The sequence below is a fragment of the Pseudomonas sp. PAMC 26793 genome, assembly GCF_000313235.1.
In the GTDB taxonomy this organism is placed as follows: Bacteria; Pseudomonadota; Gammaproteobacteria; order Pseudomonadales; family Pseudomonadaceae; genus Aquipseudomonas; species Aquipseudomonas yamanorum.
On the sequence record NZ_AMXG01000015.1, the window covers coordinates 1 to 56,996 of the forward strand.

Genomic DNA, 56,996 nt, shown 5'->3' on the forward strand with positions numbered 1-56,996 from the left:
TCCATGGCCCGGCGCGGCTAAATCGGCTTCCCTGCCGATTTACCCGCTCCACCGTGCCTGCTTGCGGCCATCGTGGTTAACGGGGCCCGCAGATCAAAATCAAAAGCAGATCAAGATCAAAGGCACGCAGCCTCGCTGGCGCTCGACAGTTGCTACGGGCGCGGTGGCTCTGCTTTTCTGTGGGAGCGGGCTTGCTCGCGAAAAACCTGAGAGCGCTGCGTTCATCCAGAATGCCAGCGTCATCGTTAACGACCTTCGCGAGCAAGCCCGCTCCCACATTTGGACCGTGCCCGCTTTGCTTTTGATTTGCTCTTCAACACTCAAGCCGGCCGGTAGGCCGCTGTGCTTTGCTTTTGATCTTGATTTTGATCTTAGGCGCCCCGTTAAACCACGCTGGCCGAACGCAGGCTTTGGAGCGTGGGTAACCCGGCAGGACGCCGGGTTAGCCGTCCTGGGCCAAGGATGGCCCATGACGGCGGCCCACGGTCCAAAGCCGGAGTGAGGGCACTCCGAGCCTAGGCGAGGAGCCGAGTGGTGGGGCAAGAGCGTTTTGCTTACTTTTGCGCTTTTCAAAAGTGAGCCGCTGTAAGAGCGGAACCAATAGCAGCCATAACCGCAGCAACGGATATGCCCCCAATCAGCCCCCAATCAAACCAGATGCAAATGGTTATCCCAAAGCCCCGACGGCAACTCCAGCGGCTTGGCCACCAACGGCACCTGCCGACAATCATAAAACCGGCAACGCCCCTGCCCGGAAGTCACCACAAACCCGTCAGCCACCGCACCCACCCCGGCACAATCCGGCAACGGCCCGTCCAGCAGCAACTCCGCGCTGTCCATGTTCCAGATAAAGAACCGATTCCCCCGAGGCGCCGTCAGCGCCACCAGCCGCAACTCACTGTGCACCGCAACGCTGGCCGTGTAATGCCCCATGGCCTGCAACTGCTCATCCGCCACCGGAAACGCCACAAACGGCTGCCCCGGTCGCTTGATCGCCAGCAACTCCGACCGCTCATGAGACGCCCCCATGAACTGCTGCCCCGCGAGGATCGTACCGTCGCTGGCAATCCCCATATGCCGCACACTGTTCATCTGCTGGCCCAAGGTCTCCTTGCTCAGCAGCCTACCGTCGCGTTGCATCAGGACCAGGCTCGGCTCCATGGCATTCAGGTTCATCTCGACCCGGCTCTCAGCCTCGGTACGAATCCCGCCGTTAGCCACCACCAGCGTCTCGCCATCAGGCATCCACGACACCTGGTGCGGCCCAATCCCATGGGTAGAAATCTCCCCGGTGTGCACCAACCGCTCCCCTTCAAACCGATACACCCCAAGCAAGCCACGGCCCGGATCAGACGTGTCGTTCTCCGTGGCATACAACCACTCGCCATCCTTGTGCACCACCGCATGCCCATAAAAGTGGCGATTGGCCTTGGAGGTGATGGTCTGCAGCAACGCCCCGTCGCGCAAGTCGATCAGGTAGCTCTCGGTGCCTGGCCGGCGGGCGACAAACAGCGCAATCGGCAGCGTCGGGTGGTTGATGATGTCGTGACAGCGCTGGCCGACCTGGGTGGCAAACACCTGCTTGCCGTCCAGGTGGAAGCCGACGGCGTAATGCTTGCCATCACTGTCATCACGCGCCGAGAGCAGCAGCGGGCTTTTGCCCTTCTGCTTGAACAGCGTCCAGCCACCCAGGGTGATTGCACTGAGCAGCACGCTGCCGAGGGCCAAAGCCTGTCGCCTGAGCATCATCAGTCACCGTCGTTGGCGTTAAAGCCCAGTTGGATGCCCAGCGCTTTGGCCAGATCGCCTTCGTGCAGGCGGTGGACCACGTTGAGGCTGTCGTAGAGATCGTTGAGTTGCTGGCGCCCGGCATCGTCGGCCAGCAGTTCATTCAGGGTACGCTGGTTGCTGGCGAACAGTTTCAGGGACGCGGCATACGCGGCGTCGATCTTGTCAGCCAAGGGCTTTTGATCGGCAGGCAACAGGCCGCGCAGGCCTTTGTTGTCGACGCCGACCCAGACGGTCTGGGCGGCCGCCAGGCTGGCTTCCAGGCTTTGCAGGGACGATTGGCTGCGCCAGGCATCCGCCTGGAACGGTTGCGGGATGCCCTTGGTCTGGCGGCCCATTGGGGTGCCGAGTTTTTTCTTCAGGGTGTCCAGCGCGGTGACTTGTACCCGCAGCAGGTCGGCGATGGCTTCGTGGGAATCGGCGTAGCGCTGGTTAGGAAACTTGGTCATCTGCGCCAGCATGCCGTCGGTGCTGTTCCAGCTCGACAGGATTTCTTCGGCGAGCAGTTTCTGGCGTTCGCCGATGGCTACCAGCAACGGGCAGTAACGGGCTTTTTGTGTCTCGTCCGCCAGGTCGGTCTTGGCGTCGTAGAGGATGTATTCGTAGGCCGACAGGCCCTGCACCACAACACTGGATTTGGCCAGGGCGGCGGCATCGATCTGCGGCTGGGCGGTCACCAGTTGCTCGACCTGGCGGCCCACCAGGTTTTTCTTGTCCGGCCAGAACTGCACCTGCCACGAGCGGTTGCCCTCGGCCAGCGGGCCGATCAGCAGCGGTTGCAACTCGGCCCAGGCTTTTTGTGCGTGCAGGAAGTCGGCACGGGCGGTCTCCAGGCTTTCCTTGCCCTGGCAATAGGCCAGGGCGCTGACGGCCAGTTGGCGGTCGGCTTCAACCCAGCGGCTGTAGGTGGGCAGGATCACTTGCTTGGCGATGGCCGCCGAGGTCACCGCTTGCGGGTCCTGGGGCGAGCACGCACCGAGGGCGAGGGCGGCCAGGCTGGTGAACAACAACTTGGGACGGAACATGTCGAGCTCCCTTCTGTAATTAGGACAAAGCTTATAAAGAATTCAGAAATGCCAGCAACGCGGCGCGCTGCTCGGCATTGAACGACAACACATGCTGCTGCGCCGCCTGGGCTTCACCGCCGTGCCACAGCACGGCCTCCATCAGGTTACGGGCGCGGCCGTCATGTAAAAACTGGGTGTGGCCACTCACGGCTTGCGTCAGGCCAATGCCCCACAACGGCGGCGTGCGCCAGTCGCGGCCACTGGCCTTGAATTCGGTACGGTTGTCGGCGAGGCCGTCGCCCATGTCGTGCAGCAGCAAGTCGCTGTAGGGGCGAATCACTTGGTTGGCCAATTCAGGTTCGGCGGCCGTTGGCGCCGTGGTGAACTGCAGTGTGTGACAGCCCTGGCATCCAGCCTGGTAGAACAGGTTTTTTCCGGCCAGCACCTGCGGCGCGTTGACGTCGCGGCGGGCCGGGACGGCCAGGTTGCGGGTGTAGAACAGCACCAGGCGCAGGATGTTGTCGCTGACCTCAGGCTCGCCGTCCGGGCCATTGCCGTTGGGCGCCTGTTTGCAGGCCACTTGTGCATCGGTGCAGTCATCGAACGGTCTCAGGGACGTGGTGAGGCCCATATCACCAGAAAACGCGTGAACATTTTGTTGATTGAGGTTCGGTTGCCCGGCTTTCCAGCCAAATCGACCGAGGACGGTCTTGTGTTGTGCGTCGTCCCAGACCCAATTAGCGCGTCCGACGATGGCTTCCTTGTCGGCGGTTTTCGGGTCGGTGTTGCGCAGGATGTCGGCGTCGGGGATGGCTTCCAGCAACCCCAGGCCGATCATCGGCGGTGCAACCCGCGCCGAGAAGCGCGTGTCGGGGTGCATCGGGCCATAACCCAGCTGGGTGATTTGCAGCGCCGGCTTGCGCAACTCGACGACGGTGCCGTCCTTGAAGCTGACGTTGACCGGTGTGTAGTCGACCCGCACCTTGCCTTCCGGGGCGACGCCGGGCACGGCCATGTCCTGCAATTGCCCACCGTAGACCGGTTCGGGGACGACACCCAGTTGCTCGATGACCTTCGCATAGGGCGGCGCATCGGGAATCGACAGGCGTACCAGCATCGACACCGCGTTGGGCGCATCGGGCAACGGCGGATGACCACGGCCATCCTTGATATGGCAGTTCTGGCAGGCATTGGTATTGAACAGCGGCCCCAGCCCGTCGCGGGCCGTGGTGGTAGACGGAGCAATCACCCAGGGGCTGCGGAAGAAACTGTTGCCTACGCTGAAGTCCAGGCGCCGGGTCGGGGACAGGTTGGCCGAGGGCAGCGAGAAGGCGTTCTGGTCGGTCTTTCTCACCGTTGTCGCGCCACCCGCGCGCGCTTCGCCCGGCTCCGCTTTGGTGAATCGCGGGGCGTCATCGCAGGCACTCAGGCTCAAGACCATCAATAGCGCAGACAGGCGAAGGGGCGAACGGGGCATCAGGTTTCCTGAACGGGGGCTGAAAACAAGGCCGCAAAGTCTAACAGGGCAGGGCGGATTGAATAAGAGCAATTATCGTTTGGTAGTATCCGATTCATTCCCGCTAGAATGACCGCACATTTTTCTCTGGAGGTGGCCAATGCAGGCTCTCGACGCTTTGCTCAACCGTGTTTCTGTGCCGCGACTTCTGGACCCGGCACCGACCCAGGAGCAGCGCGACCTGCTGTTCGCCGCCGCCATGCGCGCGCCCGACCACGGCCAGCTACGGCCTTGGCGCTTCCTGACGGTGGAAGGTGCGGCACGTGAGCGCATGGGCACACTGCTGGCCGAAGCCGCCCGCCTGCAGGACGCCGAGGCACCCCAGGCCGCGATCGACAAGGCGCAGAACGGCCCGCTGCGGGCGCCGTTGGTAGTGGTAGTGATTGCCCGCCTGCAGGAACATTTCAAAGTGCCAAAATCCGAGCAACGGCTGGCGGCGGCCTGTGCAGCCCACGGGATTCTGCTGGCGGCTTATGCTCAGGGGATCGGCGCCGTGTGGCGTACCGGTGAGTTGTCGTACTCGGCCCATGTCGCCAAAGGCCTTGGGCTGAAGGCGGATGAGGAAGTGATTGGCTTCCTCTACCTGGGCACCCCACAAAACCCGCCGCGTACCGCGCCGAAAGAAGACCTGGCGCCGTTTGTGACTGCCTGGACGGGTCAATAAAGCACCGCAACGCTAATGTGGACGGGCTTGTGTGGGAGCGGGCTTGCTCGCGAATGCGGTGGATCAGTCGGTACATGTACTGAATGACACCCCGCATTCGCGAGCAAGCCCGCTCCCACATTGGGTCCTCATTGGTTTCAAGCTCGGGTCAAACCCGAAACTGATCCATCAGCTTCATCTGTTGGCTGGCCAGGGCATTGAGCTGGCTGCTGATGGCTGCTGATTCGGTGGCTTGGCCGGTGAGGGTTTCGGTCACCGTGCGGATCGCCGAGACGTTGCGGTTGACCTCCTCGGCCACCGCACTTTGCTGCTCGGCGGCGCTGGCGATTTGCAGGTTCATGTCGCTGATCACCGTCACCGCGTCGCTGATCTTGCCCAGGGCCTGCACCGCCTGATGAATCTGCCCGGCATTGTTCTGCGCCTGGGTCTGGCTCGAGTGCATGGTCGCCACCACCCCACGGGTGCCGGTCTGGATGCGCTCGATCACCAGGCGAATCTCCTCCACGGAATCCTGGGTGCGTTTGGCCAGGTTGCGCACCTCGTCGGCCACCACCGCAAAACCGCGCCCGCTTTCCCCGGCCCGCGCTGCTTCAATTGCGGCGTTCAGGGCCAGCAGGTTGGTCTGTTCGGCGATGCTGCGGATCACTTCCAGTACCGAACCGATCTGCTCACTGTTCACCGCCAGGGCTTCGACTTCGGTCACGGCCTTGCTGACTTCTTCGGCCAGGGTGGTGATGTCGCGGGTGCTGCGCTCAATAATCTGCATGCCTTCACGGGCGGACTGGTCAGCGCCTCGGGCAGCGCTGGCGGCGTTGGAGGCGCTGTTGGCCACGTCGTGGGCGGTGGCGCTCATTTCATTCGAGGCGGTGGCCACCTGGTCGATTTCCCGGAACTGCACCTGCATGCCTTCGCTGGTCTGGCGCGCAATTTCCGAGGATTGGTCGGCGGTGCCACGGGCTTCGGTGATGCTTTGCTTGATCTGCGCGATGGTCGGCTGCAGCTTGTCGAGGAAGCGGTTGAACCAGTTCACCAGTTCCCCCAGTTCATCCTTTTTCGTGTAGGCCAGGCGCTGGGTGAGGTCACCGTCGCCGCTGGCGATTTCCTTGAGCATGGCCGCCACGCTGTTGATCGGCCGGGTCACGCCGGTGGCCGTCAGCCAGATCAGCAACAAGCCCAGCAGGCCGGCGGCGGCGCCCACCAGCAGCGCCTTGATGGTGCCACTGGCCTGGGCCTTGTCGAGCACGGCCTGGAGTTTCAGTGAGTCTGCCAGCAGCACTTGTTTAGGCAGCTTGATCACCACCCCCCAGGATTTGGCGTCGGCAATCGGCTTGACCGGGTACACGGCGCGAATCGTGCCGTCTTCCTCGCGGATCTTGCGGGTATCGCTGGCCAACAGCTGCACGATCTCTTTGCCTTCGGCGCCCAGGGTGTCCACCAGGTTTTTGCCGACCTTGGCCGGCTCGCCGCTGTAGCCGGCGATCAGGCCGTTACCGGAGAGTATTTCGAGAATCCCAGCACCGTTGAACAGTTCTTTTTGTGCCGCATCGGTGGCCGCTTGAAGGGCGTTGAGGGCGAGGTCGATCCCCACGACGCCGATCACTTTGCCGTCGACCAGCAGGGGCAGGGAAATGGTGGTCATCAACACCGGTTTGCCGGCCACGGTGTCTTCGTACGGGTCCAGCAGGCAGGTATTTTTGGTGTCCCGTGGGCAGGTGTACCAGATGTTGTAAGGCGTACCGCTGAGGTTGAGGGTGGTCTTGGTCAGGTCATCCTCGACCATCACCGTGTTCAGGCCTTCACCACCGGCGCGGCTCCAGTAGCTGGAAAAACGGCCTTTTTCGTTGGACACACGGGCGGCGTCGTTGACGAATTCGCTGTCTTTGCCGTCCAGGGCGTTGGGCTCGAACGACAGCCAGATACCAAGCACCTTGGTGTTGCGGTCGAAGGCGGTTTTCAGGCTGTGGTTGAGTTCTTCACGCAAGGCTCCGGCGTCCATGGAACGGCTGCTGGCCAAGGTACGCAGGTCTTTGATCTGGTCGGCAAGGGCGGTGACCACCAACAGGCTTTCACCGAAGGTCTTTTGCAGTTGCACCGCTTGTTCAGCGGCCTTGGCCTGCAGCAGGTTCTGTACGCTGTCGGTGAGCATTCGCGAGCTTGAATCGTTGATCAACTGGTCGTTCTGACTGGTCTGGTAGAGGTTCATGCCGACCACCAGGGCGATTACCCCCAGCAGGCAGAGACCGGACAACAGCACGATTTTCAAGCGAATGGAGAGGGTGTCGAGCATAGGTGTACCCGCGAATGGACTTATTAGTATGCAAGCTCAGGCGAGTCCATTCGGCGCTATACCCGGAATATCGGCTTGGGCCGGCAGTTCATGAGCGGCAGCCGATAGGTGGTAGGCGGTTGTCAGGTCGGTTGCGGGAGGCGTTCCGGCCGAGACCAGATCCACAGGTTGCCCATGCTCATTCCGGCGATGGCCAGGTAGATCGGCCAGCCGTGGTCAAGCATCACCAGCATCAAGCCGGCGCACAGCAACATGCTCACGGTGGCGCTGACTTTGGCCCGGCGGGCGATGATCTTGCCGTTGCGCCAATTGAACAGGATCGGTCCGAACAGCCGGTGGTTTTCCAGCCAGGCACTCAGGCGCGGTGAGCTTTTGGTGGCGGCCCAGGCGGCCAGCAGGATGAATTCGGTGGTGGGCAAGCCCGGTACCACAATCGCAATCAAACCGATGCCCAGGCTGACGTAGGCCAGCAGGCCGAACAGGACACGGGCGATTTTCGATGAGGATTGGGTTTTGCCGGTCATGGGTGCGGTTTGCATGGATGGATTTACGAAGGAGTCAAATCGAAACCGGATCAAAATGTGGGAGCGGCGGTGCGACGATTCGACTTGCTCGCGAATGCGGTGGTTCAGTCAATATATCTGGTGACTGAACCACCGCATTCGCGAGCAAGCCCGCTCCCACATTTGATTGCATTTCAATCAGGGAATCAGGCCAGTTCAGGGGCGCTAGCGTACGCCTGTTCCAGCAACACGGTGAAGCGCACGAACGCATCAATCGCGCCTTTCTCCACTTCGGCTTCTTCTTCAGCGGTGAATTCCAGTGCGTCGAGGGTGCGGGTGAAGCGCTTCCAGCCTTCAGCGCGACCACCTGCCGGCTCGCCCAGGTGACGGGCACCGAAGGTTTCGCTCAGGCCCAGGCCCACGGCGCGCTTGATCAGGAACGCGGCGCCCAGCTTGGAGCCTTCAGACACGAACAGCCAGCCCAGGGCTTCGGCCTTGCTCGGGTTTTTCACCGCGCCTGCGACCGGTGCCGGTACTTCGGTGTCCAGGTCGCCCAGGTCCAGCTTGGCCGCTTCGGCACGGCAGCGCTCGGCCAGGTCGGGGACGATCTTGATCAGCTCGGCATCGTTGTACAGCGCCACCAGCTCCGATTGGAACAGGTACTGCGCAACCACGAAGCGGGCGAAGTTGGCCTGGGTTTCAAACGGTGCATGGGCCTTTACCAGCGCGTCGAGCTTGGTGTGCGGCTCGTTGGTGATCTGGTTCAGGCGCTGGGAGCGCAGGGCGGCACGTTCTGCGTTAGGAGAGGCGGTCATCGGGGAGTCCTTGAGAAGAGAAAGCGTCTGGTTGCCAGGCTGTTATGAACTAGACGAACCAGAAGACGCGTCACAGTAAAAAATCCTCACCCCGCCGAAGATAAAATCCGGCGGGGGAGGCTCCATTGATCAGATGTCCCAGATCAGGTTGATCGCAAAGTTGCGGCCCGGTTGGGTCAGGCGGTCCAGGTTGGCCGGGCCGGTCACACCGGCTTCGCCGACGCTGTCGTAGCTGCGAACGTCGTCCCAGTCCCAGTATTTCTTGTCGGTCAGGTTGTACAGGCCACCGTTGATGGTCACGTCGTTGGTGACCTTGTAGAAGCCGGTCAGGTCCACGATGCCGAAGCCCGGGGTCTTGAACGGGCCGTTGGCGCTGTTGCCGTCGGGGGCGAAGAAGGTGGTGCTGTCGACGCGATTCTGTTTCTTGACCAGGGTCCAGCTGACCAGGGCACCGTAGTTCTGCTGGTCGTAACCCAGGCCGAATACGCCCTTGAGCGGGTTGACGCTGTTCAGCGGTTCGCCGTTGTCGTCATTGCGCCCGTAGGTGTAGGCAATCGAGCCTTTGGTGTACAGGCCAAGCGGTGCGCCAAATGCGTCGAGGTTCAAGCGGCCCTTGGCTTCCACGCCCTTGATGGTGGCGTGCTTGATGTTGTTGGCTTCGAACTGCTGGACTGTGCCACCGGCGACCGAGGCATCTTCGTTGATGAAATCACGGTACTTGTTGTAGTACACCGCCACGTCAAACGAGCCTGAGTCGAAGTTGCCGCGAATTCCGGTTTCGACACCCCGGCTGCTTTCCGGCTTGAGGTCCGGGTTGGGTTCGACGGTGTAGCCCTGTTGCAGGTTTTCAAAGCGGCCATACAAGGCCTTGGCCGACGGTGTGCGATAGCCTTCGGCGTATTGGCCGAACCAGGTGTAGTGCTCGGTCAGTGCGTAAGTTACGCCGAATTTTGGCGTTACACGGTGCCAGTTCTTTTCCGAATTGCTGTGGTCGTAGATGCGTGTCGGGTCAACGGTGTTGAGGAATTCCTGAGTCAGCTTGGGTTTGAGCTGGATGTAGTCGTAACGCACGCTGGGCAGGAAGGTCCACTTGTCCCAGGCAATCTGGTCCTGGGCAAACAGCGCGTAGGAGTTGATGGTCGGATCCGGGAAGTCGCTGGCCTTTTTCACGCTGTCGGCGGCCGACGGGCTGGGTGCGCCGATGGCGGTGCAACCGCTGCCAACCGCCAGGCAGGTCGCGGAACCTTCACGGGAACCGGTGACTTTCTGTTGTTTGAGGGTGGTGCCGTAGGTCACTACGTGATCGGTTTCGCCGAGGCTGAAAGCCTTGTCCAGCTGCGCGTCGAATACCCACTGTTTCTCTTCGTAGAGGGTGTCACGGGTGCGCAACACCTTGCGCGATGGCTGGTAGATCTCTGCGGTGGTCTGGTCGGTCTTGGCGATCTGGTAGTTGAGGCTGGTCTTGATGTGATCGGCAATCGGCGAGTCAAGGGCGAACGTGTTTTCGATGCCGAAACGCTCGCGAGTGATGGTGTCGTTGCCCGTACGGCCGCGGTAGAAGTTGAAGCCCTGGCCACCGACGAACGGGCCGCCCACCGCGTTTTTCAAGTTGGTGTCGCGATCATCCTTGAACTTCTCGTAGGTCAGGCCCAGGCGATTCTCCTCACCATAATTCCAGCCCAGCTTGGCCAGGATGTTAGTGGTGCGCGCATCTTCCGGGTTGGCGCCGGTGCGGGCCAGGCCGGTGGCGTTATTACCGTCGTAGGACTCCATTTCATGGCCGTTGCGCTGGCTCAGGTGCAGCAAGCCATCGAAGTCCTGTACGCGACCGGCGACGGTGCCGGAGGTCAACCAGCTCTCGTCGGCGGAGCTGTAGCCGGTCTTCAGGCGGGCGCCGTAGTCCTGGCCAGGCTTGATGATGTCGTCCGGGTCGAGGGTGAAATAGCTTACGGCGCCGCCGATGGCGCTGCTGCCGTACAACGCCGAGGCCGGGCCGCGGAGGATTTCCACGCGCTTGACGATTTCCGGGTCGACGTAGTTGCGGCGAGTCTTGGCGTAGGGGCCGTTGAAGAAGTTGTCCGGGACTTCGACGCCGTCCACCTGGGTCAGGATGCGGTCACCGTCGATGCCGCGAATGTTGTAGCCGGCGTTCCCGGAGCGGGTCCCGGCACCCCCCACCGACACACCTGGCTCATAGCGCACCAGTTCGCGGATGGTGTTGACGTTCTGGCGGTCCAGTTCTTCGCGATCATGCACCGTCACGGTACTGGGCACGCTGTCTACGGCCTGTTCCTGGCGGGTGGCACTGATGGTCATTTGTTGCAGGGTGATAGCGCTGCCGGCGGCGCGTTTTTCCAGGACGATGTTGTTGTTGCTCAGTTTGCGATAGCCGAGGTTGGTCCCCACCAACAGCCGGTCCAGGGCTTTATCTGCCGGCAACGCGCCGCGTACGCCAGGGGACGACACACCCTGGCCCAGTTCGGCGGGCAGGCCGACTTGCCAGCCGGTCACCGCGGTGAAGGCGTTCAGCGCCGAGACCAGGGATTGCTGCTCGATGCTGAAGCTGTAAGTGCCCTGGCTGCGGGTGGCAGGCTCGGCGGCGGTGGCGGCCATGACGGGCGCACCGGCCAACAGGATTGCGGCTGTCAGCAGGGACACGCCGTGGCGGCGAACGGGCGAAGAGGACCGGCGGTTGAAACGAGACGACATCGAGAGCGCTCCGGAAGGTACGAATCTTATAGTTGCGACACTGAATCAAATAGGAATCAGTTGCATTGGCTATAACGAGACGAACCGTCGCTGGCTATCGAGTAAAAATAATTCTCATTTAGTTCAGGATCACCAGCGCCGGGTATTCCGAGAGCTTGGCGGAAGTGATGTGGGCCAGTGAGCGCACCACGTCGAGAGGCTGGTCCAGGCGGTAATTGCCGGTGACCGCCACGCTGGCGAGCTTGTCGTTGTTGTTGACGATCCAGCCGGGGTAGTAGCGACGCAATTCGGCCAGCACTTCGCTCATCGGGCAGTTTTCGAAGATCAACCGACCGTCGACCCATGCCAGGTCCTTGGTGGTGTCCAGCTTGGCCGGTTGGCCGAAACCCTTGGGGCCGATGCGGATACTTTCACCGGCGCTCAGGCGTACCCGCGCATCGTCAAAGGTGTTACTCAGGTCGACATCGCCGCGCTGTACCTGAACCTGGGCCTCACCATTCAAATAGCGCACGGCGAAGGACGTGTCGCGCACGCTGGCGCGCACCGGGCCGGCGTCGATTTCCAGGGGCAGGCCACGGCTGGGCAGCACTTCGAAAAACGCTTCGCCCTGATACAGGCGGGCGATGCGCTGGTGGTCCTTGATGCTGCTGGAGAAGGCGGAATTGGTGTTCAGCAGCACTTTCGAGCCATCGTCCAATTGCAGGCGCTGGCGTTCGCCCACCACCGTCAAGTGGTCGGCCTGCAGGCGCATCGGCAGGTTGCTGAAGCTGAACAGGCCCAGCAGCAACACGGCGGCAGTGGCCAAGGGTTTCCAGTGCGGTTTGATACGACGCCAGGCGCTTGGTTTGCGCGGCGCATTCAGGGCGACGGCAGCGCTGTGCACCGGCGCGCCGCCCCAGGCGGTCTGGGCCTTGATGAAGGCTTCGGCGTTTGACGGGTCGCTGGCGAGCCAGGCTTCAAACTCCGCCTGCTGCCCGGGTTGCGGGCACTGCAAGGCAATCAGCCAGTCGAGGGCTTGGTCCATAGCCGTGTCTTGCAACACCTCCTGAGCCAGCTCATGAGGGTGCAGCTTATTCGGATCCGTCACGGTGTTCCTCGGGTCTTCGCCACGTTTTAATCAATAGTCCTACAGACTGTGCCGACAAAGCTTAAGGGCGATCCAGTCTTTCGGCCACACCTATGCAGATGGCCATGATCAATTTCAGTTCCTTTTGCACGGTGCTCAGGGACACGTCGAGCTTGTCGGCGATCTCCTGATAACTGCAGCCGTGCAGGCGGCTGAGGATAAAGATCTGCTGCTGGCGAGCGCTCAACTGGCCGAGGCTGACACTCAGGTGCTCGAGCAATTGTTCGGCCTGTGTCGCGTCTTCGGGGGTACTGACGGGGGATGCGACGCTTTGCAGCACGTCCAGCGGGACATCTTCCTGCAGGGTGCGGGCTTGAATCCTGCGGGCGCGCAGGTGATCCAGCGCCAGGTTGCGCGCCGTCTGGTAGACGAAGGGTTCTAGGTGATCGATCGGCCGCTCGCTCAAGGCCCGGGTCACGCGCAGGTAGGTTTCCTGCAGCAGATCCTCAGCGGTGCTGTGGTTATTCACCATCCGCTGCAAGGTGCGCAGCAGAATCACCCGCTGGGTGAGGAAGACTTGATTGAAGCGAGATTGGCTCACAGTGATACCAGACCGATTTGCAGCGAATGATAATGCTTATCATCAACGCAAATGGCAAGTGGCTATTTTTGAGCATGAAGCAACACCCTGTGGGAGCCGGGCTTGCCCGCGATGCAGTCAATACGGTCCGTCAGATGGACCGCGTTGACTGCATCGCAGGCAAGCCAGCTCCCACAGGAGAGGTCAGCACCGCGGGTTTATTCGGCGTTGCACAACGCCAGGCAGTTATCCAGCATGCGGTTCGAAAAGCCCCACTCGTTGTCGTACCAGGCCAGCACTTTCAGCAGTTTGCCGCTGACCTTGGTGTGATTGGCGTCGAAAATCGACGACAGCGGGTTATGGTTGAAGTCACTGGAAACCAGCGGCAGGGTGTTATAGCCGAGGATTTTCGAGTGTTGGCTGGCCTCTTTGAGCAGGGCGTTGACCTGCTCGGCACTGGCTTCTTTTTTCAGTAGCACGGTGAGGTCCACCAGCGACACGTTGATCACCGGTACCCGCACGGCCATGCCGGTCAGCTTGCCTGCCAGTTCCGGCAGCACCAGGCCCACGGCTTCGGCGGCGCCGGTCTTGCTCGGGATCATGTTCTGGGTGGCCGAACGCGCGCGGTACGGGTCGGTGTGGTAGACGTCCGTCAGGTTCTGGTCGTTGGTGTAGGCGTGGATGGTGGTCATCAAGCCGCTTTCGATGCCCAGCTCGCGGTGCAGTACTTGGGCCACCGGTGCCAGGCAGTTGGTGGTGCAGGAAGCGTTGGAGATGATCTGGTGGGATTGACGCAAAATGTCATGGTTTACGCCATACACCACGGTGGCATCGGCGCCCTTGGCCGGGGCCGAGATGATTACCTTGCGCGCGCCGGCGGTAATATGGGCGGCGGCTTTGTCACGGTCGGTGAACAGACCGGTGCATTCGAACACCACGTCCACCTTGTGGGCAGCCCACGGCAGGTCGGCCGGGTTGCGAATGGCACTGACGGCAATCCGGTCACCGTTGACGGTCAGGCTTTCCTGATCGTGGGCGACCTCTGCGTCGAAAGTACCGTGGACGGTGTCGTATTTAAGCAGGTGGGCATTGATCGAGCTGTCGCCGAGATCGTTGATGGCGACGATCTGCAAATCCTGACGGTAGCCTTGGGTATAAAGTGCGCGCAGGACATTTCGGCCAATACGGCCAAAACCATTGATAGCGATACGTAGAGTCATTGGAAGGTGCCTGTCGTCGATTTGTTGTAAGAATTACAAGATTATTCGCATAAAAATAGAAAACAAGCCTTTTTAGTGGCAATATTTTGTTAAATCTACAACGAGTGACCTGAATCAACTGGTCCGATTGGTCAAGCAACACCCTGCCAACCTCTTCGCGGCGGGCGTTTGACCAGCATAGACTCTCAGGTCGCCACATCCGTTAGCCTGGAGTTCTATACATGCATCCCCGCGTACTTGAGGTCACCGAACGGCTTATCGCCCGCAGCCGTGCAACCCGTGAGGCATACCTTGCGCTCATTCGCGGCGCTGCCAGCGACGGTCCGATGCGCGGCAAGCTGCAATGCGCCAACTTTGCCCACGGCGTGGCCGGTTGCGGCACCGAAGACAAAAACAGCCTGCGCATGATGAACGCCGCCAACGTGGCAATTGTTTCGTCATATAACGACATGCTCTCGGCCCACCAGCCGTACGAACATTTTCCCGAGCAAATCAAAACAGCCCTGCGTGAAGTCGGTTCCGTGGGCCAATTCGCCGGCGGCACTCCTGCCATGTGCGACGGCGTGACCCAGGGCGAGCCAGGCATGGAGCTCAGCCTGCTGAGCCGCGAAGTGATTGCCATGTCCACGGCGGTAGCGCTGTCCCACAACATGTTCGACGCCGCGCTGATGCTCGGTATCTGTGACAAGATCGTCCCCGGCCTGATGATGGGCGCCCTGCGCTACGGCCACCTGCCGATGATCTTCGTACCGGGCGGCCCGATGCCGTCGGGGATCTCCAACAAACAGAAAGCCGACGTGCGCCAACGCTACGCCGAAGGCAAGGCCACCCGCGAAGAGCTGCTGGAATCGGAGATGAAGTCCTACCACAGCCCGGGCACCTGCACCTTCTATGGCACCGCCAACACCAACCAGTTGCTGATGGAAGTGATGGGCCTGCACCTGCCGGGCGCTTCGTTCGTCAACCCGTACACCCCGCTGCGTGACGCCCTGACCCGCGAAGCCGCGCACCAGGTGACGCGCCTGACCAAGGCCAACGGTAACTTCACCCCGATCGGCGAGATCGTCGACGAGAAATCCATCGTCAACTCCATCGTCGCCCTCAACGCCACCGGCGGTTCCACCAACCACACCCTGCACATGCCGGCCATCGCCATGTCGGCGGGCATCATCCTCACCTGGCAAGACATGGCCGACCTCTCCGAAGTCGTGCCAACCCTGTCCCACGTCTATCCAAACGGCAAGGCTGACATCAACCACTTCCAGGCGGCGGGCGGCATGTCGTTCCTGATCCGCGAACTGCTGGAAGCCGGCCTGCTCCACAACGACGTCAACACCGTGGCCGGTCACGGCCTGAGCCGCTACACCCAGGAACCGTTCCTGGTGGACGGCGAGCTGGTATGGCGTGAAGGCCCGATCGAAAGCCTCGACGAAACCATCCTGCGCCCTGTGGCCCGTGCGTTTTCCCCGGAAGGCGGCTTGCGGGTAATGGAAGGCAACCTTGGTCGTGGGGTGATGAAAGTCTCCGCCGTGGCCCTTGAGCATCAAATCGTCGAAGCCCCGGCCGTGGTATTCCAGGACCAGCAAGACCTGGCGGATGCGTTCAAGGCCGGCCAGTTGGAAAAAGACTTCGTCGCAGTGATGCGCTTCCAGGGCCCGCGCTCCAACGGTATGCCGGAATTGCACAAGATGACGCCGTTCCTCGGCGTGTTGCAGGACCGTGGCTTCAAGGTTGCCTTGGTAACAGACGGGCGCATGTCCGGCGCGTCGGGTAAGATTCCCGCCGCGATTCATGTCAACCCTGAAGCCCAGAGCGGCGGGCCACTGGCACGCGTGCGCGATGGCGATATCATTCGCGTGGATGGCGTCAAAGGCACCTTGGAGCTTAAGGTGGACGCCGAAGAATTTGCTGCGCGTACGCCTGCCACGGGCCTTCTGGGCAATAACGTGGGGGCCGGTCGCGAGCTGTTTGCGTTTATGCGTTTGGCCGCAAGCTCCGCAGAGCAGGGCGCCAGCGCCTTTACCTCTGCCTTGGAGACACTTAAGTGAAGCTTGCGCTGGTCGGTGATATTGGGGGTACCAACGCCCGTTTTGCGTTGTGGCGGGATCAGGAGCTGCATTCGATCCGCGTCCACGCGACGGCGGATCATGCCAGCCCCGAAGAGGCGATCCAGGTCTATCTGAAGGAAGAAGGCCTTGCCATCGGCTCCATTGGCGCGGTGTGCCTGTCGGTCGCCGGGCCGGTGAGCGGAGATGAATTTAAATTCACCAACAACCATTGGCGCCTGAGCAAGACTGCTTTCTGCAAGACTTTGCAGGTGGACGAACTGCTGCTGGTGAATGATTTCTCGGCCATGGCCCTGGGCATGACCCGCCTGAAGCCGGACGAATTCCGCGTGGTGTGCCAAGGCACGCCGGAACCGTTGCGGCCTGCGGTGGTGATCGGCCCGGGCACCGGCCTGGGTGTCGGCACCTTGCTCGACCTCGGCAACGGTCGTTGGGCGGCATTGCCGGGGGAGGGCGGCCATGTCGACCTGCCGGTGAGCAGCCCGCGGGAAGCCCAGCTGTGGCAGCACATCCACAACGAGATCGGGCATGTCAGCGCTGAAACCGCCTTGAGCGGTGGCGGTCTGCCGAGGTTGTACCGGGCGATCTGCGCGGTGGACGGCCATGAAGCCGTGCTGGAAACCCCCGAGGCCATCACTGCCGCTGGCCTGGCAGGCGACCCGATTGCCCTGGAAGTGCTGGACCAGTTCAGTATCTGGCTGGGGCGTGTCGCCGGTAACAACGTGCTGACCACCGGCGGTCGTGGAGGGGTTTACATCGTTGGCGGCGTGATCCCGCGCTTTGCCGATTTCTTTATCAAGAGTGGTTTTGCCAAGAGTTTTTGCGACAAAGGCTGCATGAGCGACTACTTCAAAGGCATTCCCGTGTGGCTGGTGACGGCACCGTATTCAGGGTTGACAGGTGCTGGTGTGGCGCTTGAGCAGGCATTTGCGTAGGCAGTGATGGCCTCTTCGCGAGCAAGCCCGCTCCCACATTCAATCCCATTCCAACTGGATGAATGAGGTCGAATGTGGGAGCGGGCTTGCTCGCGAAGGCGGCCTCAAGGGCAACAAATGACTTAAGCTTGGCCATAACAACAAGGAGGGGCCCCGTGAGCGTAATCAGTAAATCCATTCTCCTGGTGGACGACGACCAGGAAATCCGCGAGTTGCTGCAAACTTACCTCAGCCGCGCCGGTTTCCAGGTGCGTGGCGTGCCGGATGGCGCGGGGTTCCGCCAGGCGATGAACGAAGCGCCGTGCGACCTGGTGATCCTTGATGTGATGCTGCCGGACGAAGATGGCTTCAGCCTCTGCCGCTGGATTCGCCAGCACCCGCGCCAGGCGCAGGTGCCGATCATCATGCTCACCGCCAGTTCCGACGAGGCCGACCGCGTGATCGGCCTGGAACTGGGCGCCGACGATTACATCGGCAAGCCCTTCAGTCCCCGTGAGTTGCAGGCGCGAATCAAGGCGCTGTTGCGGCGCTGCCAGTTTGGCCAGGAGCGCAGCGGCGGCGAGGTGCTGGTGTTTGGCGAGTGGCGTCTGGACATGGTCAGCCACCGGCTGTTCCACGTCGACGGCGAGGAAGTGATTCTCTCCGGTGCCGATTTCGCGTTATTGAAACTGTTCCTCGACCATCCCCAGCAAATCCTCGACCGCGACACCATCGGCAACGCCACCCGTGGCCGTGACCTGATGCCCCTGGACCGGATTGTCGACATGGCCGTCAGCCGCTTGCGCCAACGTCTGCGGGACACCGAAAAACCACCCCGGCTGATCCGCACCGTGCGCGGCAGTGGCTATCAATTGGCAGCCAGCGTGGTTGCCGGCAATGCCCACTGAGCGTCTGCGTGAACTGCGCCGGCGGATTCCGGTACCGCGTTCGTTGCTGGGACGGATGTTACTGCTGACCCTGTTGGCGGTACTGTTTGCCCAGGCGCTGTCCAGCGTGATCTGGGTGTCGCAACTGCGGGCTACCCAGCTCGAAGGCCTGGTCACCGCGGCCCGCAGCCTGGCGCATTCGATGACCGCCAGCGTCAGTTATTTCCGTTCCTTGCCGGTGGCCTTTCGGCCGCTGGTGCTGGACCAATTGCGCAGCATGGGCGGCACCCGGTTTGTGGTGACCCTCAATGACAAGCCCCTGGACATGGCGGTGTTGCCGGAAACTCCGCGCAAGCACGCGGTGCTCGGTGCTGTCGAAGAAGTGTTGCGCCAGACCCTGGGCAGCGACGTGCATGTCTCGGTGGAATTCGTCAGCGCCGAAGACCTGCGCATCTTCAATGCGGGTTTGAAACTCGATGAATTGCCGCGCTCCTGGGCGCATTACGCGCTGACCCTGGAGCCGGTGAATCCGCCGGTATTGGTGACCCAGATCCAGCTGGCCCAAGGCGAATGGCTGTACATCGCCTCCTTGCTGCCCGAACCCTACACCAGCCTTGAAGAGCAAGGCCTGCCGTATCAGCAGGTGTGGTTTATCGTGCTCACCAGCGGCTTCCTGCTGCTGTTTATCGGCCTGTTGGTGCACTGGCAAAGCCGTCCGCTCAAGCGCCTGGCCAGGGCGGCGCGGGACATGTCCCTGGGCGCCGACGTGGAGCCGGTGGCCGAAGGCGGCGGCAGCGAAGTGGTGGAAGTGGGCCGCGCGTTCAATGCCATGCGCGAACGCATCAGCCGTTACCTGACGGAACGTAGCCAGCTGTTCAGCGCGATTTCCCACGACCTGCGCACACCCATCACACGCCTGCGGTTGCGGGTGGAATTGCTGGAAGACGAGAACCTGCAAGCCAAATTCGGCCGCGACCTGGATGAGCTGGAGTTGCTGGTCAAAGGCGCATTGCAGTGCGTGAAGGACACGGATATCCACGAGAACATCGAGCCGGTAGACCTCAACCATGTGCTCGACTGCCTGGTGGAACCCTACCTGGCACCCAACGGCAATGGCCGCGTGACCCAACATGGCCGGGCACTCACGACGTACCCGGGCAAGCCGCTGGCGCTCAAGCGCTGCATCGGCAACCTGATCGACAACGCCTTGAAGTACGGGCAGAACGCCCATTTGCATATTGAAGACGATGGTGCGGAGTTCGTCCTTCACGTCGACGACGAAGGCCCGGGCGTACCGGAACAGCGCCTGGAGCAGGTCTTCGAACCGCACTTCCGCCTGGCCGGGCAGCAACAGGGTTATGGCCTGGGCCTCGGCATCGCCCGCAATATCGCCCACAGCCATGGTGGTGAAGTGAGTTTGCAGAATTTGCGCGAGGGTGGCTTGCGGGTGACCTTGCAACTGCCCCGTGGCCTGGATTGAACGCCACCCATACCTCAGCTGATTGAGTACTTGTGGCGAGGGAGCTTGCTCCCGTTGGACTGCGCAGCAGTCCCATCTTTTGGGGCCGCTTCGCGCCCCAACGGGAGCAAGCTCCCTCGCCACATTATTAGTATCCGACGTTACAACTGCGGTTAGACGCTCTGGCGCAACCGGGCCAGATCCCGCAACGGCGGTGCACCAAACAGCCGGCTGTATTCGCGGCTGAACTGCGAGGCGCTTTCATAGCCCACCCGATACCCCGCCGCCGAGGCTTCCAGGCCCTCGGCGATCATCAACCGCCGAGCCTCCTGCAAGCGCAACTGCTTCTGGTACTGCAACGGGCTCATGGCGGTCATCGCCTTGAAGCGGTGGTGCAAGGTCGAGACGCTGAGGTTCACTTCCTTGGCCAAGTCATCAATGCGCAGGGGTTGTTCGTAGTTACCGTTCAGCCAGGTGATCGCCTGGCTGACCCGATGGCTCTGACTGTTGGCAACGGCGATTTCATACAGCCGATAACCCTGCGGGCCACGCAACAAACGGTAGAGAATTTCCCGATTGATCAAAGGCGCCAGCATCGCGATGTCTTTCGGCGTGTCCAGTAATCGGGTCAGGCGCAGTACGGCGTCGAGTAACTGGTTATCCAGGCGGTCGACATACATCCCGCGCGACGTCGGGCGTGTGGGTACACCCATGGGACCGGCTTCGGCAATCAACGCGGTGATTTGGGCCGGGTCAATGTTGACCCGAAGCGACAGGTTGGGGTCTTCCGGCGTCGCATCAATAATGCGCCCGGCCACCGGCATCGAGACCGAGAACACCAGGTAGTTGAGCGGGTCGTAGGCGAAGACTTCATCCGCCAGGCGCACTTCCTTACGGCCCTGAGCCAGGATGCACAGCGCAGGCTCCACCAGTACCGGCATGAAGTCGCGCGGGGTGTTATGGCGGTTGAGGTACAGCGACGTGATCGCCGTGCCGTAGGAACCATCCTCCCAGGTATGCCGACGCACGATACCGGCGAGTTCTGCACGCTGCTTTTCCATATCGGCGTCGAGGGGCGTGGAGCGAAGGTCGGGCGACGACATGGGACATCCTCTGGTGCTTTTGACGATGGGCACAGCTTAACGGCGGCTTTGCAAAAAGCGGTACGTCGATTCTGCACAATCCTTGCCTGATCCTGCGATAAATCGTGAATCAGGCAAGCAGAGGGCTGTCATGCCCCTGAAATACGGCAGTCATGCCGGGAATAAAACCCACAGGCCGATTGCTATCTCTGCGCATCTCGCAGGATTGTGCAATAAGCCGGCAGGAATCGACTAGCTGCATCCACCCCTGCGCCCGTATCTTTGATCCTGTGGCAACACGCCCTCACAGTGCTTGCCGAGCATCACTTCTCAACGGGAGAGTCGAACATGTCCACCCCCATTCCCGCGAGCCATATGGCCTTTATCCGTGCCCGTACCGGGTACAGCACCGAACTGGGTGCACGCTTGAGCAGTTTGATCGAACCGGGCCGCCAGGCTCAGGGTTGCTTGCAATTCTCGTTGCAGCACTCCCTGGCCGACCCGGATGTGTGGTTGGTGTCGGGCTTCTGGAGCAGCGAGCAGGCGATGAGTGCCTACTTCAGCTCGCCGGCGCTGATGGTCTTCACTGAGTTGTTGAATGACATGGTGGTTCGCAGCATGGACTTCCAGACCTTCACCGACGCCTCGGCGGCCAACGCCTATGGCGAGTACCTGCAACTGGCGGGCTAGTGCTTTAGAATGGCCGCCTTTCCCATTGGCCAGGACCTGCAACATGGCACGTAAAGAGTTTGCCCACCACGAAGCCGTTTCCGCCTTGGTGCGTGAAGAAGAGGGTGGCTATAGCGCCGCCATCGCCGTCAAGGCGCTGGATGGCATGGGCGCACCGCGCTTTCACAAGATCCTCGATGGACAGAAATTCAAGACCGCTGATGACGCTGATGATGCTGCAGCTCTGCAACTGGAGCGCTTGGTCAATGTAGATGAAGACGGTCAGCTTTCTTGGGCAGCTTCCGCCAACTAAAACACCGCTGATCCAAATGCGGGAGCGGGCTTGTGTGGGAGCGGGCTTGCTCGCGAATGCGGTGGATCAGTTGGCCTATGCATTGACTGACACGCCCCCTTCGCGAGCAAGCCCGCTCCCACATTTTTATCGCATTCCAATCAGCGTTTCGCGGCGCCTGGGCGGTACATTTTGAACAGCGCTTCCGGCCCCAGCTGAAAATAATCCGCCGGGCCGCCTCCACGCAGGATCGGTTCGGCGGCAGCGGTGTCGTACACCCCGTCTTTCAACAGCCACTTGGCGATATGCACCGCCACGACCTCGCCAAGCACCAGCCAGCTCGGCACCAGCTCCTTGTCGGCGCGCTGCAGCTGAATGATCTGCGTCACCTTGCACTCGAACGACACCGGGCTCTCACCCACGCGAGGCACGGCGATCACCTTTGAAGCCACCGGCGTCAGGCCCGACAATTCAAACTCGTTGACCTCGGGCGAGACCGGCGCGCAGCTCTGGTTCATCTGCTCGGCCAGCGGGCGGGTAGCCAGGTTCCACACGAACTCACCGGTCTGTTCGATGTTGTTCAGGCTGTCTTTGCGCCCGACGCTGGAGAACCCAATGATCGGCGGAATGTAGTTAAACGCATTGAAGAAACTGTAGGGCGCCAGGTTCAGGCGGCCTTCGCGGTCCTGGGACGAAATCCAGCCAATCGGGCGTGGGCCGACGATGGCGTTGAACGGGTCATGGGGCAGGCCGTGGCCGTTGGCGGGTTCGTAGAAATGAATATCGTCGGACATGGCCGGGGTTCCTGCTGCGCGGTTCTGGGGAGGGCACCATAGTGCAATCCAGCGCGGCGGATTTCTATCATCCATATGGAATTTTCATACAGCCCCCACCTATTTTTCACAGCTTCCGGTTCAGTCTGCGCGCCAGGTCGACACCCCCTGATAAGTCGATCGATTGAAAGACTGAGCCTTTGGAGCCTTCTGCACGATGAACAAACTTCCTCAGATCACCCTGGCGTTCTGGGTCATGAAAATCTGCGCCACGACCCTGGGCGAAACCGCCGGGGACTTGCTGTCGATGACCTTGAATGTCGGTTACGCCATCAGCTCGATGATCCTGATCAGCGTGTTCCTGGTCACCCTGGTGACGCAACTCTGGTCGAAAACCTACAACCCGGTGCTGTACTGGATCGTGATCCTGTCCACCAGCACCGCCGGCACCACCATGTCCGACTTTATGGACCGCACGCTGGGGCTAGGTTATGCCACGGGGTCGATGATTCTGGTGTCGATCCTGGTGGCGATCTTTGCCCTGTGGCGTATCAGCGGCGATTCGCTGAACGTGAACAAGGTGCAGACCTTTCGCGGTGAGCTGTTCTACTGGATGGCGATCCTGTTCTCCAACACCCTGGGCACGGCGCTGGGGGATTTCCTGGCGGATGATTCCGGGCTCGGGTTTGCCGGTGGCGCCTTGCTGATCGGCGCGAGCATCGCGGTGGTGGTGTTGCTGAAATACTTCACGCGGATTTCGGCGGTGCTGTTGTTCTGGGTGGCGTTTGTGCTGACCCGGCCGTTCGGCGCCACCCTGGGTGACTTCCTGACCAAACCCCATGAAAAGGGTGGGCTGGACTTTGGCACCATCGGTTCGTCGGCGGTGTTGGCGGCAGTGCTGGTGGTGATGATTGCCGGGGCGGCCTATGCCCAGCGTCGGTATGGGCGCCAGGCGGTTGCCGAGCTGTCTTGAGGCCAATAAAAAAGGGGCCATGTCAGTCAATGACATGGCCCCTTTTTTATTGCCGCCGAACCTTTAGTCCGTGGTAATCCGCGAATGCTTGCGGGTGTCCTTCATGGTCACATACACCAGCAGCGACACCGCAATACACGCGGTGACGTACCAGTAGTACCCGGTTTCCATGCCGATGCTCTTGAACCACAGCGCGATGTATTCAGCGGTGCCGCCGAAGATCGACACGGTCAGCGCATAGGGCAAGCCAACACCCAGGGCGCGGATTTCGGTGGGGAACAATTCAGCCTTCACCACCGCGTTGATCGAGGTGTAGCCGCTGACGATGATCAGCGCCGCCATGATCAGGAAGAACGCGCCCCACCAGGTCTGGATGGTGTGCAGGGTGGTGAGGATCGGCACCGTGAACAGCGTGCCGAGGACGCCGAAGGCGATCAGGATTGGCCGGCGGCCAACCTTGTCCGACAGCCCGCCGATGATGGGTTGCAGGCACATGAACAGGAACAGCGTGGCGGCCGAAATGGTGGTGGAGTCGGAGATGCTCATGCCGACGGTGTTCACCAGGTATTTCTGCATGTAGGTGGTGTAGGTGTAGAACGCCAGGGTACCGCCCATGGTCAGGCCGACCACGGTCATCAGTTCCTTGGGGTGGCGCATCAAGGTGCGCATCGCGCTTTCCTTGGCTTTTTCTTTCTTGGTGAACGACTCGGTTTCTTCCATGCCACGACGCAGGTACAGCGCCACTACTGCAAACAGGGCGCCGATGGCGAACGGGATACGCCAGCCCCAGTCGTACAGCTGCTCGGTAGTCAGGGTCTGTTGCAGCACGATCAGCACGCCAAGGGCGATGAGCTGGCCAGAGATCAGGGTTACGTACTGGAAGCTGGAGTAGAAGCCACGACGTTCCTTGGTCGCCATCTCGCTGAGGTAAGTGGCGGAGGTGCCGTATTCGCCCCCGACCGACAGCCCCTGCAGTAAGCGGGCGAATACCAGCAGGATCGGCGCACCGATACCGATGGCTTCATAACCCGGGCTCAGGGCAATCAGCAACGAGCCGAAGCACATCAGGTACACCGAGGCCATCAAGGCCTTTTTACGCCCGACCTTGTCGGCGTACAGGCCCATCAGCCAGCCACCGATCGGGCGCATCAGGAAGCCCACGGCGAAGATCGCGGCGGTGTTCAGGAGTTGGGCGGTGGTGTCGCCTTTCGGGAAAAAGGTCTTGGCGAAGTACAGAGAGAAAGCAGCGTAGACGTACCAGTCGTACCACTCGACCATGTTGCCGACCGATCCGCTGAAGATCGACCTGATACGGCTGGAGGTGGTGCGTTCTTTTGCCGGCGCAGCCGCCGACCCCAGAGGCAGGGAGTTGGAGTTATCCATTTAAGGATCCTTCATCTAATTGTTTTTGTGGAGCGCGCCCGAGCGCAGCCTGGCTGGGCTATAGCAGGAGCTGTGCCAAACAGATGAAGGCCCGGTCTAGAGGGTTTTGGAGATTTTTTTGAGCGGAAAGTCGCTGATGATTGAAGGGCGATGAGCGGAAAACCGCCTACGAAGATCGCTCCCACGCTCTGCGTGGGCGCGCATCCTGTGACGATCCGCGTCACGATTTTAAGGGCGGACGCGGAGCGTCCAGAGCTGCATTCCCACGCGGAGCGTGGGAATGATCGGTTTAGAGGAACGTGTCCCGCGCCAGGCCATGGCGCTGCATTTTTTCATTGAATGTGCGCCGGGGCAGTTGCAGCTCGGCCAGCACCGCCTTGATATCGCCTTTGTGCCGGGTCAGTGCGGCTTTCAGGCAATGGGCTTCAAAGGCTTCCTGCTGGGCCGCCAACGATTGCCCGGCTTCGGCTTCGATGCCTTCCGGCTCCGGTTCTCCCAGCCCCAGCACCTGGCGTTCAGCGACGTTGGCCAGTTCCCGCACGTTACCCGGCCAGTCATGGCTGAGCAGGCGGCCCAGGGCCGGCCCGCTCAACGGCGCGAAGCTGCGGCCCAGGCGTTCGGCGGCGCTTTGTGCAAAGTGCTCGAACAGCAGCGGAATGTCTTCCCGGCGCTCCCGCAGCGGTGGCAGGCGCAGTTGCGCGACGGTCAGGCGGTAGGCCAAATCCTCACGGAAACGCCCAGCGCGGGCTTCGTCCAGCAGGTCCGGCTTGGTGGCAGCGATGATCCGCAAGTCCACCTTGATGCTTTGATTGGAACCGAGCCGTTCCAGTTTTTGCTCCTGCAACACCCGCAGTAGTTTCACCTGCTGGGCCAGGGGCATGCTTTCAATCTCATCGAGAAACAGGGTGCCGCCGTCGGCGTATTCCAGCTTGCCGATACGCTTGCCCTGGGCGCCGGTAAACGCGCCACTTTCATGGCCGAACAGCTCGGCTTCAAACAGCTGCTCGGGAATCGCCGCGCAGTTCAGCGCCACAAATGGCTTCTTCGCCCGGGGGCCGAAATCATGCAGGCAACGGGCGACCAGTTCCTTGCCGCTGCCGGTTTCACCACGAATCAACACATTCACCGGTAAGCCCGCGAGGTCCAGCACTTGCCGGCGCAGGTTCTGCAAACCGCGCGACACCCCCAGCAGGCTCGATTCCAACTGGGCCCGGTGATCGGCCTGTTGATGCAGGCGGCGGTTTTCCAGCACCAGCCCGCGCTTGTCCAGCGCCCGGCGCAGGCTGCTGAGCAGGGCCTCGGGGCTGAAGGGTTTTTCGAGGAAGTCGTAGGCACCGTCGCGCATGGCTTCGACGGCCATCGGCACATCGCCGTGGCCGGTGAGCAGAATCACCGGCAGGTCGGCGTCGCGCCGCTGCACTTCAGCCAGCAACTCCAGGCCACTGAGGCCGGGCATGCGCACGTCACTCAGGATCACCCCGGGAAAGTCCCTGGGCAATTGCGCCAGGCATTCTTCGGCGCGGCCGAACAACTGCACCTCAAAGCCCGACAGGCTCAGCCATTGCTCGACGGCCGTGCGAATGCTGGCTTCGTCATCGACCACAATCACCGCGTTCAACATAGGTCTGGCGTCTCCAGCGCGATAGGCAAGGTCAGGGTAAAGATCGCCCCGTCACCGTGATTGCCGGCGCTCAGGCGACCGCCGAGTTCGTGGACGATAGCGTACGACACGGCGAGCCCCAAACCGAGCCCGTCGCCCACAGGCTTGGTGGTGAAGAACGGGTCGAACACGCTGTTGAGGTGTTCCTCGGCAATCCCGCCGCCGCTGTCGCTGACGGTCAGGCACCACAGCTGTTGATCGGCATGCAGGCGGATTTCCAGGCGTTTGCGCGGCTTGTCGGCCATGGCGTCGAGTGCGTTGCGCAGCAGGTTGATCAGCACCTGTTCCAGGCGGATCGCGTCGCCGCGTACCCAGGCCGGGCGGGTCAAATCGAGGACGGTGCCGATGGCTTCGTCCCGCAGGCGCGCGTCGAGCAAGTGCAGGGACTGGTCCACCACCGTGGCCAGGTCGAGACGTTCGCGCAGGCCGCTGGGGCTCTTGCGGGCGAAGGTCTTGAGGTGGCCGGTGAGGGCGGCCATGCGCGTGAGCATGTCATCCAGCGGGGTGAGGGCCTGGTAGGCGTCGTCCACCCGGCCGTGATCCAGCAGCAGCCGCAGGGTCGCCAACTGCATGCGCTGGGCGGTCAATGGCTGGTTGATTTCGTGGGCCAGGGCCGCGGACATTTGCCCCAGCGCCGCCAGTTTGGCGGACTGCACCAAACCATCCTGGGCGGTGCGCAGGGCGCGGGTGCGTTCCTCCACCAACTGTTCAAGTTCTTCACGGCTGCGCTGGCGCAGGCGGGCGAGGCGCCAGCGCTGGGTCAGGAACAGCACCAGGAACACCAGCGCCAGCCACGAACCGGCGGCGGCGAGGCCAGCGTTGCGTTGGTCCTCAACGGCAACCTGTGGTTTGCGCAACAGGTGCAGGGTCCAGCCTTCGGCTTTCAGCGGCAGGGATTCCCAGATGTAGTTGGCCTTGCCATCGGGGCCATCGACGCGCATCAGGTGGCTGTTCTCGTCAAAGCGCTGCAACGCTTCAGCGTCCAGCGGCAGCAGCTGTTTCTTGTCGTATTGGCGAGTGGCCTTGAGTTCGGCGTGGTCGCTGTCCGACAACGGACGCAGCGCGCGGTAGCGCCAGCCCGGCTGGTTGGCGATAAACACAATACCCCGCGCATCGCTGACCAGCAGCAGGTCATTGCCCTGAGCCCACTCGCGTTCCAGTTCCGGGAACTCCAGCTTGACCACCATGGCGCCGAGGAATTGTTCGTTCTCGCCGACCACCGCGCTGGAGAGGAAATACCCCGGAATCCCGGTGGTCACCCCCACCGCATAAAACCGCCCGGTGCCCTGGCTCAAGGTTTGGCTGAAATAGGGACGAAACGCGTAGTTGTGCCCCACATAACTGCTGGGCAGGTTCCAGTTGCTGGCGGCCACGGCCAGGCCGTTGCGGTCCATCAGTTCCAGGGTCGAGGACTGGGCGGCGCCATTGATGCGCTCCAGCTTGCGGTTGAGCAAATCCTGGGTGGCGGTGTCCAGCGGGCCCTTCAAGGCGCTGATCATTTCCGAGTCCAGGGCCAGTACCGCGGGCAGGGCGCGGTAACGTTCGATCAGGGTGTGCAGTGAGTTGCCATAGAGCATGAGCTGCTGATTGGCGCGGGCAGCGTCATCCACCAGGGCCAGGCGTTCGGCGTGGCGGGTAGCCAGGGCGGCAGCCAGGACCGCGCCGGCGATGATCAGCAAGGAGTAGAAGGTCAAACGCAGCGGGCGGGGAATCGCAATCATACGAAGATGAACAGTGCAATTAGGGGCGAGCACCATAGCACGCAGCGCATGGCTATTGTGGCGAGGGAGCTTGCTCCCGCTGGGGCGCGTAGCGGCCCCAAAAATGGGAGCGCTGCGCACTGGAGCGCCAGCCCGGTCCAGCGGGAGCAAGCTCCCTCGCCACAGTGAGAGGTGCATGGCACAAAAAAAGGCGACCGTAGTGGTCGCCTTTCATCCTGCAGGGGAAGGCTTACTGCACCTCTACCGCCAGGCTTTCACTGATCTTTTTCTGCCAGATGGCAGGACCGGTGATGTGTACCGACTCGCCCTTGCTATCCACTGCAACGGTAACCGGCATGTCTTTCACGTCGAACTCGTAGATCGCTTCCATACCCAGCTCGGCGAACGCCACGACGCGGGATTTCTTGATGGCTTGGGCCACCAGGTAAGCCGCGCCGCCCACTGCCATCAGGTAAACCGCTTTGTGGTCCTTGATCGCTTCGATAGCGGTCGGACCGCGCTCGGATTTGCCGATCATGCCCAACAGGCCGGTTTGCTCGAGGATCTGGCGGGTGAACTTGTCCATCCGCGTGGCGGTGGTCGGACCGGCAGGCCCCACCACTTCTTCGCGTACCGGATCAACCGGGCCGACGTAGTAGATGAAGCGACCCTTGAGGTCCACCGGCAGGGTTTCGCCCTTGTTCAGCATCTCGACCATGCGCTTGTGCGCTGCGTCGCGACCGGTGAGCATCTTGCCGTTGAGCAGTACGGTTTCGCCCGGCTTCCAGCTCTGTACGTCTTCCGGGGTCAGGGTGTCGAGGTTGACGCGACGGGCCGACGGGCCGGCTTCCCAGACGATTTCCGGGTAGGCGTCCAGCGGTGGTGCTTCCAGCGACGCAGGGCCCGAGCCGTCGAGTACGAAGTGCGCGTGACGGGTGGCGGCGCAGTTGGGGATCATGCACACCGGCAGCGAGGCCGCGTGGGTCGGGTAGTCCATGATTTTCACGTCGAGTACGGTGGTCAGGCCACCCAGGCCCTGGGCGCCGATGCCCAGTTGGTTGACCTTCTCGAACAGCTCCAGGCGCATCTCTTCGATGCGGTTGGACGGGCCGCGCTTCTTCAGCTCGTGGATGTCGATGGATTCCATCAACACTTCCTTGGCCATCACGGCGGCCTTCTCGGCGGTGCCGCCGATGCCAATGCCGAGCATGCCCGGTGGGCACCAGCCGGCGCCCATGGTCGGAACGGTCTTCAGCACCCAGTCGACGATCGAGTCGGACGGGTTGAGCATGGCCATTTTCGACTTGTTCTCGGAACCACCGCCTTTGGCGGCCACGTCCACTTCCACGGTGTTACCCGGGACGATGGAGTAGTGGATCACGGCAGGGGTGTTGTCCTTGGTGTTTTTACGCGCACCGGCCGGGTCGGCGAGGATCGAGGCCCGCAGCACGTTTTCCGGCAGATTGTACGCCTGGCGCACGCCTTGGTTGATCATGTCGTCCAGGCTCATGGTGGCGCCATCCCAGCGCACGTCCATGCCGACACGTACGAATACGGTGACAATCCCGGTGTCCTGGCAGATCGGGCGGTGGCCGGTGGCACACATGCGCGAGTTGATCAGGATCTGTGCCATGGAGTCACGGGCCGCTGGCGACTCTTCGCGAAGGTAGGCCTCGTGCATCGCCTGGATGAAGTCAACGGGATGGTAATAGGAAATGAATTGCAGGGCGTCGGCAACGCTCTGAATCAGGTCGTCTTGCTTGATCACGGTCATGAGTCGCGCTCCTCTATAAGGGAACATTCAATAAAGGTGGCGTCAGTGTTGCATCGGTCGGCTGAAGCCACCTTTCCAAGGCACGCCAAAGTGGTGCAGGCGCGACGCTAAAAAGGCGCGGCAGTATAACCCGCCGCGGTGGCCGATACACCCGACTATGGTCATGAATGCCGGTCCCGGTTCACTGTAGGAGCGAGCTTGCTCGCGAAAAACGTGAATCTGGTGGGTTTCGTCAGGCCGCCCGCGTTATCGTTAGCGACCTTCGCGAGCAAGCTCGCTCCTACAGTTGAAGAGTTTTATGCCTGAACTTCACGTCGGCGAACGCCACTGGTCGGTAGCCGCCGGCAGCAACTTGCTGGATGCCCTGAATCAGGCAGGTGTGGCCGTGCCCTACAGCTGCCGCGCCGGTAGCTGCCATGCCTGCCTGGTGCGTTGCCAGGGTGCCCTTCAGGACAATCAACCGGATGCCCTGAGCCTGGCGCAACGCCAGGACGGCTGGCGCCTGGCTTGCCAGTGCCAGGTGACGGGTGACTTGCAGATCGAAGCCTTTGACCCGCTGCGTGATGGACTGCCGGCGACGGTCCAGAGCGTCGATTGGTTGACCTCGAGCGTATTGCGCCTGCGGCTGCACCCCGAGCGCGGCTTGCGCTACCGGGCGGGGCAGCATCTGGTGCTGTGGGCGGGCAGCATTGCGCGGCCGTACTCATTGGCCAGCCTGCCCCAGGACGATCCGTTTCTCGAATTTCACATCGATTGCCGCCTGCCCGGCGAGTTCAGCGACGCCGCCCGCCAGTTCAAGGCCGGTGACAGTCTGCGCTTGGGCGAACTGCGGGGCGGGGCGTTGCAGTACGACCCCGACTGGCAATCCCGGCCGCTCTGGCTGCTGGCCTCGGGCACCGGACTTGGCCCCTTGTGGGGCGTGCTACGTGAGGCCTTGCGCCAGGATCACCAAGGCGCCATCCGGGTCATTCATCTGGCCCATGACGCTGACGGTCATTATCTGGCCGAGCCACTGGCGCAGTTGGCTGCGGCGCATCCGAACGTGACGGTTGAGCTATGGACGGCGGCCGGGTCGACTGACGCTTTGGCGCAACTGCGGCTTGTTTCCCGGCAAACTCTGGCCTTACTCTGCGGGCACCCTGCCAGCGTCGAGGCCTTCTCCAAGCGCCTGTTCCTGGCCGGACTGCCGCGCAATCAACTGCTGGCCGATGTGTTCCTGCCCCGTGGTTGAGCGCTGAATTTTCCAGCCGCGAGATTTGCCATGACCGATGCCATCCTGCAGCAACGCGAACGCGGGTTGCTGATCCTGCAGCTCAACCGCCCGGACAAGAAAAACGCCCTGACCCGCGCCATGTACAGCCAACTGGCCGAAGCACTGGAGCAGGCGGATGCCGATACCCGCGTCAACGCCGTGTTGATCCAGGGCAGCAGTGAGTGTTTCACCGCCGGTAACGATATTGGCGACTTCCTTGAACAACCGCCGGCTGATCTCGACACTCCGGTGTTTCACTTCATGCGCAGCTTGCTCAATTGCCGCAAGCCGGTGATTGCGGCCGTGGCGGGGGTGGCGGTGGGGATTGGTACGACGCTGCTGCTGCATTGTGACCTGGTGTATGTCAGCCGGGATGCACGGTTGCGCATGCCGTTCGTCAACCTGGGGTTGTGTCCGGAGTTTGGTTCCAGCTTGATCCTGCCGCGCTTGCTGGGGCATGCCAAGGCGGCGGAGTTGTTGCTGCTGGGTGAAGGCTTTACCGGTGAGCAGGCTGCCGCTTGGGGCATTGCCACTGAGGCATTGGGCAGCGGCGAATCAGCCCTGGCCAAGGCGCGGGAAGTCGCTGGACGGTTTGAGACCCTGGCGCCGGGTGCGGTGCAGGTCAGCAAGCATCTGATGAAAAGCGTCGATCGCGAGCAGTTGCGCAGGGTGATCGAGGAGGAGGGGGCGTTGTTTACCCAGCGGTTGAAGTCACCGGAGGCGATTGCGGCGTTGTCGGCGTTTATCGTTCGGCGATGAATGGGCGTTGACTGTTCGGACGTCTTCTCGAGCAAGCCCGCTCCCACATTCGACCGCATTTCTTCAGAATGTACGCGGTTAAATGTGGGAGCGGGCTTGCTCGCGAAGAGGCCAGTAAAGCCAATACACAAGCCAATCTGGAATGCAAAAAGCCCCGCCATTCACAGGGCGGGGCTTTTGTTTTTCAGCGTGTCACTCAGACCATTGGGTCGCCAACGTGCAGGATCTTCATGCCGTTGGTGCCGCCGATGGTGTGGTAGCTGTCGCCCTTGGTCAGGATGACCCAGTCGCCTTTCTCCACAACACCGCGCTTGAGCAACTCGTCGATCGCGGCCTGGCTGACTTGCTCAGGCGGCAGCGATGCCGGGTCGAACGGTACGGTGTAGACACCACGGAACATGGCCGCGCGGGCTTGGGTTTCGCGGTGCGGGGAGAATGCGTAGATCGGGATCGAAGAACGGATGCGCGACATGATCAACGGCGTATAGCCACTTTCGGTCAAGGCGATGATCGCTTTCACGCCCGGGAAGTGGTTGGCGGTGTACATGGCGGCGAGCGCGATGCTCTGGTCGCAGCTTTCGAAGACCTTGCCGATACGGTGGCTGGAGGTCTTGCTGGTCGGGTGCTTTTCAGCGCCGACGCAGATGCGTGCCATGGCCTGCACGGCTTCCAGCGGGTACGGGCCAGCCGCACTTTCAGCCGAGAGCATTACGGCGTCGGTGTAGTCGAGCACGGCGTTGGCCACGTCGGACACTTCGGCACGGGTCGGCATCGGATTCTGGATCATCGACTCCATCATCTGGGTCGCAACGATCACCGCTTTATTGTGGCGACGTGCGTGCAGGATGATTTTCTTCTGGATACCGATCAGCTCGGCGTCGCCGATTTCCACGCCGAGGTCGCCACGGGCAACCATCACGGCGTCGGACGCCTTGATCAGGCCGTCGAGGGTTTCGTCATCGGCCACGGCTTCGGCGCGTTCGATCTTCGCCACCAGCCAGGCAGTACCGCCGGCTTCGTCGCGCAGTTTACGGGCGTATTCCATGTCGGCGGCGTCGCGCGGGAAGGATACCGCGAGGTAGTCCACTTCCATTTCGGCGGCGAGCTTGATGTCGGCCTTGTCTTTTTCAGTCAGGGCCGGGGCAGTCAGGCCACCGCCGCGACGGTTGATGCCTTTGTGGTCCGACAGCGGGCCGCCGATAATCACGGTGCAATTCAGTTCGGTCGGGGTGGCGGTGTCGACGCGCATTACCACACGGCCGTCGTCCAGCAGCAGTTCGTCGCCGACGCCGCAGTCTTTCACCAGGTCCGGGTAGTCGATACCCACGACTTGCTGGTTGCCTTCGGTCAGGGGATGGCTGGTGGAGAAAGTGAACTGGTCACCGATCTTCAGCTCGATCCGCTTGTTGGTGAATTTGGCGATACGGATTTTCGGGCCTTGCAGGTCACCCAGCAATGCAACGAAGCGGCCATGCTTGGCGGCCAGGTCACGCACCAGCTTGGCGCGAGCCTTGTGCTCGTCTGGGGTGCCGTGGGAGAAGTTCAGACGGGCAACGTCCAGGCCAGCCAGAATCAGCTGTTCGAGGACTTCCGGCGAGTTACTGGCCGGGCCAAGGGTGGCGACGATTTTGGTACGACGGACGGACATGCACGGACTCCTGAGTTCAAGCGCTGAGGAAGGCTACTATGCTCTTTGGTTGTAGTCATTGTTCGTTTGCACTACTTATCGATGATTCGCTTGTTTTCAACTCTGCATGAACAGATGAACAACCTTGAAGATTTTCGATGAAGGGTCGATACACTGCACAAGACAGGAGAACCCCCATGCGAATCGTGATCATTGCTGCCCTGGCCGTCAGTGTTGTCGGCTGCACCCGTTGGTCGATGGACCATCATTTGAACAACGCGTACCGCGCCTATGGCGTCGGCGATTGCCAGCGGGTCACCCTTGAGTTGTCCCAGGTCGACCGTGAGAGCCGTTCCCGGCGCTATGTGCAGCCGGAAGTCTCGATGCTGCGCGGGCAGTGCCTGGAGCGCGAGAAACTGTTCGTCGATGCGGCGCAAACCTATCAGTTCATCATCAGCCAGTACCCGGCGAGCGAGTACGCTTTCCGTGCCCGCGCTCGCCTGGACACCCTGCAGCAACTGGGGCATTACCCCGGTGCGAGCGCCGCCCAGCCGCGTCCCGCGTCGTTGTGATGATATTTGTCAGGCCATAGCTGGCTCGTTGCCAGTCTTGGGCTAATCTTTGAAGGTCAGTTTGTATAAGTTTCTATTCAAACGGATGGAATACCCGGATTTGGCAGTTGTAGAAGTGGCAACGCGTTTGCGATTGTCGCACCGATATCCGGGGAGAGCGGGCCTTTGGGCTCGTTTCGAATCACTGGAGCGGCCACAAACATGGCCATTGGATGGCGACCTCATCATGTTTACTTCCCGACGGATCGAGCGGCATCAGTTACCTTGCTTTCTTCAAGTGTTCAATCGCCTGACGGACAAGCCCATTGGCTATTTGGGCAATGTCTCCGCGCAGGGGCTGATGTTGATCAGCCAATTGCCCATGATGGTCGACGTGGAGTTCGAGCTGCGCTTGAAGATCCCGGGGCCTGAGGGCCAGGTACAGGCGGTAGACCTCACGGCGACCTGCCTGTGGTGCCATGAGGACATAAACCCCAGGCATTACGACTCCGGGTTCAGTGTGTCCCAGGCGCCCGCCGAATATGGAGAGGTGATCAACGCACTGTTGAGTTACTTCAGCTTTGATCCCTTGCAGGCCTCTGCCTAGGCGCCGTGCGCCAACATTCATAGCACGCCGGCTTTTTTCCAGCCCAGGTAACGGGTCACCAGGGCGGCTCCCAGTTCTGAAGGCAGTGTGTCCAGCAGCGACAGGCCGTGGGCGTTCAAGCGGTCATGGAGTTCGTCCCGGGTGTTGAGATAGTCGACATTCCCGCAATAGGCCAAGGCTTCGGGCAGGGTTTGCACGGGGGCCTGGCGTAACTGGTCAAGGACCTCTTCCCGCAGGCTGGCAACCAGGACACGGTGCTGGCGACTGAGGCGTTTAACAGCGCTCAATAGTTCTTCATCATCCTCATCGCGCAAATTGGTCACGACGATCACCAACGAGCGGCGTTTCTGCCGGGCCAGCAGCTGGCTGGCGGCGGCCTGGTAATCGGCCGTACGCCGGGAAGTGTCCGGGTCATACACCGCATTCAGCAGCAGGTTGAGCTGGCCGCTGCCCTTGACCGGCGCCAGGTAGCGCGGCTGGTCGCAGGCAAAGGTGCAGAGCCCCACGGCATCACCCTGGCGCAGGGCGACATAGCTGAGCAGCAGACAAGCATTGAGGGCATGGTCGAAGTGCGACAGGTCGGCGTCCTGGCTGCGCATACGCCGGCCACAATCGAGCATGAACATGATCTGCTGGTCGCGCTCGTCCTGGTACTCCCGGGCAATGGGCGTGCGTTGCCGTGCGGTGGCTTTCCAGTCGATCTGGCGCAGGCTGTCGCCCTCGCGAAACTCGCGCAGTTGATGAAATTCCAGGCCCAGCCCGCGCCGTTGGCGCTGACGTACGCCAAGCTGGTTGAGCCAGTTGTCCACCGCCAGCAGCTGCGCGCCATACAGGCGCGCGAAGTCCGGGTAGACCCGGGTGGCATCGCTGACGTCTATCAACCGCCGTGCCGACCACAACCCCAGAGGGCTGGGAAGGTGGACTTCGCACCGGGTAAAACTGAAATGCCCGCGCCTTTGGGGTTTCAACCGGTAACCCAATTCACTCTGCTCTGCGGGCAGCAGTTCGATGGATTGTGGCAGGTTCTCCACCGTCAAACCGTCCGGTACATGATCGAATACCTGGACCACCATTGGCTGGGGATAGTCGTGGTCCAGCGTCACCCGCACCTCGCCCCAGCGACCCAGCGCCAGGCTCCCGGGCATCTGCCGTCGCACGCGTGGGGATGGCCGGCGGTGCAAACGGCCGGCATCCAGCAGGGCCAGTAACAACAGGGCCAGCAGCAGGCCCCACGTCACGGCGTGCAGGGTGTCTGGCACCTTGATCTGCAGCGCCCCCAGTGCGCCGAGCAGGACACTCAGGCCCAGCAGCACACCGAGCCAGATCAATAGCAGGCGGGTCGGTCTCATGGGCGTGTCATTGCCGTGGCGCCGGGACTTGGTCCAGCAGTTGCTTGAGCACCTGGTCGACTTCCAGCCCGTCGATATCCAGCTCCGGGGCAATGCGCACCCGATGGCGCAGCACTGCCAGGGCGCAGCCCTTGATGTCGTCCGGGGTAACGAACTCGCCCCCACGCAGCAAGGCCCGGGCCCGGGCGCCGCGCACCAGGGCGATGGAGGCCCGCGGGCCCGCGCCGATGGTCAGGCCCGGCCAACTGCGGGTGGTGCGGGCCAGGCGCACGGCGTAGTCGAGTACTTGTTCATCCAGCGCCAGTTCACTGGCGATCTGTTGCAACTGCAACACATCTTCGGCGTGCAGCACCGTTCGCAGGGGTTGCACGTCGAGCATGTCGGCCCGGGACGAACGGGTGACTTCGCGCACCATGTCCAGTTCCTGCTGCGCCTCGGGGTAGTCCATGCGCACCTTGAGCATGAAGCGATCCAGTTCGGCCTCGGGTAACGGGTAAGTGCCTTCCTGCTCGATGGGGTTCTGGGTGGCCAGTACCATGAACGGTTGGCCGATGGGCAGCGCCTCGCCTTCAAGGGTTACCTGGCGTTCCTGCATGGCTTCCAGCAACGCCGCCTGGGTTTTCGCCGGGGCGCGGTTGATCTCGTCAGCCAACAGCAGGTTGGTAAACAACGGCCCCTTGCGCAGCTTGAACTGCTCGGTATGCAGGTCGTACACGGCATGGCCGGTCACGTCGCTGGGCATCAAATCCGGTGTGAACTGGATACGTGCGAACTCTCCACCAAAACAGCGCGCCAGGGCTCGTACCAGCAAGGTTTTGCCCAGGCCAGGAACACCTTCAAGCAGTACGTGGCCACCGGCGATCAACGCCGTGAGCACGTCATCGATCACCTGCTCCTGGCCGATGACCGCCTTGCGCAGTTCGACGCGCAAGGCCTGGGCCAGTTGGCTGGCGCGCTGAATCGGGTCTGCGGCTGGAAATTCGCTCATAGGGCATTCCTGAGGGTTTGCAGGCTAGCCACCTGGCGGCTGAAATCGGCACTGGAGAGCCGTTTTGCCGGGAGTGGGCCGAGGGCCTGGCTGATGACGAGGGAGGGTTGGCGGGTCAGGCGTTCAAGCACCCGTGATTGTTCGGCGGTGTCGAGGTGTTCGAACCCGGGGTGACGGCGCCTTGCAGTGCGTTGGATGTCGCGCTGCAAGGCTTGCAACAAGCTGTTTTGGCCGCTGCGGCGCAGCAGGAAGTCGGCACTGGCTTTCAGATGTTCCTGCAATTGCCGGCGTGCCTTGGGGGCGGGTTGCCGGATCGGGCCCTGGCGCAGGCTGGCGTGCCATAACCCGAGGGCGATCAATGCGGCAAGTGCCACCAGGGCCTGGGGGAAATAGCGCAGCAATAGGCTGAACAGATCCTCGACATGCGTGTTGAACAGCAGTGTGACCTGTGTCCCCTGGCTCAGGTACCAGAGCAGCCAGGCGTTATCGTATTGGCCAATGGCCGGGCTTTTCCACAGGTCGCTGTCGGTGACCACCGTCACACGGCCTTGCCCGAGGTTGACCTGCATCAGGTGCGTCGACTTGGCACTGTTGGCCGAGAATTGCGCCAGGTGCCTGGGGTCGGTGAGATTGAAGTCGGTGTCGAAGCTGAAATAGGCCGGGGCCGTTTCGTTGTCCACGTAGAGTTTGGTCAGGTCCGGCGTTCTCTTTTTACGCGCCGGTGCTGGAGCGTCGAACGCTTCGCTGAAGGATTGGTGTATCTGCACGCGGTCCAGCAGCAGGTCACCACTTTTGCCGGTGTCCTCATCCCACAGCGCTTCGGCGACCAGCAGCAGGTGGCCGCCAGCCCGGGTCCATTGCAGCAATTGCTCGACCTGCGGTGGGCTCATGCTACTGCGCTCGCCCAGCAACAGCAGGCTGTTGCCTTTGGGCGAAAGACTGGCCAGCCGTTCCAGGCTGTTGGCGTGTTCCACCACCAGGCCTTGCTGGCGCAGAAAGTGTTCCGCCGCCAGGTAAGGGTTGGCGAGGGCTTCGGGCGAAGGGCCGCGGTCGACCACCTCCTGATATGGGATCGCCTTGTGCCAGGCATAAAAACCGCCTGCTGCGAGCAGGCACGCCACGAGCAGTCCGACCCACAGCAATGGCCGGTTCATTGCGCAGCTCCCGGGCCGAACAGCGCTCGCCAACGGCTGCATAGCTGTTGTTGCGCCAAGGCAGGCGGCAGGCGGTGGCCGTAGGCAAGGTTTTGCCAGTAGCGGGTCAGTTCGTCGCTGAACGCCAGCAACTGCGGTTGTTGCAGTTGGCGGATACGCTCAAGGACCTGGCCTTCCGTGTCGGCGCTTTTCAGCGGCAGGTTGAAGTCGTGCAGCAGGCGGCTGAGCAACCCACGGTAAAGTAAACCGAGGGCTTCCCGGGGCTGCGTTGCCCAGAGCTGTTCGGCGGTGCTGGCGATGTCTTCGGGCAGGGTATCTGCCCCCAGTTCGAGACCGAACAACTGCGAGGGGGCGGGTTTGGCAGCCTTGGGCTTGCGGGGGCTGCGGCGGCTGACAAAGGCATGCAGCCAGTCGCGATAGCGCCAGATCACCAGTGCCAGGCCACCCACCAGCAATCCCCAGAGCAGCACTTCAAGGCCCTTCGCGATGTGCTTGAACGAATCACTGTTGAGGTTTTTCAGCAATGCTTCCAGCCAGGCCGGCAAGTTGCCTTCACCTTTCGTTTTGTTTTTATCCGCCGCTTTTTCTTCGCCGAAGCGGTAGCGGGTGACGGTCTCGGCGTTTTTGAACGGTGGCTGCTCCAACAGCGCCTTGATCGACTGACTGGCCGATTGTGTACTCAGGGGCTTTTGGGGTGCCGGTTCATCGGCCCATGCCGATGGGGGCGCCGGAACCAGTACCAGCCCGATCACCAGCAGCAGTAACGGCGCAACGCCGCTCAAGCGCTGGCGCAGCCGGCGGAATACCAGTTCCAGGTCCCAGGCTTCCAGCACGGTACGGCGGTTCAGGTACAGGCTGAAACCGCAGGCCACATAGATAGGCTCCCAGAACACCAGGATCAGCGCATAGAAGGCGTTGGTCAGGTGTTCGAGCCAGAGCCAGTCGTGCCCCGCGGTGAGCACCAGCTGTTGCCAGTCCCAATCCCGCTCGACCTCCTGGGGCAGGAAAAAATAGAACACGGCCATCAACCCGAACCACAGGGCGATTTCCAGGTGCACCCCGATCAGGGTCAGCCAGCGCGCAGCGCCGGCGTTGCGTTGTTGCAGTACACCAAGACGTTGTTGGCGCGCCTGGCCTTTCAGGCCTTCGAGCTGGACCACCGGCATCACGAAACTGCGGCTCAGGCTGAAACGTCGCCAGGTCAGGCTGGCCAGCAGTTGGCCCTTGAGCAGGCGTGGCGAGTGACGCAGGGCTTGTTTCAGGCTGGGTGTTTCGCCGAACAGGGCCTTGGACAGGATATACAGTGGCAGGCGGTCGAATGCCGGTTTCAACCACCAAAACAGCAACAGCGCGGTGGAGGGATGATTCCACAGCAGCACGCTGAGCAACGCGAAGATCGGTAAACTCACGAGGGCCCAACTGCTCATCAGCAGCAGCCGATGTTCGCGGGCCAGCAGGATGCCGAGGTCCATGGCTTCCCACGAGGTACGCGGGCGAATCACGACGCTGGCATCACTCAGGCGCATGGCGGTTCCGTCCGGCAAACAGCAGGTAGGCGGCCATCAGCAACCAGAGGGCGGCGCCCACCAGGTACTTGATCCACGGCGCCACCGCAGTGGTAGAAGACCAGTACGCCTCGATAAACGCGGCGATCAGCAGGAACACCATCACACCGCAAATCATTTGCACGCTTTTACGCGCGGCCAGTCGCAGGGATTCACCTCTCGTCAGTTGCCCCGGCGCAATCAAGGACCACCCCAGTTGCAGGCCGGCCGCGCCAGCCAGGGCGATGGCGCTGAGTTCGAAGGCGCCATGGCCAATCACGAATGACCAGAAGGTCTGGCCGTAGCCGATTTGTGTCAGGTGCCCGGCAACGGCACCAATGATCAGGCCGTTGAAGAACAGGAAAAACACGCTGCCCAGGCCGAACAACAGCCCGGCGGCAAAGGTCTGGAACGCGATGCCGATGTTGTGCATCACGTAGTAGCCAAACATCATCCAGTCTTCGCTGGAGGCACGTTCGGCTGCCCGGCCCAGACGGCTGGCATCCGGGTCGTACATGCTTTGCATCTCAGCCACTTGTTGGGGGCTGACGATGCTGTAGATCAGGTCTGGGTACAGGTACACCAGCAACACGATGCCGATCAGGCTGCCAAAGAACAGCAGGCTGGCGACCAACACGAATGGCCATTGCGCGCGAACCAGCCTGGGGAAGTCGGCCAGCAGGAAGCTCAGTACGTTTGCGCTCAACTGGCTGCGATGCCGATACAGCTGTTGATGGCCGCGCAAGGCAAGCTGCTGCAATGGATCAACCAGATAACTGCTGTAGCCACGTTCCTGGGCCAGCGCCAGATGCTGGCACAACTGCCGGTACTGATGAGGGAAGTCGGTGAAGTCAGCACGCTTGGCTTTGCCCTTTTCAAGCTGCGTCAGTTGCGTGGCAAAGGCTTGCCATTGTGCCTGGTGGCGGCTTTCGAAAAGACTCTGCTTCATGCTGGCCCCAATAATCCGCGAGCCACGCCGTTCAGTTCCGCGACGGCGCGGGCAGGGGAAACCTGCAGGGGAGTGGCCAGGATCGCGGCCAGTTCGTTGACTCGTTCGGCGGACAGTTCGCCCTGGCGTTCGGCGAAGCTGAGAATCGCCCGTTGTTCGTTCAGCTCCAGGGCGAACGGCAGACGCAGCGCCGGGGCTTGCGGCACTTGCGGACGGGAAAGTGGTTGTTCGCGATAGATCACCAGGGTCCCGGCCGCCAGGTCTCCCAGGCGTTTGAAGTTGGGGTGTTGCAGGCAACTGATGGCGCCGAGGAAGTAGCCGAACGGCAACATGTCGACAAAGCGCAGCAGGTTGCGGATCAGCGAGGCGGACCAGCCGATGGGCGTACCGTCGTCCTGCACCACCCGCAAGCCCATGATCTGCTTGCCGGGTGAGCAGCCCTGGTTGAGCACTTCGAACAGCACCATGTACCACCAACTGACGAGGAACAGCAGCAGCGAGCCCAGGCCGATGCCCAGGTTTCCGAGAAACGCCAGGGCGATGAACAGGATGCCGAGAATCAGGCCGCGCAACCCCAGGTCGAACGCAAATGCTAGCGAGCGGACCAGCAGGCCGGCCGGGCGCAGGGGCAGGTCGATGCCCTCCGGGGTCTCGATCTGGTAGCGGGTATCCAGTGGCGCAGATGGCATCGCGGTCCTTGGCAGTGCTGCGCTGGCGCCTGTGGGCGGCAGCGGCGGGGTTGGAAAGACGGATGCTAGCAGTGTCGACGGTGGAAGCAACCACTCAACGATTTACTGAATGTTTGTACAGTGAACACAGCGCTGGCCCCCGGTGCCGTCAAGCGCCTAGACTTTGCCGGTCTTCAGCACAGGAATAGCCCGTGACCACCATTTTCTGGTACGACTATGAAACCACCGGCATCAACCCGCGTACCGACCGCCCACTGCAGGTAGCCGGCATTCGCACTGACCTTGAACTCAACGAAGTCGGGGCGCCGGTCAATCTTTATTGCCAGCCCAGCGACGATATCCTGCCGCACCCGGCGGCGTGCGCGATTACCGGCATCACGCCTGGGGTGCTGGCGGAAAAAGGCTTGGCCGAAGCCGACTTCATGACCCGGGTACACGCCGAACTGGCCGCCCCGGGCACCTGCGGGGCTGGCTACAACACCTTGCGTTTTGACGACGAGATGACGCGCTACAGTCTGTACCGCAACTTTTTTGATCCCTATGCCCGAGAGTGGCAGGGCGGTAACAGCCGCTGGGACCTGATCGACGTAGTACGCACCGCCTACGCCCTGCGCCCGGACGGGATCGTCTGGCCGGAACAGGACGGGCGTGTCACCCTCAAGCTTGAGCGATTGACGGCCGCCAACGGTATCGACCACGGCCAGGCCCACGACGCCTTGTCCGATGTGCGCGCCACCATCGCCCTGGCGCGGTTGATCCGCGAGAAGCAACCCAAGCTCTATGACTGGCTGTTTCAACTGCGCAGCAAGCAACGGGTGATGGACCAGATTCGTTTGTTGCAGCCGATGGTGCACATTTCCGGTCGCTTTTCTGCCGAGCGTCATTACCTGGGCGTGGTGTTGCCGCTGGCCTGGCATCCGCGCAATCGCAATGCGTTGATCGTCTGTGACCTTGGGCTCGATCCCCAAGGGCTGTTGGACGAGGACGCCGATACCTTGCGCCGGCGCTTATATACCCGTCGTGATGACCTTGCCGAAGGTGAGTTGCCGGTACCGCTCAAATTGTTGCACATCAATCGCTGCCCGGTAGTCGCACCGTTGAGTGTGCTTCGGGCACAAGACCGCGAGCGTCTGCAACTGGATATGGATGAGTGTGAGGCGCGGGCCCTGCGGCTAAGCGACGCACAGGAACTATGGCGCGATAAATTAGCACTGGTTTATGCCGAGGAAGATTTTGCGCCAAGCGCTGATCCCGAGCAGCAGCTATACGATGGTTTTATCGGGGATCGTGATCGACGTTTATGTGAGCAAGTGAGAGTCTCCGAGCCTGCGCAACTAGCGCGCCAGCAATGGCCTTTCGATGATGAGCGTTTACCTGAATTATTATTTCGCTATCGCGCGCGTAACTTCCCTGACACCTTGAATAGTGAGGAGCAACAACGCTGGAGAGTTTTCTGTCAGCAACGTTTGTCAGACCCTCAATGGGGGGCGCCAAACACCCTTGAAGCTTTTAAACAGGCACGTCTTGAGTTGGCTGTTAGTGCTACACCGTTTCAGCAGCAGGTGCTTGATGAGTGGCAGGAGTATGTTGACTCTTTAGCCGCACGAATGAGCCTGTAATCGGCACGCAGGAAAAATACGGACAATAAAAAACGCCAGCTAGCTGGCGTTTTTTATTGCGTTGCGTATCACGCGGCGTCCTGGTGAGGCTTAGCCCAGCAGGGTAGCCCAGCCTTCAACCACGTCGCCGCCCCACTTGGCTTTCCACTCTTTCAGCGTCTTGTGGTTGCCACCTTTGGTTTCAATCACTTCGCCGTTATGCGGGTTTTTGTATTGTTTAACCTTACGTGCACGCTTGGTGCCGGTAGTTTTTACGGCACCACGTGGAGCTTTAACTTTCGACTCTGGATCCAGCAGCGCGATGATGTCACGCAGGGATTTGGAGTATTCGCCCATCAGGGTGCGCAATTTGCCTTCGAATTCCAGCTCGGTTTGCAGTTTGTCGTCTTGGGACAGGTTCTTCAAACGGGCTTGCAGCTCTTTGATAGCTTCTTCGGTGGCACGGTATTCGTTGATCAGGGACATGGTGACTACCTTATGTAGGGCGCTGGGTGAAAAGGGATAGTGGCCCAATAATAGTCAGACAGTTTGCTCAAGTAAACATTTAAGGCCGCATTTATGTAATTTACTTTGGTTGTTTGTGGCAAAAGGGTGGAATTGAGTTAATTAGTAAGGGTTAAGGCCTAAAGATACTCTCGTTAAGTCCTGGCTTACTGCCTGAGTCCATGGGATAGCACACATATAGTGGGTAAAACCTTACGCTATTAAGGGGCAGGGTGGGGTCGTGTGATCAGAATAAGCGTAGAGGAATACTGCAGTTTTTGTGCGCAATCGCTAGAATGGCGGCCTTTGTGAAGTTCTGGAGTTTCCCCCTAATGCGCACTTTTCGGCTGGTGATTGCTTGCCCGGACCGGGTTGGCATCGTTGCCAAGGTCAGTAACTTTCTGGCTTCCCATAACGGCTGGATCACCGAAGCGAGCCATCACTCGGACAATCTCAGCGGCTGGTTCTTCATGCGTCACGAAATTCGTGCCGATACGCTGCCCTTTGGTCTAGAGGCATTTCGCGAGGCATTTGCGCCGATCGCTGAAGAGTTCTCGATGACCTGGCGCATCACCGACACGGAACAGAAAAAGCGCGTGGTCCTGATGGCCAGCCGTGAGTCCCACTGCCTGGCAGACTTGCTGCACCGCTGGCACAGCGACGAACTGGACTGCGAAATCTCCTGCGTGATTTCCAACCATGACGACCTGCGCAGCATGGTCGAGTGGCACGGTATCCCTTACTACCATGTCCCGGTCAACCCGCAGGACAAGGAGCCGGCTTTCGCCGAGGTCTCGCGCCTGGTCAAGCACCACGACGCAGACGTCGTGGTGCTGGCGCGCTACATGCAGATCCTGCCGCCGGAACTGTGCAGTGAGTACGCCGGCAAGGTGATCAACATTCACCACAGTTTCCTGCCGTCGTTTGTGGGCGCCAAGCCGTATCATCAAGCGTCCCTGCGCGGTGTAAAGCTGATCGGCGCTACGTGCCACTACGTCACCGAAGAGTTGGACGCAGGTCCGATCATCGAACAGGACGTTGTGCGTGTCAGCCATAGCGACAGCATCGAAGACATGGTCCGTTTTGGCCGTGACGTCGAGAAGATGGTGCTGGCCCGCGGCCTGCGCTATCACCTGGAAGACCGGGTGCTGGTGCACGGCAACAAGACGGTCGTGTTCTGATCGAAGTGTTCTGATTGAAGAATGAGGGGCCTGGGCGTTAAATCGCTGCAGGCCCTTTTTTTTGGCCACGGGAGAGGATTGGAGAATGAGCGATCCACTTGATAAAGCCACGTCCAAAGCCCCTGCGACGCTGGGAGAGGGTTGTTTGAGTCGATATGACCCGGATGACTTGAGCAGTGAAGACGGCACCGAGTTTCCAGGCGCCGCCGAGTTGTGGGAACAACTGCAGGACACGTCCGAATCGCCGGAAGAAAAGGCGTCAGCCCCTGCACAAGGCCGCCACTGACGCCGTTGCATCAGATCCGGAAACTGCCCACCAGTTGTTTCAAGCGCGCTGCCTGCTGTTCCAGGTCGGAACAGGCGCGCAACGTCGATTGCAGGTTCTCCACACCTTCCTGATTGAGGGTATTGATCTCGGTGATGTCCATGTTGATCGACTCCACCACCGAGGTCTGTTCCTCGGTAGCGGTGGCCACCGACTGGTTCATCCCGTCAATCTCGCCGATGCGCTGGGTCACGCTGTTCAGGCGCTCGCCCGCCAGGTTGGCGATTTCCACGCTGTCCTGACTGTGACGCTGGCTTTCGCTCATGGTGCTGACCGAATCCCGCGCGCCCACTTGCAGCTCCTCGATCATCTTCTGCACTTGCTGCGCCGATTCCTGGGTGCGGTGTGCCAGGTTGCGCACTTCATCGGCCACTACCGCGAACCCGCGACCGGCTTCCCCGGCCCGTGCGGCTTCAATCGCCGCGTTGAGGGCCAACAGGTTGGTTTGCTGGGAAATGCTGGTGATCACTTCCAGGATCTGCCCGATGTTCACCGTCTTGCTGTTAAGCGCTTCGATATTGGTGCTGGAGGCGCTGATCATCTGCGACAACTGGGTCATCGCCTTGATATTGCGCTCCACCACCTGCTGCCCGTCTTCGGCCAGTTGTCGGGCATCGCTGGCCTGGTTGGAGGCCTGTGCGGCGTTGCGGGCGATTTCCTGGGCGGCGGCCCCCAGTTCGTTGATGGCGGCGGCGACGCTGTTGGTGCGGTTGGCCTGCTCGTCGGAATTAACCATCGAGGAGTTGGAGGCGCTGACCACCCGCAGGGCCACTTCATTGACGTGCTCGGTGGCCGAGGACACTTCGCGAATCGAGGTGTGAATCCGCTCCACGAAGCGATTGAACGCGGTACCGAGCACGCCGAATTCGTCGTGGTTCTGGATGGTCAGGCGGCGGGTCAGGTCGCCTTCGCCGTCGGCGATGTCTTCCATGGCGCGGGTCATGACGTGCAATGGCTGCAGGAGGATGCGGATCAGCATACCCAGCAGGGCGATGATGATCACCACCGCGATGAACGTGGCAATGATCGCCGAGGTGCGGAACTCACTGAGCATGGCGAAGGATTTGTCTTTATCTACCGACAGGCCGAGGTACCAGTTCACCGAGGGCAGGCCCTTGATCGGGGTAAAGGTGACGATGCGGGTTTTGCCGTCGACTTCGACTTCACTGAAATCGCTGCTGATCTTCGGGGTGTTTTTTGGATAGACGTCAGCCAGGGCTTTCATCACCAGGCTTTTGTCCGGGTGCACCAGCACTTTGCCGTCGGCGCTGACCAGGAAGGCATACCCCATGCCGCCGAAGTTCAGGGCACCGATGTTGTCCACCAGGGTTTGCAGGCTCAGGTCGCCGCCCACCACGCCAACACTCTGCCCGGCTTTGCTGCTGGGGGTGGCAATCGAGATGATCAACTGGCCGGTAGCCGCGTCAATGTAGGGTTCGGTCAGGGTGGAGCCGTTGCTGCCCTGTGCGCCCTTGTACCAGGGGCGTACACGCGGGTCGAAGCCGTCGGGCATCTTGGTGTCGGGGCGGATCACGAAACCGCCTTTGCTGTCGCCCAGGTAGGTGGCCATGAACGAAGACGTCAGGGCTTTCTGTTCCAGCAGGTTGGCGACGTTAGTTGAATCCGGGTTGATGGCGATGTTCTGCGCGGCGCTTTCGATCAGCACAATGCGCCCGGCGAGCCAGGTCTGGATATTGCTGGCGGTGACATCACCCATTTCATGCAGGTAATTGTTCAGATCGTCGCGAATCGCATTACGCTGCAAGTAGTCGTTGTAGAGGGTGAACAACGCAAAGGCGGCAATGACGATAAGAGCGGCGGCAAGCAGGATTTTATGGCTGAAACGCAGATTTTTATTCATGGCTTGTGGGGTCCGCTATGGTCTTAATATCCGATGCACGTCCTTTTGGGGCGCGCAAAATGGCTGCGTCAAAAAAAGTGTGATATTTCCATCTACTCCTGCAGGAATTATCCGGCCCGTTTTTTCTAAGACTTTCTGGGTCTCTCGCTTTAACTGTATCGACCACGGCGTGCTAAAGATTAACCATGGGTGACAAAATGCCTGACTCCACGCAACTCATTATTGGTGCAGATCTTCAAGGTCAGCCGATCGCCCAGTCGATGCGCCTGGCCAACCGCCACGGCCTGATCGCGGGTGCCACCGGTACCGGCAAGACCGTCACGTTGCAGCGCCTGGCGGAAGCCTTCAGCGATGCCGGCGTCGCGGTATTTGCCGCCGACATCAAGGGCGACCTGTGTGGCCTGGGCGCTGCGGCCAACCCTCAAGGCAAGGTCGCCGAGCGGATTGCCGGCATGCCTTTCCTTAATTACACGCCCAAGGCTTATCCGGTGACGTTGTGGGATATCCACGGCCAGTCCGGTCATCCGCTGCGTACCACCATGAGTGAAATGGGCCCGCTGTTGCTTGGCAGCCTGTTGGAGCTCACCGACAGCCAACAATCAGCGCTTTATGCGGCCTTTAAGGTGGCCGACCGCGAAGGCCTGTTGCTGCTGGATCTGAAGGACCTCAAGGCGCTGCTGAACCATTTGCGCTACCACCCGGAATTGCTGGGGGAAGACGCGGCCTTGATGACCACGGGTTCCAGCCAGGCGCTGTTACGGCGCCTGGCGGTGCTGGAGCAGCAGGGGGCCGAAGCGTTGTTCGGCGAGCCGGCGTTGCAACTGGAAGATATCCTGCAGCCCGCCAGTGACGGGCGCGGTCGTATTCACCTGTTGGACGCCAGCCGTCTGGTGCATGAGGCACCGAAGGTGTACGCGACCTTCCTGCTCTGGCTGCTGGCCGAACTGTTTGAGCAACTACCGGAGCGCGGCGATGCCGACAAGCCGTTGCTGGCGCTGTTTTTCGATGAGGCGCATCTGTTGTTCGCCGATACGCCAAAAGCCCTGCAGGATCGCCTGGAACAAGTGGTGCGGTTGATTCGTTCGAAAGGGGTCGGTGTGTATTTCGTCACCCAGTCTCCAGGAGACCTGCCGGACACGGTACTGGCGCAACTGGGCTTGCGCATCCAGCACGGCCTGCGGGCGTTCACTACCAAAGAGCAGAAATCCCTGCGAGCCGTGGCCGATGGCTTCCGACCCAACCCGGCGTTTGATGCGCTTGCGGTGCTGACCGAATTGGGGACGGGTGAGGCGCTGGTGGGAACCTTGCAGGAAAAGGGGACGCCTGAGGTAGTCCAACGCGTGCTGGTGGCGCCGCCGCAATCGCGGATCGGGCCATTGAGCGAAGCCGAGCGGGCGGCGTTGATTGCCGCTTCGCCGTTGCTGGGGCGCTATGACAAACCGATTGACCGGGAGTCGGCGTACGAAGTGTTAATGGCGCGCAAGGACCTGGGGCCGCAACAGGAGGCGACGCCCGCAGCTGAAGAACCGAGCTTCACCGACAAGGCCGGTGCGTTCCTGGGGACTACGGCAGGCAAGGCACTGAAATCGGCGATGCAACAGGCGGCCAATCAGATGGGCCGGCAATTAGTGCGCGGGTTACTCGGGTCGTTGTTGGGTGGCAGCAAACGTAAATAACGATGCGATCAAATGTGGGAGCGGGCTGGCTCGCGAAAGCGGTGGATCAGTCGATATATCCAGTGACTGACACGCCGCCTTCGCGAGCAAGCCCGCTCCCACATTTGGTTATGCGCCAGGTCTCAGGTTTTGGGCTTGGCGTGAGCGGCCAGCCGCTCCAGTGCCGCGCGTAGATTCGGGTCGGTAATCCCGTCTGCCGTGGCCTGAATGGTTTCGGCTGCAATCTCCGACAAGTCCATCGTATGCCCCACCGCACCTTGCGGCACGGTCGGCGGTTGTACTTTGAACTGGATGCGCGTCAGGCTGGTGAACTCATCGAAGGCCATCAATTGGCGCTGCAAGCGTTTTTGCTGATAGCGCAGGCGCGTCGCCCAATGGCCGTCGGTGACGATCAGCAGCAGATTGCCTTCGCGCCACGAGGCCACATGGCAGTGTTCGCGAGCGGCGGGTTGCAGTTGGCTTTCTACCAGGCGTTGCAGATGACCAAGGCGTTGCGCATGGCCGAAGATGGCTTTTAAAGGCTTGGCTTCGCGAAGCAACACGGCGGGAGCTCGAGCCGTAAGAGGGCGAAATGCCATGACTAGACACCTTAAGTAACAGAGCGGTCATGGTAGCAGAAAGCGTCTGCACCGCTGCGGCCATTGCATTACCGGCAGTTTATCCATTAAATCAATGAGTAACTTATTGCCTGAATGGGTTGAAGTTCAGCAAAAAGCCCTTATTTTAAACAAGCCCTCTAAGAGCGCCGTGCCAGCATCGTGGAATAACGCCACTTTCCTCACCCACGTTTCCGGGTAGAATGCTCGTTCGCATGCGGCCATGAGGGCTGCTCGGGCGACTCACGGGGCGCCCTCCATCCCTATGTGTGGAAGAACCTGCCGATATGTTTGCGCCTTTGTTAAAGAAACTTTTTGGAAGCAAGAATGAGCGCGAAGTCAAACGCATGCTCAAGACGGTGCAGCTGGTCAATGCCTTCGAAGAGCAGATGGTTGCCCTTTCGGACGAGCAATTGCGCGCCAAGACCGAAGAGTTCAAGGCCCGCATAGCCAAAGGTGAAACCCTCGACAAGCTGCTTCCCGAAGCCTTTGCGGTCGCCCGCGAAGCCGGTAAGCGTGTCATGGGCATGCGCCACTTCGACGTTCAGTTGATCGGCGGCATGACCTTGCATGAAGGCATGATTGCCGAAATGCGTACCGGTGAAGGCAAGACCCTGGTGGCAACCCTGGGCGTTTACCTCAACGCGCTGTCCGGCAAGGGCGTGCACGTTGTGACAGTGAACGACTACCTGGCCCGCCGGGACGCCAACTGGATGCGTCCGCTGTATGAATTCCTCGGCCTGACGGTCGGCGTTGTCACGCCGTTCCAGCCGCCGGAAGAGAAGCGCGCCGCCTACGCTGCCGACATCACCTACGGTACCAACAACGAATTCGGTTTCGACTACCTGCGCGACAACATGGCGTTCAGCATGGAAGAAAAATTCCAGCGCGAACTCAATTTTGCCGTGATCGACGAAGTCGACTCCATCCTGATCGACGAAGCCCGTACCCCGCTGATCATCTCCGGTCAGGCCGAGGACAGCTCGCGCCTGTATACCGAAATCAACAAGCTGATCCCGCGCCTTGAGCAACATATCGAGGAAGTGGAAGGCGTGGTGACCAAAGAAGGTCACTTCACCATCGACGAAAAGACCCGCCAGGTCGAGCTCAACGAAGCCGGTCATCAGTTCGTCGAAGACATGCTCACCCAGATCGGCCTGCTGGCCGAAGGCGAAAGCCTGTACTCGGCGCACAACCTGGGCCTGTTGACCCACGTGTATGCCGGGCTGCGCGCTCACAAGCTGTTCCATCGCAACGTTGAATACATCGTGCAGGACGGCCAGGTCGTACTGGTCGACGAACACACCGGTCGTACCATGCCGGGTCGCCGTTTGTCGGAAGGCCTGCACCAGGCGATCGAAGCCAAGGAAGCCCTGAACATCCAGGCTGAAAGCCAGACCCTGGCCTCGACCACCTTCCAGAACTACTTCCGTCTGTACAACAAACTGTCCGGCATGACCGGTACAGCCGACACCGAAGCGTTCGAATTCCACCAGATCTACGGTCTGTCGGTGATGGTTATCCCACCGAACAAGCCGCTGGCGCGTAAAGACTTCAACGACCTGGTGTTCCTGACCGCCGACGAGAAATACGCTGCAATCGTCGCCGACATCAAGGAATGCATGGCCCAGGGCCGTCCGGTGCTGGTGGGTACTGCCACCATCGAAACTTCCGAGCACATGTCCAGCTTGCTGGCCAAGGAAGGCATCGAGCACAAGGTCCTCAACGCCAAGTTCCACGAAAAAGAAGCCGAGATCATTGCCCAGGCCGGTCGCCCGGGCGCACTGACCATCGCCACCAACATGGCCGGTCGTGGTACCGACATCCTGTTGGGCGGTAACTGGGAAGTGGAAGTCGCCTCCCTGGACAACCCGACCCCTGAGCAGATCGCGCAGATCAAGGCCGACTGGCAGAAGCGTCACCAACAAGTGCTGGAGTCTGGCGGCTTGCAGGTGATCGCGTCCGAGCGTCACGAATCGCGCCGTATCGACAACCAGCTGCGTGGTCGTGCCGGTCGTCAGGGTGACGCCGGTTCCAGCCGTTTCTACCTGTCCCTGGAAGACAGCCTGATGCGCATCTTCGCCTCGGATCGGGTGAAGAACTTCATGAAAGCCCTGGGCATGCAGTCCGGTGAAGCGATTGAACACCGCATGGTGACCAATGCCATCGAGAAGGCCCAGCGCAAGGTAGAAGGCCGTAACTTCGACATTCGTAAGCAGCTGCTCGAGTTCGATGACGTCAACAACGAACAGCGTAAAGTGATTTATCACATGCGTAACAGTTTGTTGGCAGCCACCAACATCGGCGAGACCATTGCCGATTTCCGCCAGGACGTGCTCAACGCCACCGTCAGTGCACACATTCCGCCACAGTCCCTGCCTGAGCAGTGGGATGTTGCCGGTCTGGAAGCCGCGTTGAAGAGCGACTTCGGTGTCGACTTGCCGGTCCAGCAATGGCTCGACGAAGACGACCACCTGTACGAAGAAACCCTGCGCGAGAAGCTCATGACCGAGCTGCTGGCCGCGTACAACGAAAAAGAAGAGCAGGCGAGTGCCGAAGCACTGCGCACCTTCGAGAAGCAAATCGTACTGCGCGTGCTGGACGACCTGTGGAAAGACCACCTGTCGACCATGGACCACCTGCGTCATGGCATCCACCTGCGTGGCTACGCCCAGAAGAACCCGAAGCAGGAGTACAAGCGCGAGTCGTTCACGCTGTTCTCCGAGCTGCTGGATTCGATCAAGCGCGATTCGATTCGTGTGCTGTCCCACGTTCAGGTGCGTCGCGAAGACCCGATCGAGGAAGAAGCCCGCCTGCGTCAGGAAGCCGAGGCACTGGCTGCGCGCATGCAGTTCCAGCACGACGAAGCGCCTGGCCTTGAGGCGCCGGAAGTCTTGGGTGAAGAGGTCGATGTGGCCCTGGCTCAAGCTCCGGTGCGCAATGAGCAGAAGCTGGGTCGCAATGAACTGTGCTGGTGCGGTTCGGGCAAGAAGTTCAAACACTGCCACGGCGAAATCAACTAAGATTTTCGCCTGACGCTGCAACACCCCGCGCCGCGACCGGCATCAGCCGTCGCGGCGTTTTGCCATTTTGTCACCGTCGAGAGCGACGGGTCACACATCCACTATTTTTAGGAGCGCATTCATGGCTGTTGGTCTTGGTCCTTTGCCCACGTTGCACCCGGTTGCCGGTTTTGAACTCGGTATTGCTTCGGCCGGCATCAAACGCCCGGGGCGCAAGGATGTGGTGGTGATGCGCTGTGCCGAAGGCTCGACCGTCGCGGGTGTGTTCACCCTGAACGCGTTCTGCGCGGCTCCGGTGATTTTGGCCAAGCAGCGGGTTGAAGGCCCGGTGCGTTACCTGCTGACCAACACTGGCAATGCCAACGCCGGCACCGGCGAGCCTGGCCTGGCCGCTGCTGCCCGCACCTGCGCCAAGCTGGCAGAACTGACTGGCGTTGATGCCAACCAGGTGCTGCCGTACTCCACCGGCGTGATCGGTGAGCCGTTGCCGGTCGAGAAAATCGAAGGCGCGTTGCAAGCCGCACTGGATGACTTGTCGGTGGATAACTGGGCGGCTGCGGCCACCGGCATCATGACCACTGACACCCTGCCCAAAGGCGCGAGCCGCCAGTTTGTGCACGAAGGCGTCACCGTGACCGTCACCGGCATCAGCAAAGGCGCCGGCATGATCCGCCCGAACATGGCGACCATGCTCGGCTATATCGCCACCGACGCCAAAGTCTCCCGCGATGTGCTGCAAAACCTGATGCTCGACGGTGCCAACAAGTCGTTCAACCGCATCACCATCGACGGCGATACCTCGACCAACGATTGCTGCATGTTGATCGCCACCGGCCAGGCCGACCTGCCGGAAATCACCTCGTCCAACGGCGCGTATTTCGCAGCGTTGAAGCAGGCCGTGTTCGAAGTGTGCATGGACGTGGCCCAGGCCATCGTGCGTGACGGTGAAGGCGCCACCAAGTTTGTGACGGTTGAAGTCAACGGCGGCGGCAATCACCAGGAATGCCTGGATGTGGGCTACACCGTGGCCCACTCGCCGCTGATCAAGACTGCACTGTTTGCCTCCGACCCGAACTGGGGCCGTATCCTGGCCGCTGTGGGCCGTGCCGGTGTGCCGAACCTGGACGTGAGCAAGATCGATGTGTTCCTTGGCGAGGTGTGCATCGCCAGCCGTGGCGCCCGGGCCGAGACCTACACCGAAGCCCAGGGTTCTGCGGTGATGCAGCGGGAAGAAATCATCATCCGTATCGAACTGGGCCGCGGTGAGTACAGCGAAACCATCTGGACCACCGACCTGTCCCACGAGTACGTGAAGATCAACGCGGAATACCGCACCTGATACCAGGCAGGTCTTCAAACCGATTCAGAGGAAATAGTGCGGTGAAACGAGTTCATGTAGCAGCAGCGGTCATCCGGGGTGTCGACGGCAGGATTCTGCTGGCGCGCCGCGCCGATACCCAGCATCAGGGCGGCCTCTGGGAGTTTCCCGGTGGCAAGGTGGAGGCCGATGAGTCGGTCGCTACCGCGCTGTCCCGTGAATTGCAGGAAGAGTTGGGTATTCAGGTTACGGCGGCTCGTCCGTTGATCAAGGTGCAGCATGATTACCCGGACAAGCAGGTGTTGCTGGATGTCTGGGAAGTCTCGGCCTTTACCGGCGAACCTCACGGTGCCGAAGGGCAACCCCTTGAGTGGGTGGCCCAACGGGACCTGCCTAACTATGAGTTTCCCGCGGCCAACGCACCGATCGTAGCGGCAGCGCGTTTGCCGGCTGAATACCTGATCACCCCGGGTGAGCTGGAAACGCCGACCCTGCTGCGCGGTATTCAAAAAGCCATCGCGGGCGGCATCAAGCTGGTTCAGTTGCGTGCTCCCAACGGTTACGACCCCAAGTACCGCGACCTGGCGGTGGACGCCGTGGGCCTGTGTGCGGGCAAGGCTCAGCTTATGCTGAAAGGGCCCTTTGAATGGCTGGGGGATTTTCCCGCAGCCGGCTGGCACATGACCTCGGCGCAACTGCGCAAATACGCGAGCAAGGGACGTCCTTTGCCGAAGGATCGCTGGTTGGCGGCGTCTTGCCACAATGCTGAGGAACTGGCGTTGGCGGAGTTGATGGACGTGGATTTCGTCACCCTGTCGCCGGTGCAGCCGACCCAGACTCATCCTGATGCCCAGCCGTTGGGCTGGGAGCAGGCGCAGCAGTTGATCAGTGGGTTCAGCAAGCCGGTGTTCTTGCTCGGTGGGGTGGGGCCTGCTGAGCGGGAAAAGGCCTGGGAGGCTGGTGCTCAAGGTGTGGCGGGGATTCGGGCGTTCTGGCCTGAGGTTTAGGCACAGCCTTGGCGAGTGGCCAGGGGAGCTGTTGTGGCGAGGGAGCTTGCTCCCGCTGGGCTGCGTAGCAGACCCAAAATATTGGGAGCGCTGCGCACTCCAGCGGGAGCAAGCTCCCTCGCCACAGGTTGCAATCGGTCAGTAATCATCAGTGCGGCTTTGCCGCCGCCTGCCACAAGATCTCTGCAACGCCCTGGCGCTTGGCAATCACCCTGGCTGCCACAAAGAGCAGGTCCGACAGCCGGTTGATGTACGCCAACCCGACGCCTTCCAGCGGTTCCACTGCATTCAGGTGCTGACACCGCCGTTCGGCACTGCGAGCCAGGCTGCGGCACACATGAGCCTGGGCAGTCAACGCCGAACCACCCGGCAGAATGAAGTTCTCCAGCGGCCCGACTTCTTCATTCCAGCGATCGATCGCCGCTTCAAGCCGGTCGACTTCCGCCGCATTCAGCGCCTTGTACACCGGCATCGCCAACTCGCCGCCCAGATCAAACAGCCGATGCTGGCAAGGCGTCAGCACCTCGATCACATCCTTCAATGCCGGATGCTGCCCGCTCTGTTCCTCAAGACCCGCCAACAACAAACCCAGCTGGCTGTTCAGCGCATCGACTTCGCCAATCGCCTCGACCCGTGGATGGTCCTTTGGCACGCGGCGACCATCGCCCAGGCCGGTTTCGCCCTTGTCGCCGGTACGGGTGTAAATCTTCGACAGGCGAAAGCCCATGGTTAGCGCTCCAGTTGAGTGAGTTCGTTGGGGGGCAATTGGCTGCCCGCCAAAGGTAATCGCAGGGTGAAACAGGTGCCTTGGCCGAGGGTCGATTGGACTTCCATCTGGCCCTTGTGATTGTTGGTGATGATGAAGTACGAAACCGACAGGCCAAGCCCGGTGCCCTGGCCGATTTCCTTGGTGGTGAAGAACGGTTCAAACGTGCGTTTGCGCACGTTCTCGCTCATGCCGATGCCGTTGTCTTCCACCTGGATTTCCGCCCACGGCGGGTTGAGCCGGGTACGCAGGATGATACGCCCAGGCTCGCTGTCATTTTCACGCTGGTGAATCGCCTGTGCGGCGTTTTTCAGCAGGTTGAGCAGTACCTGCTCCAGTTCGTTGGCGGTGCCGGGGACGGGGCCCAGTTGTGGGTCGAACTGGCGGATGATCGCCTGGCCCTTGAAGTCGAAACCGACGATGAGGTCGAAGTCGTTGCCGGCAATTTCCACGGCCTGGTCGATCAAGGCCGGCAGATCGCAGGGCGCCATCTGGCGGTTGCTGCGGCGGCTGAAGCTGAGCATGTGGGTGACGATTTTTGCCGCCCGGGCTCCGGCCTGCTGGATGCCGTCGAGCAATTGCGGCACTTCGCGGCTTTGCAGGTAGCGGTTGACCATGTCCAGGTCGATGCCCACCTGTTCGGCATGCTCAAGGTTTTTCGGCAGTTCGTTGGACAGGCGGCGGCGGATGTTCTGCACGTTATGCAGGATCGCCCCCAGCGGGTTGTTGATTTCGTGGGCCATGCCGGCGGCCAGGCCGCCGACCGAGAGCATCTTCTCCGACTGCACCATCATCTCTTCCAAGGAGAGGCGCTGGGTGATGTCATCGATCCGGATCACCACGCCGCGCCCGGCGCCGCCCATCAGCGGGTAGAAGGTCAGGGCATAGTGCTTGGGCTCGTCATCCTTGACCCAGGTCACCCGCTCGATCCGCTCCACGGTGTGTTGCTCCACCGTGGCCTTGATTTGCGGCAGAAAAGGTTTGAGCGGTTGGAAGGCAAGGAAGATCGGTTGGTTCAACGCCTCATCCAGACGGGTGCCGGAAAGCGCGCTGGCTTCCTGGTTCCACTGGGTGACATAGAGCTGTTCATCCAGGGCGATCAGCGCCGAGGGCATCGAGTCGATGATGCTGTTGAGGTAGTTCTGGAAGCCGGTGAGTTTTTTCTCGATCTTGCTGCGCACCTGGACTTCCAGTTCCAGCTTGCGGTTGGTGTGGCGGGTTTCTTCCGCCAGGCCCTGGGCCTGATCGTAGGCGGCCTGGGAATCGTCCCGTGCGCGCTTGAGTTGTTGCTCGCGGGCTTCAATGCGCGAAAGCATGGTGTTGAAGGCTTCGGCCAGGCTGCCGATTTCGTCGTGGTTGCCGCGACCGGCGCGCAAGGCGTAGTTCTCTTCCCGGGTGACCTGACGCGACAGTTCTTCCAGTTCATGGATCGGTCGGGTAATCAGGCGCTTGATCTGTCGGGCAATCACCAGCCACAGCAGCACACTGAAAATCAGGATGCCCAGGCTGGCGGTAAAGGTGCCGGTGTAAAAAGCCACCGGCAGTTCGCTGCTGGCCACCAGCAGCAAATGCCCGGACGGTTGGCCGGCACGGGGAAGGGTGATCACCTGATTGCTGCGAAACTCGGTGGCGCGCCAGATTTCGATTTCATTGTAATTGGCTGGCAGGTGCAGGCGATTGGCATGTTGCAGTTGGGCCAGGCGCGTACCCTCACCGTCATATAAGGCTGCGGCCCGCAAGGGTGAATAGCTGGTCAGTTCATCCAGCAGGTTCTGCGCCTTGAGCGGCGAGTCCAGGGCCTGGGCAGCCAGCGACGGGTTCGACACCAGTCGACCGATGGCCTGCAAGGCCTGGGGTGCCATGCTTTCCTGGGAGATCCAGTAGG

47 protein-coding genes and 3 pseudogenes (1 of these 50 running past the window's edge) are annotated in these 56,996 nt (G+C 61.2%); 20 read left to right on the forward strand and 30 right to left on the reverse strand.

Features of this window, described 5'->3' with window-relative positions; all coding sequences use genetic code 11:
- Window positions 1-502 (forward strand): annotated as a pseudogene (locus tag D109_RS1000000134715) (hypothetical protein); the annotation flags it as partial.
- A gap of 146 nt (window positions 503-648) precedes the next feature.
- Here D109_RS1000000134715 and D109_RS0103075 read toward each other — a convergent pair.
- From D109_RS0103075 to D109_RS0103085, 3 genes are read right to left on the reverse strand one after another with little or no spacing between them, the layout of a single operon-like run.
- Window positions 649-1,746, reverse strand: coding sequence for a DUF1513 domain-containing protein (locus D109_RS0103075; RefSeq protein ID WP_026077750.1), 1,098 nt, complete (start codon window positions 1,744-1,746; stop codon window positions 649-651).
- Window positions 1,747-1,748: 2 nt separating this feature from the next.
- On the reverse strand, window positions 1,749-2,813 hold the full coding sequence (locus tag D109_RS0103080; protein WP_017475628.1) for an imelysin family protein: 1,065 nt from the start codon (window positions 2,811-2,813) through the stop codon (window positions 1,749-1,751).
- Between the two features lie 31 nt (window positions 2,814-2,844).
- Window positions 2,845-4,272, reverse strand: coding sequence for a di-heme oxidoredictase family protein (locus D109_RS0103085; protein ID WP_017475629.1), 1,428 nt, complete (start codon window positions 4,270-4,272; stop codon window positions 2,845-2,847).
- A 139-nt stretch (window positions 4,273-4,411) separates the two neighbouring features.
- Between D109_RS0103085 and D109_RS0103090 the strand changes: the two genes are divergently transcribed.
- On the forward strand, window positions 4,412-4,975 hold the full coding sequence (locus tag D109_RS0103090) for an NAD(P)H nitroreductase (RefSeq protein ID WP_017475630.1): 564 nt from the start codon (window positions 4,412-4,414) through the stop codon (window positions 4,973-4,975).
- A 148-nt stretch (window positions 4,976-5,123) separates the two neighbouring features.
- On the opposite strand, the gene D109_RS1000000135170 is transcribed toward D109_RS0103090, so the two are convergent.
- The 8 genes and pseudogenes from D109_RS1000000135170 to gap form a co-directional block, all read right to left on the reverse strand.
- Window positions 5,124-5,879, reverse strand: a complete 756-nt coding sequence (locus tag D109_RS1000000135170) for a methyl-accepting chemotaxis protein (protein ID WP_371103562.1) — start codon at window positions 5,877-5,879, stop codon at window positions 5,124-5,126.
- 102 nt (window positions 5,880-5,981) lie between these two features.
- Window positions 5,982-7,262: pseudogene (locus D109_RS1000000135175) on the reverse strand (HAMP domain-containing protein); the annotation flags it as partial.
- A gap of 122 nt (window positions 7,263-7,384) precedes the next feature.
- Window positions 7,385-7,786: a YbaN family protein gene (locus tag D109_RS0103100; protein WP_008435511.1), complete on the reverse strand. Its 402-nt coding sequence runs from the start codon at window positions 7,784-7,786 to the stop codon at window positions 7,385-7,387.
- A 185-nt stretch (window positions 7,787-7,971) separates the two neighbouring features.
- Window positions 7,972-8,580, reverse strand: a complete 609-nt coding sequence (locus D109_RS0103105; protein WP_017475632.1) for a biliverdin-producing heme oxygenase — start codon at window positions 8,578-8,580, stop codon at window positions 7,972-7,974.
- Window positions 8,581-8,709: 129 nt separating this feature from the next.
- Window positions 8,710-11,289 carry a TonB-dependent receptor gene (locus tag D109_RS0103110; protein WP_017475633.1) on the reverse strand — a complete coding sequence of 860 codons (2,580 nt, stop codon included), beginning with the start codon at window positions 11,287-11,289 and terminating at the stop codon, window positions 8,710-8,712.
- A gap of 118 nt (window positions 11,290-11,407) precedes the next feature.
- Entirely contained in the window at window positions 11,408-12,376 is a 969-nt protein-coding gene (locus D109_RS0103115; RefSeq protein WP_026077751.1) for a FecR domain-containing protein, read from the reverse strand.
- Between the two features lie 61 nt (window positions 12,377-12,437).
- Complete coding sequence (locus D109_RS0103120; RefSeq protein WP_003214115.1) at window positions 12,438-12,956, reverse strand: RNA polymerase sigma factor; 519 nt, start codon at window positions 12,954-12,956, stop codon at window positions 12,438-12,440.
- Between the two features lie 197 nt (window positions 12,957-13,153).
- The gene (gene gap, locus D109_RS0103125) at window positions 13,154-14,155 is read right to left on the reverse strand and encodes a type I glyceraldehyde-3-phosphate dehydrogenase (protein WP_017475635.1); all 1,002 of its coding nucleotides are present in this window, start codon (window positions 14,153-14,155) and stop codon (window positions 13,154-13,156) included.
- A 221-nt stretch (window positions 14,156-14,376) separates the two neighbouring features.
- Between gap and edd the strand changes: the two genes are divergently transcribed.
- From edd to D109_RS0103145, 4 genes are all read left to right on the forward strand, one after another.
- A complete protein-coding gene (gene edd / locus D109_RS0103130; RefSeq protein WP_017475636.1) occupies window positions 14,377-16,203 on the forward strand; it encodes a phosphogluconate dehydratase in 1,827 nt (608 codons plus the stop codon).
- A complete protein-coding gene (locus D109_RS0103135; protein ID WP_017475637.1) occupies window positions 16,200-17,156 on the forward strand; it encodes a glucokinase in 957 nt (318 codons plus the stop codon). Before edd ends, D109_RS0103135 begins: the two co-directional genes overlap by 4 nt.
- Window positions 17,157-17,311: 155 nt before the next feature.
- A complete protein-coding gene (locus D109_RS0103140; protein WP_003214124.1) occupies window positions 17,312-18,043 on the forward strand; it encodes a response regulator in 732 nt (243 codons plus the stop codon).
- Window positions 18,033-19,502, forward strand: a complete 1,470-nt coding sequence (locus D109_RS0103145; protein ID WP_017475638.1) for an ATP-binding protein — start codon at window positions 18,033-18,035, stop codon at window positions 19,500-19,502. The genes D109_RS0103140 and D109_RS0103145 overlap by 11 nt, the downstream gene beginning before the upstream one ends.
- A gap of 152 nt (window positions 19,503-19,654) precedes the next feature.
- Here D109_RS0103145 and D109_RS0103150 read toward each other — a convergent pair whose 3' ends face one another.
- Window positions 19,655-20,584 (reverse strand): AraC family transcriptional regulator, encoded by a 930-nt coding sequence (locus tag D109_RS0103150; protein ID WP_017475639.1) that lies wholly within the window; start codon window positions 20,582-20,584, stop codon window positions 19,655-19,657.
- A 327-nt stretch (window positions 20,585-20,911) separates the two neighbouring features.
- Between D109_RS0103150 and D109_RS0103155 the strand changes: the two genes are divergently transcribed.
- A complete protein-coding gene (locus tag D109_RS0103155; RefSeq protein ID WP_003214130.1) occupies window positions 20,912-21,253 on the forward strand; it encodes an antibiotic biosynthesis monooxygenase family protein in 342 nt (113 codons plus the stop codon).
- Window positions 21,254-21,296: 43 nt separating this feature from the next.
- Complete coding sequence (locus D109_RS0103160; protein ID WP_017475640.1) at window positions 21,297-21,545, forward strand: hypothetical protein; 249 nt, start codon at window positions 21,297-21,299, stop codon at window positions 21,543-21,545.
- Window positions 21,546-21,685: 140 nt separating this feature from the next.
- On the opposite strand, the gene D109_RS0103165 is transcribed toward D109_RS0103160, so the two are convergent.
- Entirely contained in the window at window positions 21,686-22,318 is a 633-nt protein-coding gene (locus D109_RS0103165; RefSeq protein WP_017475641.1) for a flavin reductase family protein, read from the reverse strand.
- A 196-nt stretch (window positions 22,319-22,514) separates the two neighbouring features.
- Here D109_RS0103165 and D109_RS0103170 point away from each other — a divergent pair, with 196 nt between their 5' ends.
- Window positions 22,515-23,270 carry a membrane protein gene (locus D109_RS0103170; RefSeq protein ID WP_017475642.1) on the forward strand — a complete coding sequence of 252 codons (756 nt, stop codon included), beginning with the start codon at window positions 22,515-22,517 and terminating at the stop codon, window positions 23,268-23,270.
- A gap of 63 nt (window positions 23,271-23,333) precedes the next feature.
- Here D109_RS0103170 and D109_RS0103175 read toward each other — a convergent pair whose 3' ends face one another.
- From D109_RS0103175 to D109_RS0103190, 4 genes are all read right to left on the reverse strand, one after another.
- The gene (locus tag D109_RS0103175; RefSeq protein ID WP_017475643.1) at window positions 23,334-24,653 is read right to left on the reverse strand and encodes an MFS transporter; all 1,320 of its coding nucleotides are present in this window, start codon (window positions 24,651-24,653) and stop codon (window positions 23,334-23,336) included.
- A 289-nt stretch (window positions 24,654-24,942) separates the two neighbouring features.
- The gene (locus D109_RS0103180) at window positions 24,943-26,274 is read right to left on the reverse strand and encodes a sigma-54 dependent transcriptional regulator (protein ID WP_017475644.1); all 1,332 of its coding nucleotides are present in this window, start codon (window positions 26,272-26,274) and stop codon (window positions 24,943-24,945) included.
- Entirely contained in the window at window positions 26,268-28,034 is a 1,767-nt protein-coding gene (locus D109_RS0103185; protein ID WP_017475645.1) for an ATP-binding protein, read from the reverse strand. The genes D109_RS0103180 and D109_RS0103185 overlap by 7 nt, the downstream gene beginning before the upstream one ends.
- Before the next feature lie 229 nt (window positions 28,035-28,263).
- Window positions 28,264-29,787: a fumarate hydratase gene (locus D109_RS0103190; protein ID WP_003214142.1), complete on the reverse strand. Its 1,524-nt coding sequence runs from the start codon at window positions 29,785-29,787 to the stop codon at window positions 28,264-28,266.
- 298 nt (window positions 29,788-30,085) lie between these two features.
- On the opposite strand from D109_RS0103190, the gene D109_RS0103195 reads away from it, so the two are divergent.
- Window positions 30,086-31,018 (forward strand): iron-sulfur-binding ferredoxin reductase, encoded by a 933-nt coding sequence (locus D109_RS0103195; RefSeq protein ID WP_017475646.1) that lies wholly within the window; start codon window positions 30,086-30,088, stop codon window positions 31,016-31,018.
- Window positions 31,019-31,048: 30 nt separating this feature from the next.
- Window positions 31,049-31,798 carry an enoyl-CoA hydratase-related protein gene (locus D109_RS0103200; protein ID WP_017475647.1) on the forward strand — a complete coding sequence of 250 codons (750 nt, stop codon included), beginning with the start codon at window positions 31,049-31,051 and terminating at the stop codon, window positions 31,796-31,798.
- A gap of 196 nt (window positions 31,799-31,994) precedes the next feature.
- Here D109_RS0103200 and pyk read toward each other — a convergent pair whose 3' ends face one another.
- On the reverse strand, window positions 31,995-33,446 hold the full coding sequence (pyk, locus tag D109_RS0103205; RefSeq protein WP_017475648.1) for a pyruvate kinase: 1,452 nt from the start codon (window positions 33,444-33,446) through the stop codon (window positions 31,995-31,997).
- Window positions 33,447-33,622: 176 nt separating this feature from the next.
- On the opposite strand from pyk, the gene D109_RS0103210 reads away from it, so the two are divergent.
- Together D109_RS0103210 and D109_RS0103215 are read left to right on the forward strand one after the other, a co-directional pair.
- Window positions 33,623-33,997 carry a tol-pal system YbgF family protein gene (locus D109_RS0103210; RefSeq protein WP_017475649.1) on the forward strand — a complete coding sequence of 125 codons (375 nt, stop codon included), beginning with the start codon at window positions 33,623-33,625 and terminating at the stop codon, window positions 33,995-33,997.
- Window positions 33,998-34,223: 226 nt separating this feature from the next.
- Entirely contained in the window at window positions 34,224-34,583 is a 360-nt protein-coding gene (locus D109_RS0103215) for a PilZ domain-containing protein (RefSeq protein ID WP_026077752.1), read from the forward strand.
- A 17-nt stretch (window positions 34,584-34,600) separates the two neighbouring features.
- Here the strand turns inward: D109_RS0103215 and D109_RS0103220 are convergent, their stop codons facing one another.
- Genes D109_RS0103220 through D109_RS0103245 form a run of 6 tightly spaced genes read right to left on the reverse strand, consistent with a single transcriptional unit; the run spans window position 34,601 to window position 41,256 of the window.
- Window positions 34,601-35,932, reverse strand: coding sequence for a DUF58 domain-containing protein (locus D109_RS0103220; protein WP_017475651.1), 1,332 nt, complete (start codon window positions 35,930-35,932; stop codon window positions 34,601-34,603).
- Window positions 35,933-35,939: 7 nt separating this feature from the next.
- Window positions 35,940-36,920, reverse strand: coding sequence for a MoxR family ATPase (locus tag D109_RS0103225; RefSeq protein WP_017475652.1), 981 nt, complete (start codon window positions 36,918-36,920; stop codon window positions 35,940-35,942).
- Complete coding sequence (locus tag D109_RS0103230; protein ID WP_017475653.1) at window positions 36,917-38,074, reverse strand: DUF4350 domain-containing protein; 1,158 nt, start codon at window positions 38,072-38,074, stop codon at window positions 36,917-36,919. The genes D109_RS0103225 and D109_RS0103230 overlap by 4 nt, the downstream gene beginning before the upstream one ends.
- Window positions 38,071-39,600: a DUF4129 domain-containing protein gene (locus tag D109_RS0103235; RefSeq protein ID WP_017475654.1), complete on the reverse strand. Its 1,530-nt coding sequence runs from the start codon at window positions 39,598-39,600 to the stop codon at window positions 38,071-38,073. The genes D109_RS0103230 and D109_RS0103235 overlap by 4 nt, the downstream gene beginning before the upstream one ends.
- Window positions 39,587-40,567, reverse strand: a complete 981-nt coding sequence (locus D109_RS0103240; protein WP_017475655.1) for a stage II sporulation protein M — start codon at window positions 40,565-40,567, stop codon at window positions 39,587-39,589. The genes D109_RS0103235 and D109_RS0103240 overlap by 14 nt, the downstream gene beginning before the upstream one ends.
- Entirely contained in the window at window positions 40,564-41,256 is a 693-nt protein-coding gene (locus D109_RS0103245) for an RDD family protein (RefSeq protein ID WP_017475656.1), read from the reverse strand. The genes D109_RS0103240 and D109_RS0103245 overlap by 4 nt, the downstream gene beginning before the upstream one ends.
- 191 nt (window positions 41,257-41,447) lie before the next feature.
- Between D109_RS0103245 and sbcB the strand changes: the two genes are divergently transcribed.
- Complete coding sequence (gene sbcB, locus D109_RS0103250) at window positions 41,448-42,875, forward strand: exodeoxyribonuclease I (protein WP_017475657.1); 1,428 nt, start codon at window positions 41,448-41,450, stop codon at window positions 42,873-42,875.
- A gap of 90 nt (window positions 42,876-42,965) precedes the next feature.
- Here sbcB and mvaT read toward each other — a convergent pair whose 3' ends face one another.
- Window positions 42,966-43,340, reverse strand: a complete 375-nt coding sequence (gene mvaT / locus D109_RS0103255; RefSeq protein ID WP_005790963.1) for a histone-like nucleoid-structuring protein MvaT — start codon at window positions 43,338-43,340, stop codon at window positions 42,966-42,968.
- Between the two features lie 350 nt (window positions 43,341-43,690).
- Between mvaT and purU the strand changes: the two genes are divergently transcribed.
- The gene (gene purU / locus D109_RS0103260) at window positions 43,691-44,539 is read left to right on the forward strand and encodes a formyltetrahydrofolate deformylase (protein ID WP_017475658.1); all 849 of its coding nucleotides are present in this window, start codon (window positions 43,691-43,693) and stop codon (window positions 44,537-44,539) included.
- Between the two features lie 85 nt (window positions 44,540-44,624).
- On the forward strand, window positions 44,625-44,825 hold the full coding sequence (locus tag D109_RS0103265; protein WP_017475659.1) for a hypothetical protein: 201 nt from the start codon (window positions 44,625-44,627) through the stop codon (window positions 44,823-44,825).
- Between the two features lie 10 nt (window positions 44,826-44,835).
- Here the strand turns inward: D109_RS0103265 and D109_RS1000000135180 are convergent, their stop codons facing one another.
- Entirely contained in the window at window positions 44,836-45,600 is a 765-nt protein-coding gene (locus tag D109_RS1000000135180) for a methyl-accepting chemotaxis protein (protein WP_371103563.1), read from the reverse strand.
- 93 nt (window positions 45,601-45,693) lie between these two features.
- Window positions 45,694-46,725: pseudogene (locus tag D109_RS1000000135185) on the reverse strand (cache domain-containing protein); the annotation flags it as partial.
- 197 nt (window positions 46,726-46,922) lie between these two features.
- On the opposite strand from D109_RS1000000135185, the gene D109_RS0103275 reads away from it, so the two are divergent.
- Entirely contained in the window at window positions 46,923-48,401 is a 1,479-nt protein-coding gene (locus D109_RS0103275; protein ID WP_026077753.1) for a helicase HerA-like domain-containing protein, read from the forward strand.
- Between the two features lie 122 nt (window positions 48,402-48,523).
- Here the strand turns inward: D109_RS0103275 and D109_RS0103280 are convergent, their stop codons facing one another.
- Entirely contained in the window at window positions 48,524-48,979 is a 456-nt protein-coding gene (locus tag D109_RS0103280; RefSeq protein WP_026077754.1) for a DUF721 domain-containing protein, read from the reverse strand.
- Window positions 48,980-49,284: 305 nt separating this feature from the next.
- Between D109_RS0103280 and secA the strand changes: the two genes are divergently transcribed.
- The 3 genes from secA (at window position 49,285) to D109_RS0103295 (ending at window position 54,345) form a co-directional block, all read left to right on the forward strand.
- Window positions 49,285-52,020, forward strand: a complete 2,736-nt coding sequence (gene secA / locus D109_RS0103285; RefSeq protein WP_003209775.1) for a preprotein translocase subunit SecA — start codon at window positions 49,285-49,287, stop codon at window positions 52,018-52,020.
- 121 nt (window positions 52,021-52,141) lie between these two features.
- Window positions 52,142-53,359, forward strand: a complete 1,218-nt coding sequence (gene argJ, locus D109_RS0103290; protein ID WP_017475664.1) for a bifunctional glutamate N-acetyltransferase/amino-acid acetyltransferase ArgJ — start codon at window positions 52,142-52,144, stop codon at window positions 53,357-53,359.
- A 41-nt stretch (window positions 53,360-53,400) separates the two neighbouring features.
- On the forward strand, window positions 53,401-54,345 hold the full coding sequence (locus tag D109_RS0103295) for a Nudix family hydrolase (protein WP_017475665.1): 945 nt from the start codon (window positions 53,401-53,403) through the stop codon (window positions 54,343-54,345).
- Between the two features lie 148 nt (window positions 54,346-54,493).
- Here the strand turns inward: D109_RS0103295 and D109_RS0103300 are convergent, their stop codons facing one another.
- Together D109_RS0103300 and D109_RS0103305 are read right to left on the reverse strand one after the other, a co-directional pair.
- Window positions 54,494-55,072: a cob(I)yrinic acid a,c-diamide adenosyltransferase gene (locus D109_RS0103300; RefSeq protein WP_017475666.1), complete on the reverse strand. Its 579-nt coding sequence runs from the start codon at window positions 55,070-55,072 to the stop codon at window positions 54,494-54,496.
- Window positions 55,073-55,074: 2 nt separating this feature from the next.
- Window positions 55,075-56,996, reverse strand: the 3' portion of a protein-coding gene (locus tag D109_RS0103305; protein ID WP_017475667.1) for an ATP-binding protein. 115 nt of this gene lie beyond the right edge of the window; 1,922 of the gene's 2,037 nt are visible here — the last part of the coding sequence; its start codon lies beyond the right edge, outside the window; it ends in the stop codon at window positions 55,075-55,077.

What these genes read in the sequence shown, in the direction of transcription:
- D109_RS0103075 (WP_026077750.1), bottom strand. Translation starts at nt 1,746, where the DNA reads ATGCTCAGGCGACAGGCTTTGGCCCTCGGCAGCGTGCTGCTCAGTGCA.
- D109_RS0103080 (WP_017475628.1), bottom strand. Translation starts at nt 2,813, where the DNA reads ATGTTCCGTCCCAAGTTGTTGTTCACCAGCCTGGCCGCCCTCGCCCTC.
- D109_RS0103085 (WP_017475629.1), bottom strand. Translation starts at nt 4,272, where the DNA reads ATGCCCCGTTCGCCCCTTCGCCTGTCTGCGCTATTGATGGTCTTGAGC.
- D109_RS0103090 (WP_017475630.1), top strand. Translation starts at nt 4,412, where the DNA reads ATGCAGGCTCTCGACGCTTTGCTCAACCGTGTTTCTGTGCCGCGACTT.
- D109_RS1000000135170 (WP_371103562.1), bottom strand. Translation starts at nt 5,879, where the DNA reads ATGCAGGTGCAGTTCCGGGAAATCGACCAGGTGGCCACCGCCTCGAAT.
- D109_RS0103100 (WP_008435511.1), bottom strand. Translation starts at nt 7,786, where the DNA reads ATGACCGGCAAAACCCAATCCTCATCGAAAATCGCCCGTGTCCTGTTC.
- D109_RS0103105 (WP_017475632.1), bottom strand. Translation starts at nt 8,580, where the DNA reads ATGACCGCCTCTCCTAACGCAGAACGTGCCGCCCTGCGCTCCCAGCGC.
- D109_RS0103110 (WP_017475633.1), bottom strand. Translation starts at nt 11,289, where the DNA reads ATGTCGTCTCGTTTCAACCGCCGGTCCTCTTCGCCCGTTCGCCGCCAC.
- gap (WP_017475635.1), bottom strand. Translation starts at nt 14,155, where the DNA reads ATGACTCTACGTATCGCTATCAATGGTTTTGGCCGTATTGGCCGAAAT.
- edd (WP_017475636.1), top strand. Translation starts at nt 14,377, where the DNA reads ATGCATCCCCGCGTACTTGAGGTCACCGAACGGCTTATCGCCCGCAGC.
- D109_RS0103145 (WP_017475638.1), top strand. Translation starts at nt 18,033, where the DNA reads ATGCCCACTGAGCGTCTGCGTGAACTGCGCCGGCGGATTCCGGTACCG.
- D109_RS0103150 (WP_017475639.1), bottom strand. Translation starts at nt 20,584, where the DNA reads ATGTCGTCGCCCGACCTTCGCTCCACGCCCCTCGACGCCGATATGGAA.
- D109_RS0103155 (WP_003214130.1), top strand. Translation starts at nt 20,912, where the DNA reads ATGTCCACCCCCATTCCCGCGAGCCATATGGCCTTTATCCGTGCCCGT.
- D109_RS0103160 (WP_017475640.1), top strand. Translation starts at nt 21,297, where the DNA reads ATGGCACGTAAAGAGTTTGCCCACCACGAAGCCGTTTCCGCCTTGGTG.
- D109_RS0103165 (WP_017475641.1), bottom strand. Translation starts at nt 22,318, where the DNA reads ATGTCCGACGATATTCATTTCTACGAACCCGCCAACGGCCACGGCCTG.
- D109_RS0103170 (WP_017475642.1), top strand. Translation starts at nt 22,515, where the DNA reads ATGAACAAACTTCCTCAGATCACCCTGGCGTTCTGGGTCATGAAAATC.
- D109_RS0103175 (WP_017475643.1), bottom strand. Translation starts at nt 24,653, where the DNA reads ATGGATAACTCCAACTCCCTGCCTCTGGGGTCGGCGGCTGCGCCGGCA.
- D109_RS0103180 (WP_017475644.1), bottom strand. Translation starts at nt 26,274, where the DNA reads ATGTTGAACGCGGTGATTGTGGTCGATGACGAAGCCAGCATTCGCACG.
- D109_RS0103185 (WP_017475645.1), bottom strand. Translation starts at nt 28,034, where the DNA reads ATGATTGCGATTCCCCGCCCGCTGCGTTTGACCTTCTACTCCTTGCTG.
- D109_RS0103190 (WP_003214142.1), bottom strand. Translation starts at nt 29,787, where the DNA reads ATGACCGTGATCAAGCAAGACGACCTGATTCAGAGCGTTGCCGACGCC.
- D109_RS0103195 (WP_017475646.1), top strand. Translation starts at nt 30,086, where the DNA reads ATGCCTGAACTTCACGTCGGCGAACGCCACTGGTCGGTAGCCGCCGGC.
- D109_RS0103200 (WP_017475647.1), top strand. Translation starts at nt 31,049, where the DNA reads ATGACCGATGCCATCCTGCAGCAACGCGAACGCGGGTTGCTGATCCTG.
- pyk (WP_017475648.1), bottom strand. Translation starts at nt 33,446, where the DNA reads ATGTCCGTCCGTCGTACCAAAATCGTCGCCACCCTTGGCCCGGCCAGT.
- D109_RS0103210 (WP_017475649.1), top strand. Translation starts at nt 33,623, where the DNA reads ATGCGAATCGTGATCATTGCTGCCCTGGCCGTCAGTGTTGTCGGCTGC.
- D109_RS0103215 (WP_026077752.1), top strand. Translation starts at nt 34,224, where the DNA reads ATGTTTACTTCCCGACGGATCGAGCGGCATCAGTTACCTTGCTTTCTT.
- D109_RS0103220 (WP_017475651.1), bottom strand. Translation starts at nt 35,932, where the DNA reads ATGAGACCGACCCGCCTGCTATTGATCTGGCTCGGTGTGCTGCTGGGC.
- D109_RS0103225 (WP_017475652.1), bottom strand. Translation starts at nt 36,920, where the DNA reads ATGAGCGAATTTCCAGCCGCAGACCCGATTCAGCGCGCCAGCCAACTG.
- D109_RS0103230 (WP_017475653.1), bottom strand. Translation starts at nt 38,074, where the DNA reads ATGAACCGGCCATTGCTGTGGGTCGGACTGCTCGTGGCGTGCCTGCTC.
- D109_RS0103235 (WP_017475654.1), bottom strand. Translation starts at nt 39,600, where the DNA reads ATGCGCCTGAGTGATGCCAGCGTCGTGATTCGCCCGCGTACCTCGTGG.
- D109_RS0103240 (WP_017475655.1), bottom strand. Translation starts at nt 40,567, where the DNA reads ATGAAGCAGAGTCTTTTCGAAAGCCGCCACCAGGCACAATGGCAAGCC.
- D109_RS0103245 (WP_017475656.1), bottom strand. Translation starts at nt 41,256, where the DNA reads ATGCCATCTGCGCCACTGGATACCCGCTACCAGATCGAGACCCCGGAG.
- mvaT (WP_005790963.1), bottom strand. Translation starts at nt 43,340, where the DNA reads ATGTCCCTGATCAACGAATACCGTGCCACCGAAGAAGCTATCAAAGAG.
- purU (WP_017475658.1), top strand. Translation starts at nt 43,691, where the DNA reads ATGCGCACTTTTCGGCTGGTGATTGCTTGCCCGGACCGGGTTGGCATC.
- D109_RS0103265 (WP_017475659.1), top strand. Translation starts at nt 44,625, where the DNA reads ATGAGCGATCCACTTGATAAAGCCACGTCCAAAGCCCCTGCGACGCTG.
- D109_RS1000000135180 (WP_371103563.1), bottom strand. Translation starts at nt 45,600, where the DNA reads ATGGTTAATTCCGACGAGCAGGCCAACCGCACCAACAGCGTCGCCGCC.
- D109_RS0103275 (WP_026077753.1), top strand. Translation starts at nt 46,923, where the DNA reads ATGCCTGACTCCACGCAACTCATTATTGGTGCAGATCTTCAAGGTCAG.
- D109_RS0103280 (WP_026077754.1), bottom strand. Translation starts at nt 48,979, where the DNA reads ATGGCATTTCGCCCTCTTACGGCTCGAGCTCCCGCCGTGTTGCTTCGC.
- secA (WP_003209775.1), top strand. Translation starts at nt 49,285, where the DNA reads ATGTTTGCGCCTTTGTTAAAGAAACTTTTTGGAAGCAAGAATGAGCGC.
- argJ (WP_017475664.1), top strand. Translation starts at nt 52,142, where the DNA reads ATGGCTGTTGGTCTTGGTCCTTTGCCCACGTTGCACCCGGTTGCCGGT.
- D109_RS0103300 (WP_017475666.1), bottom strand. Translation starts at nt 55,072, where the DNA reads ATGGGCTTTCGCCTGTCGAAGATTTACACCCGTACCGGCGACAAGGGC.